51 protein-coding genes, 6 pseudogenes and 1 riboswitch (1 of these 58 cut by a window edge) are annotated in these 57,370 nt (G+C 68.3%); of the genes and pseudogenes, 26 read left to right on the top strand and 31 right to left on the bottom strand.

What is annotated here, in order from left to right; genetic code table 11:
* Positions 1-175, top strand: the 3' portion of a protein-coding gene (locus IE206_RS35745) for an integrase core domain-containing protein (RefSeq protein WP_189969739.1). It extends 158 nt beyond the left edge of the window; the window shows 175 of its 333 coding nt (coding positions 159-333); its start codon lies off the left edge, out of view; it ends in the stop codon at positions 173-175.
* Between the two features lie 195 nt (positions 176-370).
* On the opposite strand, the gene IE206_RS35740 is transcribed toward IE206_RS35745, so the two are convergent.
* Complete coding sequence (locus IE206_RS35740) at positions 371-2,167, bottom strand: RNA-guided endonuclease TnpB family protein (protein WP_189969737.1); 1,797 nt, start codon at positions 2,165-2,167, stop codon at positions 371-373.
* 630 nt (positions 2,168-2,797) lie between these two features.
* On the bottom strand, positions 2,798-2,983 hold the full coding sequence (locus tag IE206_RS35735; protein WP_189969735.1) for a hypothetical protein: 186 nt from the start codon (positions 2,981-2,983) through the stop codon (positions 2,798-2,800).
* Here IE206_RS35735 and IE206_RS43690 point away from each other — a divergent pair.
* Positions 2,967-3,056 carry a hypothetical protein gene (locus tag IE206_RS43690; RefSeq protein ID WP_189969790.1) on the top strand — a complete coding sequence of 30 codons (90 nt, stop codon included), beginning with the start codon at positions 2,967-2,969 and terminating at the stop codon, positions 3,054-3,056. The two genes, IE206_RS35735 and IE206_RS43690, sit on opposite strands and share 17 nt — an antisense overlap.
* A 180-nt stretch (positions 3,057-3,236) precedes the next feature.
* Here IE206_RS43690 and IE206_RS35725 read toward each other — a convergent pair whose 3' ends face one another.
* Complete coding sequence (locus IE206_RS35725; protein WP_189969733.1) at positions 3,237-3,929, bottom strand: hypothetical protein; 693 nt, start codon at positions 3,927-3,929, stop codon at positions 3,237-3,239.
* 335 nt (positions 3,930-4,264) lie between these two features.
* Complete coding sequence (locus IE206_RS35720) at positions 4,265-4,546, bottom strand: helix-turn-helix domain-containing protein (RefSeq protein WP_189969731.1); 282 nt, start codon at positions 4,544-4,546, stop codon at positions 4,265-4,267.
* Positions 4,547-4,937: 391 nt separating this feature from the next.
* On the opposite strand from IE206_RS35720, the gene IE206_RS35715 reads away from it, so the two are divergent.
* Entirely contained in the window at positions 4,938-5,087 is a 150-nt protein-coding gene (locus IE206_RS35715) for a hypothetical protein (protein WP_189969729.1), read from the top strand.
* A gap of 724 nt (positions 5,088-5,811) precedes the next feature.
* On the opposite strand, the gene IE206_RS35710 is transcribed toward IE206_RS35715, so the two are convergent.
* Complete coding sequence (locus IE206_RS35710) at positions 5,812-7,113, bottom strand: NRAMP family divalent metal transporter (protein ID WP_189969727.1); 1,302 nt, start codon at positions 7,111-7,113, stop codon at positions 5,812-5,814.
* Positions 7,110-8,456 carry a magnesium transporter MgtE N-terminal domain-containing protein gene (locus IE206_RS35705; RefSeq protein ID WP_229853310.1) on the bottom strand — a complete coding sequence of 449 codons (1,347 nt, stop codon included), beginning with the start codon at positions 8,454-8,456 and terminating at the stop codon, positions 7,110-7,112. The genes IE206_RS35710 and IE206_RS35705 overlap by 4 nt, the downstream gene beginning before the upstream one ends.
* Before the next feature lie 308 nt (positions 8,457-8,764).
* Positions 8,765-8,938, bottom strand: a riboswitch (M-box (ykoK) riboswitch).
* Between the two features lie 868 nt (positions 8,939-9,806).
* Here IE206_RS35705 and IE206_RS35700 point away from each other — a divergent pair.
* The gene (locus IE206_RS35700) at positions 9,807-10,175 is read left to right on the top strand and encodes a hypothetical protein (protein ID WP_189969723.1); all 369 of its coding nucleotides are present in this window, start codon (positions 9,807-9,809) and stop codon (positions 10,173-10,175) included.
* A 546-nt stretch (positions 10,176-10,721) separates the two neighbouring features.
* Here IE206_RS35700 and IE206_RS35695 read toward each other — a convergent pair.
* The 3 genes and pseudogenes from IE206_RS35695 to IE206_RS35685 all read right to left on the bottom strand — a co-directional run bounded on the left by IE206_RS35695 (position 10,722) and on the right by IE206_RS35685 (position 14,451).
* Positions 10,722-11,929 (bottom strand): annotated as a pseudogene (locus tag IE206_RS35695) (IS256 family transposase).
* Between the two features lie 87 nt (positions 11,930-12,016).
* Positions 12,017-13,399, bottom strand: a complete 1,383-nt coding sequence (locus tag IE206_RS35690) for an alpha/beta fold hydrolase (protein ID WP_189969721.1) — start codon at positions 13,397-13,399, stop codon at positions 12,017-12,019.
* 704 nt (positions 13,400-14,103) lie between these two features.
* Entirely contained in the window at positions 14,104-14,451 is a 348-nt protein-coding gene (locus tag IE206_RS35685; protein WP_189969719.1) for a hypothetical protein, read from the bottom strand.
* 540 nt (positions 14,452-14,991) lie between these two features.
* Between IE206_RS35685 and IE206_RS35680 the strand changes: the two are divergent.
* Positions 14,992-16,211: pseudogene (locus IE206_RS35680) on the top strand (IS110 family RNA-guided transposase).
* Positions 16,212-16,282: 71 nt separating this feature from the next.
* Here IE206_RS35680 and IE206_RS35675 read toward each other — a convergent pair.
* From IE206_RS35675 to IE206_RS35645, 6 genes and pseudogenes are all read right to left on the bottom strand, one after another.
* Positions 16,283-17,071: a hypothetical protein gene (locus IE206_RS35675; RefSeq protein ID WP_189969717.1), complete on the bottom strand. Its 789-nt coding sequence runs from the start codon at positions 17,069-17,071 to the stop codon at positions 16,283-16,285.
* 184 nt (positions 17,072-17,255) lie between these two features.
* Positions 17,256-17,456 (bottom strand): A24 family peptidase, encoded by a 201-nt coding sequence (locus IE206_RS35670; RefSeq protein WP_229853309.1) that lies wholly within the window; start codon positions 17,454-17,456, stop codon positions 17,256-17,258.
* Positions 17,457-17,481: 25 nt separating this feature from the next.
* Positions 17,482-18,578: pseudogene (locus tag IE206_RS43855) on the bottom strand (IS630 family transposase).
* A gap of 21 nt (positions 18,579-18,599) precedes the next feature.
* Positions 18,600-19,151, bottom strand: a complete 552-nt coding sequence (locus IE206_RS35655) for a hypothetical protein (RefSeq protein ID WP_189969713.1) — start codon at positions 19,149-19,151, stop codon at positions 18,600-18,602.
* 249 nt (positions 19,152-19,400) lie between these two features.
* The gene (locus tag IE206_RS35650; protein ID WP_189969711.1) at positions 19,401-22,517 is read right to left on the bottom strand and encodes a LysM peptidoglycan-binding domain-containing protein; all 3,117 of its coding nucleotides are present in this window, start codon (positions 22,515-22,517) and stop codon (positions 19,401-19,403) included.
* Between the two features lie 10 nt (positions 22,518-22,527).
* On the bottom strand, positions 22,528-23,040 hold the full coding sequence (locus IE206_RS35645) for a hypothetical protein (protein ID WP_229853307.1): 513 nt from the start codon (positions 23,038-23,040) through the stop codon (positions 22,528-22,530).
* Here IE206_RS35645 and IE206_RS35640 point away from each other — a divergent pair.
* Together IE206_RS35640 and IE206_RS35635 are read left to right on the top strand one after the other, a co-directional pair.
* On the top strand, positions 22,973-23,974 hold the full coding sequence (locus IE206_RS35640) for an Ldh family oxidoreductase (protein ID WP_189969709.1): 1,002 nt from the start codon (positions 22,973-22,975) through the stop codon (positions 23,972-23,974). The two genes, IE206_RS35645 and IE206_RS35640, sit on opposite strands and share 68 nt — an antisense overlap.
* Positions 23,971-24,885: a branched-chain amino acid transaminase gene (locus tag IE206_RS35635; protein ID WP_229853306.1), complete on the top strand. Its 915-nt coding sequence runs from the start codon at positions 23,971-23,973 to the stop codon at positions 24,883-24,885. The genes IE206_RS35640 and IE206_RS35635 overlap by 4 nt, the downstream gene beginning before the upstream one ends.
* Positions 24,886-24,949: 64 nt before the next feature.
* Here the strand turns inward: IE206_RS35635 and IE206_RS35630 are convergent, their stop codons facing one another.
* A complete protein-coding gene (locus IE206_RS35630) occupies positions 24,950-25,285 on the bottom strand; it encodes a peptidase inhibitor family I36 protein (protein WP_189969782.1) in 336 nt (111 codons plus the stop codon).
* 104 nt (positions 25,286-25,389) lie between these two features.
* On the opposite strand from IE206_RS35630, the gene IE206_RS43290 reads away from it, so the two are divergent.
* On the top strand, positions 25,390-25,521 hold the full coding sequence (locus IE206_RS43290) for a hypothetical protein (protein ID WP_268254461.1): 132 nt from the start codon (positions 25,390-25,392) through the stop codon (positions 25,519-25,521).
* 261 nt (positions 25,522-25,782) lie between these two features.
* Here IE206_RS43290 and IE206_RS35625 read toward each other — a convergent pair whose 3' ends face one another.
* On the bottom strand, positions 25,783-26,214 hold the full coding sequence (locus IE206_RS35625) for a MarR family winged helix-turn-helix transcriptional regulator (RefSeq protein WP_189969707.1): 432 nt from the start codon (positions 26,212-26,214) through the stop codon (positions 25,783-25,785).
* 61 nt (positions 26,215-26,275) lie between these two features.
* Between IE206_RS35625 and IE206_RS35620 the strand changes: the two genes are divergently transcribed.
* On the top strand, positions 26,276-27,379 hold the full coding sequence (locus IE206_RS35620) for an FAD-dependent oxidoreductase (protein ID WP_189969705.1): 1,104 nt from the start codon (positions 26,276-26,278) through the stop codon (positions 27,377-27,379).
* Between the two features lie 648 nt (positions 27,380-28,027).
* On the opposite strand, the gene IE206_RS35615 is transcribed toward IE206_RS35620, so the two are convergent.
* Entirely contained in the window at positions 28,028-28,405 is a 378-nt protein-coding gene (locus tag IE206_RS35615; RefSeq protein WP_189969703.1) for a cupin domain-containing protein, read from the bottom strand.
* Between the two features lie 71 nt (positions 28,406-28,476).
* Here IE206_RS35615 and IE206_RS35610 point away from each other — a divergent pair, with 71 nt between their 5' ends.
* Positions 28,477-29,427: a helix-turn-helix domain-containing protein gene (locus IE206_RS35610; RefSeq protein ID WP_189969701.1), complete on the top strand. Its 951-nt coding sequence runs from the start codon at positions 28,477-28,479 to the stop codon at positions 29,425-29,427.
* A 512-nt stretch (positions 29,428-29,939) separates the two neighbouring features.
* Here the strand turns inward: IE206_RS35610 and IE206_RS35605 are convergent.
* Positions 29,940-30,692, bottom strand: a complete 753-nt coding sequence (locus tag IE206_RS35605) for a FadR/GntR family transcriptional regulator (RefSeq protein ID WP_189969699.1) — start codon at positions 30,690-30,692, stop codon at positions 29,940-29,942.
* A 115-nt stretch (positions 30,693-30,807) separates the two neighbouring features.
* On the opposite strand from IE206_RS35605, the gene IE206_RS35600 reads away from it, so the two are divergent.
* Positions 30,808-31,290 carry a flavin reductase family protein gene (locus IE206_RS35600; protein ID WP_229853305.1) on the top strand — a complete coding sequence of 161 codons (483 nt, stop codon included), beginning with the start codon at positions 30,808-30,810 and terminating at the stop codon, positions 31,288-31,290.
* A gap of 164 nt (positions 31,291-31,454) precedes the next feature.
* The gene (locus tag IE206_RS35595; RefSeq protein WP_189969697.1) at positions 31,455-32,675 is read left to right on the top strand and encodes an acyl-CoA dehydrogenase family protein; all 1,221 of its coding nucleotides are present in this window, start codon (positions 31,455-31,457) and stop codon (positions 32,673-32,675) included.
* Between the two features lie 239 nt (positions 32,676-32,914).
* Here the strand turns inward: IE206_RS35595 and IE206_RS35590 are convergent, their stop codons facing one another.
* Entirely contained in the window at positions 32,915-33,562 is a 648-nt protein-coding gene (locus IE206_RS35590; RefSeq protein WP_229853304.1) for a pentapeptide repeat-containing protein, read from the bottom strand.
* 503 nt (positions 33,563-34,065) lie between these two features.
* On the opposite strand from IE206_RS35590, the gene IE206_RS35585 reads away from it, so the two are divergent.
* Positions 34,066-34,317, top strand: a complete 252-nt coding sequence (locus tag IE206_RS35585; RefSeq protein WP_189969778.1) for a hypothetical protein — start codon at positions 34,066-34,068, stop codon at positions 34,315-34,317.
* A 9-nt stretch (positions 34,318-34,326) separates the two neighbouring features.
* On the opposite strand, the gene IE206_RS35580 is transcribed toward IE206_RS35585, so the two are convergent.
* Entirely contained in the window at positions 34,327-35,034 is a 708-nt protein-coding gene (locus tag IE206_RS35580; protein ID WP_373301035.1) for an ATP-dependent DNA ligase, read from the bottom strand.
* Positions 35,035-35,120: 86 nt separating this feature from the next.
* Here IE206_RS35580 and IE206_RS35575 point away from each other — a divergent pair, with 86 nt between their 5' ends.
* Entirely contained in the window at positions 35,121-35,762 is a 642-nt protein-coding gene (locus tag IE206_RS35575) for a nucleotidyltransferase domain-containing protein (RefSeq protein ID WP_189969691.1), read from the top strand.
* A 123-nt stretch (positions 35,763-35,885) separates the two neighbouring features.
* Here the strand turns inward: IE206_RS35575 and IE206_RS35570 are convergent, their stop codons facing one another.
* Positions 35,886-36,326 (bottom strand): hypothetical protein, encoded by a 441-nt coding sequence (locus tag IE206_RS35570; protein ID WP_189969689.1) that lies wholly within the window; start codon positions 36,324-36,326, stop codon positions 35,886-35,888.
* 352 nt (positions 36,327-36,678) lie between these two features.
* Complete coding sequence (locus IE206_RS35565; RefSeq protein ID WP_189969687.1) at positions 36,679-37,353, bottom strand: hypothetical protein; 675 nt, start codon at positions 37,351-37,353, stop codon at positions 36,679-36,681.
* A 99-nt stretch (positions 37,354-37,452) separates the two neighbouring features.
* Between IE206_RS35565 and IE206_RS43685 the strand changes: the two genes are divergently transcribed.
* The gene (locus IE206_RS43685) at positions 37,453-37,608 is read left to right on the top strand and encodes a Tn3 family transposase (RefSeq protein ID WP_373301036.1); all 156 of its coding nucleotides are present in this window, start codon (positions 37,453-37,455) and stop codon (positions 37,606-37,608) included.
* Positions 37,609-37,652: 44 nt separating this feature from the next.
* Positions 37,653-38,036, top strand: a pseudogene (locus tag IE206_RS43680) (Tn3 family transposase); the annotation flags it as partial.
* Positions 38,037-38,272: 236 nt separating this feature from the next.
* On the opposite strand, the gene IE206_RS35555 reads toward IE206_RS43680, so the two are convergent.
* Both IE206_RS35555 and IE206_RS35550 read right to left on the bottom strand, forming a co-directional pair.
* Positions 38,273-39,610: an MFS transporter gene (locus IE206_RS35555; RefSeq protein ID WP_189969684.1), complete on the bottom strand. Its 1,338-nt coding sequence runs from the start codon at positions 39,608-39,610 to the stop codon at positions 38,273-38,275.
* Entirely contained in the window at positions 39,607-40,272 is a 666-nt protein-coding gene (locus IE206_RS35550; RefSeq protein ID WP_189969776.1) for an ArsR/SmtB family transcription factor, read from the bottom strand. The genes IE206_RS35555 and IE206_RS35550 overlap by 4 nt, the downstream gene beginning before the upstream one ends.
* Before the next feature lie 198 nt (positions 40,273-40,470).
* Here IE206_RS35550 and IE206_RS42810 point away from each other — a divergent pair, with 198 nt between their 5' ends.
* Positions 40,471-40,908, top strand: a complete 438-nt coding sequence (locus IE206_RS42810; RefSeq protein ID WP_229853303.1) for a recombinase family protein — start codon at positions 40,471-40,473, stop codon at positions 40,906-40,908.
* Positions 40,909-40,911: 3 nt separating this feature from the next.
* Positions 40,912-41,157 (top strand): helix-turn-helix domain-containing protein, encoded by a 246-nt coding sequence (locus tag IE206_RS42805; protein ID WP_268254462.1) that lies wholly within the window; start codon positions 40,912-40,914, stop codon positions 41,155-41,157.
* A 101-nt stretch (positions 41,158-41,258) separates the two neighbouring features.
* On the opposite strand, the gene IE206_RS35540 is transcribed toward IE206_RS42805, so the two are convergent.
* On the bottom strand, positions 41,259-41,852 hold the full coding sequence (locus IE206_RS35540) for a hypothetical protein (RefSeq protein ID WP_189969682.1): 594 nt from the start codon (positions 41,850-41,852) through the stop codon (positions 41,259-41,261).
* Positions 41,853-42,019: 167 nt separating this feature from the next.
* On the opposite strand from IE206_RS35540, the gene IE206_RS35535 reads away from it, so the two are divergent.
* A complete protein-coding gene (locus IE206_RS35535) occupies positions 42,020-42,223 on the top strand; it encodes a hypothetical protein (RefSeq protein WP_189969680.1) in 204 nt (67 codons plus the stop codon).
* Positions 42,224-42,227: 4 nt separating this feature from the next.
* Positions 42,228-42,416, top strand: a complete 189-nt coding sequence (locus IE206_RS35530; protein WP_189969678.1) for a hypothetical protein — start codon at positions 42,228-42,230, stop codon at positions 42,414-42,416.
* Between the two features lie 228 nt (positions 42,417-42,644).
* On the opposite strand, the gene IE206_RS35525 is transcribed toward IE206_RS35530, so the two are convergent.
* The 3 genes from IE206_RS35525 to IE206_RS35515 all read right to left on the bottom strand — a co-directional run bounded on the left by IE206_RS35525 (position 42,645) and on the right by IE206_RS35515 (position 45,716).
* Entirely contained in the window at positions 42,645-43,463 is an 819-nt protein-coding gene (locus tag IE206_RS35525) for a hypothetical protein (RefSeq protein ID WP_189969676.1), read from the bottom strand.
* Between the two features lie 147 nt (positions 43,464-43,610).
* On the bottom strand, positions 43,611-44,771 hold the full coding sequence (locus tag IE206_RS35520) for an ATP-binding protein (RefSeq protein WP_229853301.1): 1,161 nt from the start codon (positions 44,769-44,771) through the stop codon (positions 43,611-43,613).
* Positions 44,772-45,074: 303 nt separating this feature from the next.
* Positions 45,075-45,716, bottom strand: coding sequence for a tetratricopeptide repeat protein (locus tag IE206_RS35515; RefSeq protein WP_189969672.1), 642 nt, complete (start codon positions 45,714-45,716; stop codon positions 45,075-45,077).
* 89 nt (positions 45,717-45,805) lie between these two features.
* Here IE206_RS35515 and IE206_RS35510 point away from each other — a divergent pair.
* The 4 genes and pseudogenes from IE206_RS35510 to IE206_RS35500 all read left to right on the top strand — a co-directional run.
* Positions 45,806-46,198, top strand: a pseudogene (locus IE206_RS35510) (DnaB-like helicase C-terminal domain-containing protein); the annotation flags it as partial.
* Positions 46,199-46,657: 459 nt separating this feature from the next.
* A pseudogene (locus IE206_RS42800) lies at positions 46,658-47,992 on the top strand (vWA domain-containing protein); the annotation flags it as partial.
* Positions 47,993-48,352: 360 nt separating this feature from the next.
* Entirely contained in the window at positions 48,353-49,537 is a 1,185-nt protein-coding gene (locus tag IE206_RS42795; protein ID WP_229853314.1) for a CHAT domain-containing protein, read from the top strand.
* Positions 49,538-49,570: 33 nt separating this feature from the next.
* Positions 49,571-50,752 (top strand): hypothetical protein, encoded by a 1,182-nt coding sequence (locus tag IE206_RS35500; protein ID WP_189969666.1) that lies wholly within the window; start codon positions 49,571-49,573, stop codon positions 50,750-50,752.
* Positions 50,753-51,174: 422 nt separating this feature from the next.
* Here the strand turns inward: IE206_RS35500 and IE206_RS35495 are convergent, their stop codons facing one another.
* Complete coding sequence (locus IE206_RS35495) at positions 51,175-51,657, bottom strand: hypothetical protein (RefSeq protein WP_189969664.1); 483 nt, start codon at positions 51,655-51,657, stop codon at positions 51,175-51,177.
* 83 nt (positions 51,658-51,740) lie between these two features.
* Positions 51,741-55,211, bottom strand: a complete 3,471-nt coding sequence (locus IE206_RS35490) for an ALF repeat-containing protein (protein ID WP_229853300.1) — start codon at positions 55,209-55,211, stop codon at positions 51,741-51,743.
* 380 nt (positions 55,212-55,591) lie between these two features.
* On the opposite strand from IE206_RS35490, the gene IE206_RS35485 reads away from it, so the two are divergent.
* Together IE206_RS35485 and IE206_RS35480 are read left to right on the top strand one after the other, a co-directional pair.
* On the top strand, positions 55,592-56,122 hold the full coding sequence (locus IE206_RS35485; RefSeq protein WP_229853299.1) for a hypothetical protein: 531 nt from the start codon (positions 55,592-55,594) through the stop codon (positions 56,120-56,122).
* Between the two features lie 44 nt (positions 56,123-56,166).
* Positions 56,167-57,370, top strand: a 1,204-nt coding sequence (locus IE206_RS35480; protein ID WP_189969662.1) for a S1 family peptidase, incomplete at its 3' end; no start/stop codon positions are given.

Raw genomic sequence — 57,370 nt, 5'->3', positions numbered from 1 at the left:
TCGGCACCGCTTCACCGCCCGTGCCGAGGCCCGGCTGAAGATCGCCACGTGGATCGCGGACTTCTTCAACCGGTGCCGAAGGCACAGCGCCGCTGATGGACTGCCGCCGGCGGAGTCCGAACGGATCATCAACCAGAAGCGTGCCAAGGCTCATTCACGAGCCCAGGCCGCATAGACGAGGACTCCACGCTCCCAGGGGATTGCCATCACGGTGTTGGGCGGGGAATATAACCGTGATCAAGCAGAGGTCGTCCACTGAGCATACGAGTTTGCCCTTTTTCACCTGTAGGCCGCTTAACGCTTTGGCCCTCTGATGAGTCAGGGCTGGAGTGGGACGCCAGCGGATCACTCCGCTGGGGTGGCACCAGCGTCAAATGGTGCCTTCGCGTTTCAACGTCCCACGCCCAGCACCCCGGGGGGCGCTGGGGCTTACAGGGGCTCTACGCGCGTTTTGGGTCTCCCCCTTACCGGAGGCGACCGCCGCGATCTGCCTGCGGGCCGCTTTCATGATGTTGGAGGCGGAGTTCTCGTGGCGGTCTACGGCGTGACCGCATGAGATGCAGTGGAACTTCGCTTGGCCTGGCTTTGAGCTTGGGTTTCGCTCTCCGCACTTGGCGCAAGTTGAGGCGACGGGCGTGCCTTGGTCGATGACGATGAGGCGGGACCCGTACCAACGAGACTTGTAGGTGAGCTGTCGGCGCACTTCGCCTAGTGAGGCATCCAGGAGGTGCCGGTCGAACAATGCCTTGACCTTGACATTCTTGCCCGGGTCAGCGACGGTGCCCCGTGGCGTTCTAGTCAACTGGACAAGGCTGAGGTCTTCGATCGCCACCATGTCGAAGCGGGTGACAAGTGCTTTAGTGAGGCCATGGATACTAGTGGCCCGGCGAAGCTTGATGGCATGGTGCAGGCGCGCCACACGGTCGGCGGCGCGCTGGCGCCGCCGTGAGCCCTTCGTGGTCCTTGACAGTTGCTTCTGGGCCTTGACGAGCCGGTCCATGCCCGCTTTGAGATGGCGGGGGTGGGCGACGACGGTCGAGGCAGGGTCGGTGTGGTCGAGGCGTGAGGTGAGCACGGCGAGGTGGCGGGAACCTAGGTCGGCGCCCACCAGTCCGCCGGTGCGTTGGCGTCGGGTGGGCTGGCCGTGCTGCATGACCGTGCCGCCGCCACTCACCTTCGCCGCCGCGTATGCCTCGTCGGCTGACAAATAGCTGCTACGGGTGCCGTCGGTGGCGGTGTGCTCCCACAGCACGGGGACATCCTGCTGGAGCGTCACCAGGACGGATGCGTACCAGCGGTGGGCACCCCGGGAGATTGTCACTGAATTGATCCGGGCAGTGCCGCGGTCGATGAGGCGCACGAGCCACTTGGAGGACTCGCAGGTGCGGATACTACCGAGCGTTGACAGGGCAAGCCGCCGGTAGCCGTCGGGACGCAGGGTCGGCTTCTTGACGTCGTGGTACAGCGCGAAGCTGTCCGCAGCACGGCCCTTACGCTTGAAGCGCGGGTAACCAACGCGACGCCCGGACCGCTTCCCCGAGCAGCTGTCGAGCCAGTTCTTCCAGGCGCGCTCCGCCCGGTCGAAGCCGGTCGTGAAGGCGTAGACATTGACCTCGCCCCACCAGGGCGAGCCCCCCTCTTCACGGGGCCGGTCGCGTTCGGTGCGCCACAGCGCCGCCATGTCCATCGCGTTCGGCACCCGGAACCCGGCCGCGAACGCCTGCGCCTTGAGCGCGTTGACCGCGCCCCGGGCCTCGGCGAGCGCCGCCCTGAGGGCACCAGCATCAGCGGCAGTACGCGCGGCCACGAGACGCCCGTACAGTACTTCCTGCCCGGCGGGGGGCGTGAAGTCAGCTGCGGTTTGTGGGACCGGCTTGCCCGTCTTCAGGCACATCAGCATTTTGCGGTGATGATCCCACACCGTGATGCTGTCGGTGAGCCCGGACCCGGCCTGCTTGATCAACGCCTCGGCCTGCGCGTCGTCAAGCCCGGCCACCTGGTGCGCTTGGCGCATCTCGGTCCATGCCCGGTGGGCGGCCTGCTTCCGCGCGATCGCGTAGTTGTAGGCCCATCGGCAAGCACCGGCATGCCGGGCAAGATCTTCACGCTGCGCATCGGTCGGGGTCAGGGTGAACTTGTAAGCACGCACAACTTCGATAAGCGGCATACAAACTCCCCTTTCTCAGGACAAGCTGACACTAACCAACAGCGCGGACTGTCATGCGGTTTCGGGGCGGGCTGCTGGCGCCAGGTGGTTGCGGCGAACCGGGGACGTAGACCCCGATTCGCCGCAACCCTGTTTCTGACCCGTCGGATGCACAGGCAGCACCTCCACGAGCTGCAGTTGGACACCCAGAGTGCCAGAACGGGTAGTCGGGACATACCCGTGTCGCTGACCGCTTCAGGGCTCATAACGCCCCAGGCGGGGAAGGGTTACGGCGCCATCCGCCACCGGGGTGGAGGGTGTACACCTGATGGGTCTTCCAAGATTTTCGTAGTCCGCGATCGGGTCAACTGGCCCGTTGAAGCTGCCCACGGCGGGGCCCGGGCACGTCCAGGCGGTGATGACGCCGAGGAGTCCGGCGGCCCACCAGAGCAGGAGGGCGAGGCTCGCGTAGTAGGACAGCCACACCAGCCACCACACCACCCCGCCCGGCGGCGGCCGTGAGCACGGGCGGGGCGAGGAAGTACACCCACCGTGGGGCGCGGTGGACGGCTCGTACCGTCAGGCGCCCGCAGGCGAACGCGGCCAGTGCGTACCCGTTCAGCACGACGACGGCAATGAAGGAGTCCACGGTCAGCTCCACCAGGTGGCGATCCTCGGCACGACCGGGCAGGTGTCGGCGGCGAGGTAGTTCGCGTACCTGCGGGGGATCGGCGGCGGACAGTCATAGACGGGCTGGCCCGACCACCAGCCGAACGCATACACACCGCCCAGGGCCACGACCCCGGCAGCCACCCACACGATTCGGCGAGACTTCATCCAGGCATCCCATCAGGTCCAGACCATTCGGCGCTATGGCGGAGCCCACAATCCAGCACCCCCCGCTGCCTGAGCGGGGACGCGCCGTGGCCACGGTGTCGCGGTAGCGGACCATGCCGACCTTGCTCAGACAGCCGCTCACGCCGATACCACCGTGCCGGAAGCCGGGCACGGAGTCACTGTCGTGCATGGTGATGGCTGCGAAGTTCTCAACGCATGCGTTTGTCGACGTTTCCAGCAGAGCTTCTGAAATTCAGCGGTGGCGTCGGTGCTGGTGGGTCTTCAACACCTCGTAGCCCCACGTGGCGTGCTGCTCGCCCGGGGTGCGGCCTGCGGGGAGCCCGAGTTCTTCGGCGACTTCGGGGAAGCGCGGGTGCATCTGCCGGTCTCCTGCCGTGACCAGTGCCGAGAGTAGCGGCTCGCCGGTCTGGCGGTCTTCGTCGACCAGCCACAGCAGGAGGCACTCGTCATCGCGCTGGAGGACGGGCAGGCCCGGAAGGCGCTTGCGGATCGCCGGCCAGCCGATCGTTGCCCCAGCCCGGGCCGTCTGCTCCAGCAAGGGGCGCAGATCGGTCGCAAGTTCCCACAGCCGCCCCAGTTCCAACAGGGCCGGCCCGGCGGCCCTCCGCGGCCGCCGGCTGACAGCCGGCACCGGAGCGACTCCGGCGGGGCGCGGTCCGGGCTTTTCCGCGGCGTCGTTCGAGGACCGCACCACCGGGTCGGCAGCGGGCACCGAAGGGGCGACGGGGCGGGGACGCGACACGCGCGGCCGCGGAGTTGAGACCGGCTGGGGATCGTGGCGTTCGGCGGCCAGGCGGCGCTCCTCTTCACGCCAGCCGGGGGAGCCGAGGATGTCCTTGAGCGTCTTCAGCCGTGCTCGCTGCTGCCGGGTCTCGCTGGGCGGCGCTTGGGATGCCTGGCCCCAGGCCAGCTCGTACAGCCCCATGTCATGGCCACCGAGTGGGCTTCGATCGCCCGCTCCAGTTCCGTGAGGGTGCCGATGAGGGCCCGGGCGCGTGGTGGCGACTTCCATTGGAGTACGCAGGGGGCGGCCCGCCGTCCGGCGCCGGAAATCGGTCTGCCATCCCGCACCGCCGCTGAGCCGCACGCGCGCCTTCGCCAAGGACGGCCCCTCCTCCCGCACCGCAGACGACCACCGGCTTTACGCCGGGCTCAGCCCACCGTGGATCACCAAATGCCCGCCGCGCAAGGGTACTTCGGGTCACAGGACATGGGCAGAGAGCCGTTACGGCCGGCTAACAAGCCCGCCATGTCCCCCCGTCAGCGGGTACCCGTCGAGCACGCCTCGGCTGGACGATGCGGTGGAGACTCCTGGCTCGATGGGGCACCGCGCGAGGCCTCGGATGATCCCCCCTTGGCATCGCCGGTCTCGTACCAGGTCATCACGGCCCCGGCGCACACTGGTCGTAGACGGCAATCATCATCCCCGAGCGCGAAGTTGAAGCCGTAGCGGGATGCGGTCGCATACCGGCCCAGGGTCTCCACCTGGGCATCGGTCGGGTCCAAGGCGAAGGGGTAGGCCTTGATGATCGTCTCAGTCACCGGAGGATCATCGCCGCCACCACTGACAACGCGGTCCCCGCCCCGATCAGGAAACGGCTACGTGGAGACCGGCGCTGGAACCGAGAGCCATTTCCTGGCGCCGGTGAGGCCTGACTTCCGCCCGTCAGATTGCGCTTCTTCGTCACCCCGCCGCCCCTTCGGTGTTCAGCCGGCCCGGTCACCGCGACAACGGCCCATACTTCAGGGGCCGCTGCATCCGGACCTCTTCACGTGATGGCGGTGGAATCGCTCCTCGCAGAGCGCGGGGGTCGGAGTGCTGCTCCGTCGCATGGCAGGCTCTCGGCCTATGAACCCCGGCAGATTCCGCGTGACCACTCAATTCCATCTCAGAGAAGGCCGCGGCACGGAGGGTTATTGGAATGACCGAGAGGTGGCCGAGGGCAAGTTCCTCGGCCAGGTCGGTATCTACGGCTTCGGCGACACGGTGATCCGCGCGGCCGAGGAGGCCGTCGACGGCCGGTACGTGGTCATCAAGTCCTGGTCGCAGCAGACCGGGATGGTCGCGGGAGATGTGTCCTAGCCACACCTGAGTGTCGCCTGGAGGCCGGTCAGGGCCGCGTTCCGGTCGTGCCGGGTACGGCGCTGTCCATCTCGCCTCGTGGTCCGGCCCACCAAGACGGGGGAGCCTGGCGGGCCGGATCCGTAACACTGCCATACCCCATGCCGGTGCACCGGCATAGCGCAGCGGACGTGACCGAAAGAGGTACCCAGTCCGCAGGGCCGAGGCGGCGGCCCGGCGTCACGCTCGGCATATCAGGCTTCCGGGCCGAGAGGCGGGCCAGGTATGGGACGCGTGAGGTGAGGGCAGCTCTGCGCCGGCCGGACCGGTTACTGATCTCTTCGCCCTGGTGTCGGAAGCTGAGCGCTGTGGTACGCCGGAACTGGCGGTACGCGCATGGAGATCGGACCGAAAGGCCCGTACTCGGCCGTCAGATCGACGTTTCTTCCCTCCCAGCCCGACGATCCTGCGCTGGATTGAGTCACCGCTGGCCGGGACTCCCGGTGCCTGCGGCGGCTGCTTCTGCAGTTGCTGAACGCGGGCAGTCAGGCGGGTGTTGCGTGGCTTGGGCACTACACATCACCCTCGACTTTCTGCCCCACAACGTAGCGGCCCTCCTCGTTGACACAGTCGGCGCACGCCACAGCCAGAGCCGAGGTCGCCGCGAAGCTCGAGTCATCGTGGGGGCCAGAGCTTCCTTTGTCGCCACCCGCGGGCGGTGCCGGGTGGGTGTGCTCGGTGTGGGTCAGGCCCAGCCCATCCAGCTCAGGAGGGTCTGGACGAGAAGGATGGTGGACATGGCGGCGACGGCGAGGACGACGGCAGTGGCGGCGATGCGGTAGCGGGGGCCATTGGCTGCGGCGCCCAGGACGGAGCGGCGGTTGGTCAGGACCAGGAGGTAGACCAGGACGACGGGGCTGATCAGGCCCTGAAGTACCTGGGTACCGATGAGGAGCTGGATGACGTTGACAGGGGTGAGGGCGACGGAGGCGCCGAGGATGATCTGGGCGGTGAACAAGCCCAGGAACAGGGGTGCGTCGCGGAAGCGACGGGAGACGGAGCGCTCGACGCCTGCGGCTTCGCCCACCGCGTAGCTGGCGGACAGGGGGACCACGGCACCGGCCAGGGCGGAGGCGCCGATCAGGCCGAACGCGAAGAGAAGTTCGGCGCCTTGTCCCGCGACGGGTTTGAGTGCTTCGGCCGCTTGGGCGGCGGATTGCAGGGGGCCGGTGCCGCCGATGGCGGCAGCGGTGGCGATGATGATGGTCAGGCTGATCAGGCAGGCGAAGACCGCGCCGAGGATGGCATCCGCGCGGATCAGTCTGTAATCCTCAGGTTTCGCGCCGCGGTCCACGACGCCAGCGGCGGCGTAGAACTGCATGTAGGGGCTGACGGTGGTGCCGATCAGCGCGACCGCGAGCAGGATGAATGCCTGACTGCCCTCGATGTGGGGGATGGCCAGGTGGGAGCCGACCTGTCCCCAGTCGGGGTGTCCGAGGACCATCGCGACGGGGTAGGCGAAGAACGCCAGGGACATGATCAGGAAGATCCGCTCGGCCCAGCGGTAGGAGCCGAAGAGCACCAGGGCCCACAGCAGCAGCGCGGCTGGGGGGATGACAGCCCATTTGGGCACGCCGAGGAGTTCGAAGGCGGCGCCGATCCCGGCGAATTCGGAGACCACCAGGCCGGTGTTGGCCAGCAGCAGGCAGAACACCGCGAGTGCGGTCAGGCGCAGGCTGAACTGTTCACGGATCAAGGCGCCCAGGCCTTTACCTGTGTAGGCGCCGAGGCGGACCGCCATCTCCTGGACCATGACCAGGGCGATCGTGACCAGCACCATGAAGAACAGAGTGCCGTAGACGAACTGGGAGCCCGCCGAGGCGTAGGTGGCGATGCCGGCGGCGTCGTTGCCGGCGTTGGCGGCCACCAGGCCGGGGCCTGCGATCGCCGCCACTGCGGCGATGCGCCTCCAGCCCTTTCTGGGCTCGTGCTCCCTTGCGTCGTCCGGAGCGGTGTCCTGTGTGGTGGTGTCTGCGTCGCGGTTCACTGCAAGAACCTCCGGAAGTGGCGGCGCCCGCGTTCGGGCAGGAGGGCGTCGAGGATGTCGTCGGCGAGCATGCGCCCCAGCGGGCGCTCCTTCTCGTCGACGACCAGCAGCGAGGAGGCACGCGAGGCGAGCAGGTGGTCGGCCACCTCGTTGACGGGGGTATCGGGGCCGACGACGACCTGCGTTCCGAACTGGGCAAGCCAGTCCACGACGTCGCCCATGGTCGTGGTGTCTTCGGCGACGGTGAGGTGGAATAGCGGGATGTCCGCGATCAGCCGGCTGTCGGCGTCCACAACGGCGACGGCGTCGATCTCGGTACGGTGCTCGGCCTGTTCGGCGAGCTGACCGCGGACCTGGGCGACGGTGTCCTCGCGCAGTGCGGTGACGAGCCGAGTCGTCATGGCGCCGCCCGCGGTGTCCTCGGGGCGGGCCAGGAGGCCGCGCAGGCCGGCGGCCTGCGCTGGCGCCATCAGGTCGAGCAGGGTCTCGCGCTCGCCTGCGCCGAGGTCGCGCAGTGCGTCGACGGCCTCGTCGGGTTCCATTTCCCCCAGCATTCGCGCGGCGTAGGCGGGTCCGGCCTCGCGCAGCAGGTTCTCCAGTTCGCCGGGTTCCATCTCCTCCAAGGCGTCGGCGGCGTGACCGGGCTCCAGCCAGGCCAGCAGCTGCTGTCGCTCGGCGCGGCCCAGGTCCTCCAGTACGTCGGCCAGGTCCGCGGGCCTCAGCTGGTGCAGCGAGGAGCGTGTACCGCGCAGGTGGACCTGGGCCGGTCCTTCGGTGGCGTGTTCGGCGAACGGGGCAACCGCCTGCCAGTCCAGCACCCGCTCCGGCGTGGGCCGCGCCTGCCAGCGCCGCGGCCCCAGCCTGCGCAGCAGTGTGGGCAGCGAGACGTCCACCCCGACCAGCACGATGCGCTCGGCCAGGGGCGCGAGGTACAGATCCGCGGCACGGGTGACCTGGATGCCGTCCACATCCACCAGTTGGTGGTCGAGCACGTCACGGGCCAGCAGCACCTCGCCGGGGCGGCGTTCGTACTCGCGCAGGTCCATCCGTGCCGTCCGCAGTCGGACCTGTCCGGCGTTGACCTGTTCGACGGTGTCGACCTGGAGGAACGCGCTTCGGCGCCCGACCCGGACGACCAGGCCGGTCACTGGCGGATAGGGGTCCGTGCCGTACAGCCGGGCGACGACGTCGACCACGCGCCCGACGTCGTCGCCGGCCTGGTTGGTGACAGGGCCGCCGACCAGGCCGGCCACGGACACCAGGGAGCCGCGCACCGTTTTGGAGGCGGTCGCGCGGCGTGCGAGCTGGACCCGACGGTCACGCAGACGCGCTGATGTGGTCATGAGCAGATTGTTGGCAGACAAAGTGAACACCCCCTGGCCCCGACACGGCGGGGAACGAGGCAGCACCAGGACGCGCGTCGACACACGAGCCACCGGGACCGAGCACGCTCCGCCGGTCCGCACGCGAGTACGGTCGGCGGTCGACGGGCAGGTCACGGCGTGGCAGTGGCTACCTGGCGCCGCGAAGAGACGGCGAGGAACACAGTTGGTGGGGCCGACTATGGCCCGGACTACTGTCCATCTCGCCTCCCCCAGGTCATGAGCGCAGGCGCTCCGGCACCGTGGCAGGGAGTACCGGACACTTGCCCGGCTCACCCCAACTCGTCAGAGCTTTGGCACTCCACGGCGTATTCCCCGGCCCGGGGGAAGCTACTTGGGGCCACCCCTTAAGCCGGGGAGACCTGTCCTGATCCGGAGCGTCTCTCGACGGGTGGGATCAGTGGCCTGTGTCCGTGAAGACGCCTCACCGAACGAGGTGCCTTGAAAACAACGGTGCGAACCCTACGCCACACTTGCAGATAGGCGCAACAATCCGAAACGACGCGATCCGCCCCATCGCGGCGGCCCAGGCAGGGAGGTCAGCTACCCGTACGACCCCGCCAACCGCGGCCACGCGAGTCATCACCACTAAGACCGTGCATAGCGTGGGAATGGGGCTGGGCGTGTGGGCGAGGATGCCGGCGGCGCTACGACGAGACGTTGATGCACCAGCTGTTTGCCGTTGTTGCCGGGGATTTGGCAGATGCCGGCCACGTTGTCGCCGGCTCACGCCGTTCCGGTCAGTGGCGTACTGAGACCCGGATCTGAGTAGATCCCGGTGTCGACCCGCGGGTGGATTTCTCGCCCGGCGCCCAGGACTCCAGTTGCTGATCGTGGTGATGCCGTAACCGCGGCCGCACCACGGACTGTGTGCGTCCCGGGGATGTCTGCTGATGGGGCTGCAGCGGCACTCAACGCCATGGCCGCACAGGTCGCTATGACGACGAACAGGGTCTCACTCCGCCCATGATGATTCCCTCCCGTATCCTTACCGGGGTCGATCGACCCCCGGTAAGGCAGCAATCCTCTTGCGCCACATGGGCATTTGGCGGCGCTTCCTCTGCCAATGGCTCGAACTTGACCCGAGGATTATGGTGTCGTGACCCCTCAGCCTCGCAGTCGAGCTGGCCGCTTTGGTCACCGACACCTTGCTCATTACCTGGAGCGCCGAGCACCAGCCATGTCGGCTCCAGCCGTTGTCGAGCGAGCCGGTCGGTGGCCGTCGGTATCGTCGGCTAACCCAGGGGCTCTTGAGGAGAGGGGACACCCACTGTGCCTTTTGCACCTCGTGTCATAGCTCGGTTCCTGTTGGTGACTGCTGCTGTGCTGTTGGCCTGGACGGTGGTTCTGGGGTTCCTGCTCGATGGCCAGACTCAGGTGCGCAACTGGTCGGTGTCCTGGGTCGGTATGGACCTGTTGCAGGTGACGGGACTGGTGGCCACCGCGATCCTCTTGGCACGTCGGGTTCGTACGGTTTCACCGGTGGCGGCGGCCACCGCCGCGCTGCTGGTCCTGGACGCGTGGTTTGACGTTGCGACGTCCGACGACGGTGGTGCCCGGTACGTGGCATTGATCATGGCTTTCTTGGTGGAGTTGCCCGCCGCCCTATGGCTGGCCTGGCTGGCGGCTTTCGCGCTGCACTGGGAAGCTCATCGGTCCGAGGGGGGTAGGGCACCATGACTCCGCCGTGCCCTGCTCTGCCGCAGCGGCTGAGCATCAACCCTGTCATGAGACCAACTCGAAGCGGCGGCTGCCATCGGCGCGACGTGATCCAGCCTCTGACTGTCGCAGACTTGCGGGGAGGGACAACTCCAAGCGTTCGACGCCCTCTTGAACGCCGACGAAGGTGCGTGTGCTCCAGCGCCACGCAGCATCGCGTCGATCCAGCCCTTTGCCTGGTCCACAACCAGGTGGCCGGTAGCCCGGGTACGTCGCTCCGTCCTGCGACCCCGGCCTGGAACCAGAAGCCTTGGGGCCGTCGTGCCTGTGCAAGTGCGTACCGACAGACGGGGGCCGCCCACCCGTAGTGGACGACCCCAGGCGTCGCTCTGTCAAGTGCCGACGCCGAAGCGGCAGGTGTTGGTGTGGCCGGGGTCTTGGGCGAAGGTTTCGGGGATGGGCCTCTTGAGTTTCGTGTTTTCGTGGGTCATGGCGCGGTGTTGGCGCTGGCGGTGAACCAGGCGTGTGGAGGGTGTGTCAACTTAACGGCTGATCTTGGTTGTTGGGTTATCGCTGGTCGGTGGGGGGCAGGCGGCCATCGAAGGCGATCTGGAAGGCGTTCAGGGGTGCCTTCCAGTGCATCGTCCAGCGGCGGCGGCCCTTGCCGGTCGGGTCCAGGCTCATCAGTGCCATGTAGACGCACTTCAACGCGGCGGCCTCCGAGGGGAAGTGGCCGCGGGCCCGAACCGCCTTGCGGATCCGGGCATTCACACTCTCAATCGCGTTCGTGCTGCAGATGACCTTGCGGATCTCGACGTCGAAGGACAAGAAGGGCACCATCTCGGCCCAGGCGTCGGACCACAGCTTGATCACGGCCGGATACTTGGCGCCCCACTTCTCGGAGAACTGCAGGAACCGTTCGGTGGCGGCGGCCTCGCCCGGCGCGGTGTAGACGGGCTTGAGATCCTTGGCGTCCTTGTCCCAGTCCTGGCGGGCACAGTGGCGGATGCTGTTGCGAATCAGGTGAACGATGCAGGTCTGGACGACCGTGCAGGGCCAGACCGTCCCGACCGCGTCGGGCAGGCCCTTCAGCCCGCCGCAGACGAGCATGAGGACATCTTCAACTCCGCGATTCTTCAGCTCGGTGAAGACCTGGAGCCAGTGCTTGGCGCCCTCGCCGCCGTCACCGGCCCAGATCCCGAGAATGTCCCGGGTGCCCTCGACCGTGACGGCCATCGCAACGCAGATGGGCCGGTCGGCGACCTTGCCATCGCGCATCTTCACGTTGATGGCGTCCACGAAGACAACGGGTAGACGCGGTCCAGCGGGCGGGCCTGCCATTCCGCCATGCCCTCCATCACCGTGTCCGTGATCGTGGTGATGGTCTGCCTGGACACCTCCGCCCCGTACACCTCGGCCGGATGAGCCGATATCTCCCCGTGCGTGAGGCCCTTCGCGGACAACGGGAGCACCATCTCGTCCACGCCGGTCAGACGGCGCTGCCGCTTGCGGACGATCTGCGGCTCGAAGGCGCCAGCGGTGTCGCGGGGCACCTTCACCTCGACCGGGCCGACGCCGGTCAGTACCGTCTTGGCCCGGGTGCCGTTCCGGCTGTTGCCGCTGTTCCTGCCGGCCGCGTCGTGCTTGTCACAGCCGACGTGGCCGGTGATCTCGCCCTCCAGGGCGGACTCCAGCACCCGCTTCGTCAGCTGCTGCAACAGACCACCCTCCCCGGTCAGCTGCAGCCCCTCCGACCGGGCACGCCCCACCAGCATCCCACTGAGCGTCGGAGGTGGCCCGCAGGGGGTGCTTCTGTTCTCTCGTGTGAAGCTCCACCGCTGTCAACTGAGGGGCCGGGATCTCTACGGGCTGGCGCTGGCCACGCCGCTTTCGTTGACGGTGAACTTTCCGTTCGTGGCGCCGTTGAAGGTCCCGCTCTTGATCCACTCGATCAGCGCCGCCTTGACCGTGGCATGAGGGCCGGCCCACGGTTCGCCGGGGCGCCCGCCGTAGGGCGTTCCGGATTCCGGTGTGCAGCGGGGGCCGGAGCAGCCCTCCATCTGCATCTGGTGGCTGGCGCACTGGACCTGTACGAGCACCTTGTTCGTCATTGACGCCGGGAGAGCGTTGAAGATGGTGGACGCGTTGGCCGGCGGCGCGGTGACGTCATCGAGGCCGTGGATGACCAGCGTGGGCGGGGTCAACTGCCCCACGACGGCGGTGTTCCAGCCGTAGTTGGAGAACGTCGGAGAGCGGTCGAGACCGGTCGGGTGGCCGGGATCGTCCCCTCCCCAGTTCCGCCCCTCGGTGTCCTGTTCCATGATCTGCTTCCAGAGCTGATCCTGACTGCCGGGGATGACACGCCCGGTGCACACGGCCTCGCGAGCCGGCGGCAGCACCGGCGCTGCCAGGCGGCGGTCAAGCGTCAGCGGGAACGTGACGAAGCCCGTCGGGGGCGTCGTCTCCTCAGTCGGTCCACCAAAGATCGACGACATGAACACGGCACGGTTGACCTTCGCGATGACGGCGGCGCTTCCGGGGAGGATTGGGTTGGCTGCGTACAGCGTCCGCCCGACGCGCACCCCACCGAGCGAATAGCCGAGCAGGGTGACCTTGCCGTCCGTCGGCTGCGCGCGCGTGATGGCGTCGTCGATGACCTGGCGGATATCGCGTACCCAGACGTCCATGCGCGCAAAGCGGTAATTGCTTGAGTGCGCGCGCCTCTCCCCGCCCAGCGGATTAGTCAGCAGCAGGCTCCCCTGCTGATCGAGGGTGAAGATCGGGTTGTGGGTGCGGTCGCACCCCTCGGGGTACGGGCAGGTGCCGTCCGCGAGGTAGGGCCTGAGGCTCGCGTTGCCGGGGTCGTTCAGGCCGTTGTCGAAGCGTGTCGAGTGGCCGTAGCCGAGCAGGTTCGGGGCGAAGGTGTCGATTCCCGCCCGTGCGAGTCCTTCCTGCATGCTGAGCGAGCCGCCTTCCGGCGCGGGAGAGCGCAGGTCGAAGGCCGGCGAGGCGGTGACGGTGCGGCCGTGGATCAGCACCGCGGCCCTGTTGGGCACTCCTGGACATTTGCCGTTCGCGTACACCGGCTGGACGCGATGCACCTGGATCTTCGCCGGCTGTCCGTCGAACTGAGGGTCCGGCATGAGTCCGGGCGGCACCGTGAACCTCAGCCAGTGATCATGGGTGGCGACGCCGGTCGGCGCTTCGTCGCATTGCCGGGCCGACGGCTCGGTGGCAGCGGCCATCGTTGGTGTGCCGAAGCCGAAGGCACTCGTGATCAGGCAGACGCACAGCAGGAGCCATCTCGTCCGGGCCCCTGACCGTCCCCCGGTCCACGCCCGTCGCCAGCGCCCCACCGAGGCCGCCAGCACACCCATTCTCCGGAGGATCCCTCTGGGTCGCAGAGTCGTGCGCGGTGCTGCCATGCCCAAACCCCCTGCCGCTGGACGCGGGTGAAGCCGACTCTCATCAGTGTGCCCAGCAGGCACGTAGAGAGCGCCCCGCGCACGGGCGCACAGGTGGCACATCGGCTCGCGGCGGCGGCGCTTTCACTCTCGCCCCGAGCGGTGGCCAGCCGCTCATGTCCCTGCGCGGTGGTAGGACTTGGAGGCCGAAGGCTCCTGGCGCCACCAAGCTCGCTGCGACCACACACGGTGACACGGCCCCTCAATCACCAAGGAATACGCGACAGTCAATTACGCGAGCTCACCAGCACCGAGGACCGTGTCCTTGATCCCCTCGATCCAGCACGTCCGGGCGGCGAGAGAGGGCCCCGCCACCCTGCTGCGACTTTTCAAGAGAAATGACACCGCGGTGATGGACTGACCTGGGAGCTCTGGTGGGTCTGATCGCTCTACTTGGCACCAGAAGGTCGCTCTTTGTTGGCACTCTCGCCGGATTTTCGATCCATCTGACACCACAGCTTCGAAGATCGATGCCGCCGTATCAGCTACCGAGAGATGTCGACGGGAACCCCACGCCGGTGCAGCCTGGCCTTCAGAAACTCCATCTCCGACAGCGTGCCTACCAGGCCATCGCGGCTGAGCTCGCCAGCCAGCTCACGGGCCCGCGGCAACGATGCCGCCGAGACCTCCCGAAAGACCTTCAGAACCGGGACAAGGCTGGGCACCGGACCGGTCAGCCGCAGCCTGAAGGATCCATGGTCCGCGATCAGCGCCTGCCGGACAACGCCAGGAGCCGGTCCCGGACCAGCGTGTTCACACAGATAGGTGCCGCAGGTCTCGCAAGAGAACTCGGAGTCCCACCACAACTCGTCGTGAAGGATGAACTGGTTCACTTGCCTGACCGCCATGCTGCCGCACTCACAGCGCGATGCCATCTTCGCTGTCTGACCAGCCACCCGAGCTCCCTGACGTTTCCTCTGACGACATGATCCTCTCGCGGCTGGCGTAGCCGACGCGACAAGTTTCGGAGGGTGACCGCAGTCAGCAACGGGGCTGACTGCCTGACTCGTCGAGCGATCGTCGCATGTGGGCGCGTCCACGACCTCGGTGTCAACCGCCGAGATCAGGTGTCATCTATTAAGAAAAGTCGCACCTGCGGGCCACCTCCGACGCTCACCCGGGCCAACTCAACCGCTCACGGGCCACCTCACGCACTCCTTACGGTGTTGGCGGGTTGATTCCGGTCCTTCGGACGATCGGGAGACCCAGGGGCTTGGGTGTGGCTGAAAGCGCTCATGCCGTACCTGTGGGCTTTGACTGATTGGCCGCCCAGCGCCCCGCGACGACACGGCCACTCATTGGGATAAGCGAACAGAGATCGCTTCGTAAGGACACGTCGGCGTGGTCGTCTGCAGGGACCAGTCAACCGGACGATGAGGGAGGCTCGGGTGCCCGAGCTCTGGGCGGGGAGGGATGCCGGCAAGGCCGCGCATCACTGCACGGTGATCGACACGGACGGGACGAAGGTGCTCTCACGCCGGGTTCCGAACAACGAGTCCGAGCTCCTGGAACTGATAGGTGACGTCTTCGCGCTCGCGGCGGACAGCCCGGTGACCTGGGCCGTCGACCTGAACGCTGGCGGCGGCGCTCTCCTGATCGCTCTCCTGGCCAACCACGGCCAGCGGCTCCTCTATATCCCTGGCCGGACCGTTCACCACGACTCCCGCGGTTACCGAGGCGACGGCAAGACCGATGCGAAGGACGCCTACGTCATCGCCGACCAGGCACGGATGCGCCGGGACCTGCAGCCCTTGCAGGAATGGGACAAGATCGCGGTGGATCTGAAGATCCTCACCGCCCGCCGCTATGACCTCGCAGCCGATCGCACCCGCGCCATCAACCGTATGCGGGCACAACTTCTGGATACTTTCCCGCCCTGGAACGGGCCTTCGACTACGCCGCCTCCAAGGGTGCCCTCGTGCTGATGACCGGTTACCAAACGCCGGCTAGCCTGCGCCGGATCGGAGCGGCCCGGCCCGCGACCTGGCTGAAGAACCGCAAAGTCCGTGGCGCCCAGGTCATGGCCGATGCGGCCGTCGCCGCGGCTCAGGCCCAGCACACCGCCGTGGCCGGGGAGAGCACAGCGGCCACCGTGGTGAACACCCTGGCCGGGACGGTCCTCGCTCTGGACGAAGAGATCGCTGACATCGACGCACGGATCGCGGCCCGATTCCGAGAGCACCGCCACGCGGAAGTGGTTCTCAGCATGCCCGGCATGGGCCCGTTGCTAGGGGTGGAGTTCATCGCCTGCACCGGCGGGGACATGGACGCCTTCGGCACCGCGGGACGCCTCGCCGGCGTCGCCGGCCCCGCACCGGTCCCACGGGACTCCGGTCGGATCAGCGGCAACATGCGCCGGCCACACCGCTACCGTCGCCGGCTCCTGCGTGTGTTCTACCGCTCCGCCCGTATCGCCGCCCGTTTCTGCCCCACCTCGAAGACGTTCTACGACCGGAAAAGAAGCGAGGGCAAGAGCCACAAGCAGGCGATCCTCGCTTTGGCCCGCCGCCGTCTCGACGTCCTATGGGCTCTCATCCGCGACCACCGCACCTTCACCACCGAGCCGCCCCAACCCGATCTCACCTCGGCATAGCGCTCTTGTGACTGTGCGCTTCATGTGGCCTCTTGGCCGCACCTGGTCGTTCCCAGGTTGGGCGGTCGGGATCAGCGAGCCCAGGGCAGCCGGAGGGCCTCGATTTCCGTGTCGTGCAGGAGTGCCTCGACGAGCGCGGCAGGGCCCGCCACTTTGGTGGCGCAGAGGTCGAAGTCCGTGCACAGGACCCAGGACCGGTCCTGGGACCAGAGGTTGGACGGGGTCCAACCGTCCTCCTCCGGGTGGTCGTACAACGCCTTGGCATCCGCGAGCGTGCCGGCCCGGACACGCAGGTTGACGAAGTCCTCGGCCCCGTGCAACAGCGGGTTGTAGTAAGCCAGGCAGCGGGTCTCGGCACCCTGAGGGCTGTGCTCGGTGAGGACGTCGACCAGACGGTTCCAGTCGGTCCGGTCCAGGCTGCCCTCGGACGCCCCGGCGATGCCGACCGGCCAGCCGCTCGGCTCCCGGAGCGAAGGGAAGGAGCGGTAGCAGGGCAGCTGCCCCTCGGGCACCACGGGATCACCGGTCCGCCGCGAGAGCTCCGCCCAGCGCAGCCGGCGCCAACGGGGGCCAAGGGGCTCACCCGGCGTCCCCCCGAACACGTCCACGGGATCGAGGCCCGGGATGATCTCGGGCCCGCCGCCATTCAGCACGGCTCGTTGATAGGCGACATAGGACATGCCGGTGGGCCCGAGTTCGTGTTCGTACATGGAGTGAAGCACCCAGGCGGCGTCGGGCAGTGCCGGCGGCATGAAGCCGGTGAGCCCGTCATCGTCGGCCAGGTCCCGCAGCCAATCAGTCTCCCCAGCCGCGGTCAGCGGCCACCGAGCGGTCGCCAGAGCAGCGGATGTCTCGTTCATCCGTTCAGGATCTCACCCGCCGCAACGGCGAGCGCCAGGATCACTTCCCGGCCTCCACCACGTACCCGGCGCCCTTGACAAACATGATTGGGAATCAGTCACATCGACGGTGGGGTTGCGGTGGTCGACGGGACGCCTGTCCGGCTGCTTGCCGGCGAGCAACGTCCCGATCGGCTCGGCATGGTCATCGCGCGATCATTGCCAGCACGGTGCCGCAGATGAGGAACGGGCCGTAGGGGATCGCAGACTTTGTATGGGCTCTGCGGAGCGCGATCAGGCCCAGTCCGAAGGCGGCGGCGAGGAGTTGGCCGGCGATGGCACCGAGGGCGAGTGTGCGCCAGCCGTACCAGCCGAGCATGGCGCCGAGCGCGACGGCGAGTTTCACCTCGCCGAACCCGAGACTCCTGGGACTACTGATCTCGTCGGAGTGGTGTCGGGTGATGGGTGAGTGTGAGTCCGGTGCCAGCGAGGCAGCCGTCGATGAGGTCGGGGCGGTTCTGGATGTGTCGCAGGTTCCGGCGGAGGGTGCGGTCGAGGTGTTCGTCGTCGGTGAAGGCAACGTTGGCCAGCGGGCCGCGACGCAACATCGACCAGATGCCTTCCACTGGGTTCAAGTCCGGCGCATACGAGGGAAGTTGCACGATGGTGAGCCAGTCGTGATGGGCGGCATACTCGCGTATCCCGGCAGCTCGGTGGGTGTTGAGGTTGTCCCAGATCAAGACGATGGGGGCGCCGAGTTGGATGTGGGCGCGGACGGCCAGGTCGCGGTAGTCGGTCCAGGTGAAGGTGTCGCGGCGCCCGGCACCCTTGTGGCGCCGGTGCTGGCGCGGCCGGTAGATCAGGCGGGAGGTCTCCCCGGGCCGGTAGCAGCACATGGCGGCGATCGAGTAACGCCGCCAGGACCGACCGCGGACCCGCACCACGGGGGTCTGTCCGCGTCGGCCCCAGGTGCGGGCGGTGGGCGGCGTCATCGAGAATCCGGCCTCGTCCTCGAACACGACGTAGGCCCCGAGCGCCGCCGCTATGGTTCCACCTGCGGCCACACATCCTTCTTCCACAGCTCGACCGCGTGTTCGTCGCGCTCCAGGGCCCGGCGGGCCGGGCACTGCCAGGACCAGCCGTGCCGGTGCATGAGCCGCCACACCGCCGCCGCCGAGCAGTCGACACCGAGGGTGCGGGCGATCAGTTCCCTCACCCGACGAAGGGTCCACCGCTGGTCTTCCCAGCCGTGCTCTGCCGGTCTCCGCGCCAACTCCTTCTCCAGGTCGGCGAACTGGCTGTCGGACACCCTGGGCAACTTCGACGGGCCCGCCGAGGCGAGCCCGTCCATGCCGCGCTCCCGCCAGGCACGTCGCCAGCGTTCCACCTACCGCTCACTCACCCGCAGATCCTTCGCGATCACAGCAGTCCGCTCGCCACGCGCGAACCGCTCGCCGGCCTTCCGCCGGATCCCCTCACGAAACCGCTGCCGTTCGGCAGTCAGCCCACCGCCCTGCGCGTATCGCATGCTTCCGGCGTATCGCAGGGATCAGAGTTCGTCACTACCCGACACCACTCCGACGAGATCTGTAATGAGGAAGAGGCAGAAGTACCCACCGCCCAGGGCCAGGGCACCGCTCAGCGCGGTCGGCCAGGATCCGTCTGCGGTCGGGACGAGAGCTGCGGCGCCGAGCAGGAGCAGCGTAGCGGCTGTGAGGGGATGGGTCAGGATGTCGGGCAGGCGGTGGACGGTGACGTCGACCAGGGCGAGCAGTACGAGGATCGGCGTGAGGAGCAGCCAGACAGCCAGCTCGGGCTGGGGCCCCGTCCGCCAGGCCAGAACACCGCACATCAGGATGGTGAGCAGGGCAACGGCTGGGGCGGAGGGCCCGTACCAGCGTTGGGCGCGGGGAGTGGTTCGGTTCTCGGTTGTGCAGTTCTTGCAGTGCGGGAGTCCGAGCCAGGACTGTGCGGGGTGTCCGGCTGGGCACTGCGACCGCCAGCTCTCGCCTGCCGGGACGGCGAGTTTGTACACGGCGCGCGGCAGGAGCAGCCCGGTAAGCACACCGTAGGCGACGGCGAAGGTCACGAGCATGCGCACCGTCCGGGTCTGCGAAGAGCGCTGAAGGTAGGGGCGCTGACCCGATGGGCTGCGGATTTGGGCGAGGCATCAGGGCCTGGGCTCTAGGCGGTTGGCCAAGTGCGCATGTCCTGGGCAGCCGGAGGCGCGCTGCGCACAGGGGACTGCGCACGGCCCGATCGGGTTGCGCACCCGTCTGCGCCGCGGTGCGCACGGTCGCCGGCCGTCGGCAGTGTGACTGACTGCGGCTGAGGGATGTTCCCGGCTGTCCTAGAAGCCGTGCGCACGCTGCCCCGCTCCCAGCAGGCTGCCGATGAGCTGCTCCGTCTCGGGGTCCAACGGGCACCGGTTGTCGCGGCTGATCTGCTGGACGCGGGTGGAGGCGGTGAGCAGGCCGGACCGGTTCCCGGCAGCCTGCTCAACTCTCAGCCAGTCGCGGTAGATGATCTCTGCCGTCTCGTCTACTTCGAGTCCGGTGGCGACGGCCTGGCGGGCGGCGGCGAGGTCGTGGTGGGGGTCGGGGGCCATGCGCCAGGTGGCTACGGTGTGGGCGACGTCGACGATCCGGGTGATCATCTCCTGCTGGTGCGGCAAGACCCAAGGCAGAGGGTTGGCGCCGAAGGGGCGACCACGCACGAGGGCGAGCGCGCGCTCCAGGTCACCCACGCAGGCGGGCCCGTTGGTCAGGGCGCGCTCGGCGAGGTGCTCGAACCGCACCCAGTCGCATCGCACATGTGGGGAGAGGTTGTAGGAGTCGTCGCGGGCGGTGCGGCGCGGCACGTAGGGGTTGCCGTGGGGGTCGTCGCCGAAGCCGCGGCGCAAATCGCCCAGCCGGGAGTCGAGCGTTTTCTTCGACCAGGGAGTGAGCGGGTCCATGTCGACGCACAGGGTGTCGGCGCGGCGGCCCGGTTTGAAATACAGCAGGGCGGCGAGCTGGGCGGCGCGCGGGCCGTGGCCGGAGTTGGAGAGGCCGGGGACGTGTACGGGCCCGAGCACGCTGATTTCGGGGGCGTGCAAGTCGTGGGCCTTCTCCTTGTCTGCCTCGGCTTCTGCGGCTGGCGCGGCACTCCCGGTGGAGGGGGCCGGCCCGGATGCCTCGGGCTCGGTGTCGGGGGAGTCGGCGCCCTGCGGACTGGACGCCACGGGCCTTGCGGGCACGAGGCGGAGGGCTGCCGGGTCGGTGCTGGCGGTGACCAGTGCCGGGAACGCTCCGAGACTCGTGGGAGCAGAGCCCTGCGGGGCGTCGTCGGCCTGCGAGGTGGCGGAAGCGGGTTCCGGCCCGGCGGCCGTGGGAGTAGGCGTGGTGGTGGGAGGCGTTTCTGGTTCGGCCGGTACGTTCTGCCAAGCACCGTCAGCGGGGATGGGAGGCTGGCCGGAGATCTGGAGATCTGGAGATCTGGAGATCTGGAGATCTGGAGATCCGGAGATCCGGAGCTCGGCTGCGATCTGCTGGAAGGCTGCGTCGTCGAGGCGTTGCAACCGGATCGGGAGGCCGATGGCGTCCACGTCCTGGAGCTCAGATGTTGAGGCGTCGAGGATCTCGGCGTCGGGGAAGTGGTGGCTGGTCTGGGCGGCAGAGGCGACCAGGGTCACCGGGAGGGTGCCGGCCTTGTCGAGGGCCTCGGCGAGCTGCCAGGCGGTGTTGCTGTCCAGCTCTGCCGCACACAGCAGGAGGTAGGGCAGGTCGCCCTGTTCGGGTTGCTGGTAGGCGGTGAGCATCCAGTCGCCGAGGTCGCGCACGGCGTGGGACGGCTCGCGCTTGTGCGCGATACGTGAGGTGGGCAGCAACTGCGGCAGTTCGTCGCCGAATCCCAGCGTCACGATCTCCACGTGCTCGGCCCAGGGGCTCATCCCGAGCTCCAGCGCGATGGAGGTACACGCCTCACGGATGTGCTCGACCGTGCCGTCCAGGAGGACGACGCGCGGGTGGGCCAGGTTGAGGAGCACGACGCTGTCGTCCTCAGTGGCGCCGACGGTGGTCAGGACCGGGTAAGGGGCCGCGACGGATGCGGCCTCATCCCCGTTGAGCAGCGCCGCAGTGGCGGGAAGCGCCCACCAGCCGTCTGCTCCCTGAACGAAGGGCTGTTGAGGGGCGGTGTATGTGTCGCCCGGCAGAAGCTCGGTGGCCTGCCGACTGAGCCGGGCGGCCCGGATGACGGGGAGCGGACGGCCCTCGGCCTGGGCGTGATGGGCCAGGGTGCGCAGGGCGAGGTCGAGTTCGTCGACGAGGGTGGGGGCTGCGGCTTCGGACAGCTGGGCTGCGGCCAGTGAGGTTTCGTCGGCAATGGAGATCGTCTCGCCGGGCGCGCGGCGGCGGCGCTGGAGGATGCGGCGCAGCGTGAGGGCGCCGGTGATGGCGGCGGCCAGGAGTACGAAGGCCCCGGCCACGGTGGTGAGCTGGACGTGCTGGCGCCCAGGGTTGCCGGGCTGCGCAGCCGGGGGAGCCACGGGTGTGGCAGGTGCGGAGGGGGCTGTGGTGGGCGGCGCAGCGGTGTGTCCCGGGCTTTCGGGTGCGGGTGCGGCGGGTGCGGGGATGGCGAGGGTCCAGCCCACTTCGAGTTCGTCGGGGTCGGTCAGTTGGCCGCCGGTGGGCTGGGGCTTGTCTCGGTTCGCGTCGAAGATTTCCTGGTAGCGGGAGCCGTCGTGGTATTCGCGTTCGGCGATCGTCCAGAGGCTGTCGCCGGGGCGGACGGTGTCGCGGTGCGGTGTGCCGGCCGGCGTGGTGCCTGCGCTCGGGGCGGGCGCGGGGTTGAGCAGTGGCAGGTCGGCGGGAAGCTGAAGGATCCAGCCCGGCTGGATGGGGGCGTTGGTGCGGAAGGTCGTGCCGTCGGCCATGGTGCGGCCCTCGTTCACGGCGGCGATCTTGGTGTAGAGCTCGCCGTGGCCGGTGAGGTGTTCGGCGATGCTCCACAGGCTCTCGGCGGGACGCATCTCGCGCACCGTGTAGGTGTGTTGGGTAGTGGGTGCCGGGGCGGTGACGGCGTGCGCGGTGGCCGGGGCGGCCAGTGCCGTGCTGGTGGGCAGCAGGACCAGGATGCTGCCCACCAGCGTGGCCGCGGCGCGCTGGCTCAGCTGCAGCCCCGGCAGTTGGGGCGCGCTGACCCCGCGCAGCCGGGCGGGAAACTCCACGAGCAGCGAGACGACAAAGGACAGCCAGCCGATCCAGCCGACGGCCGCGACGAACAACAGGGCGACGCTGGTGGTGTCGGTGCGGGTGAAGAGATGACTCAGTCCGTCCAGGCCACCGGGCAGCAGCACGGCACTGGCCTGCCACAGCAGCCAAGGCAGGCCCGCGAGGAGGGCCGCCAGCGCCACCAGGGCGGCCAGGGCGCGCAGTACGGCGGACAGCGTACGCCGACGGCGAGCAGCGGGGCGGGGGAGGGCCATGAGCAGTCCCTTATCTGTCCGGTTGGGTGATGCCGTGGAGCAGGGTGGCCGTACTGGTGGCGTGCACCGTGAACGTCTTGGGCCAGAACACTGCGTGGTAGCGGCCGGTGACGGTGACCGTCACGGTGTGCCCGCCGTCGCTGACGTGGACGGTGCCGGTGACGCCCGTCTGGGCGAGGTAGACGCGGGCTGCGGCGGGGGCGCCGGCGGGGTCGGCGACGAAGGCCTTGCCGGGGATCGCCTGGGCGGGGTCGATGGCTTGCTGGGCGGCGCGCGCCGCCTCCACTGAGGGATCGTCGGCGTGCTGTTTGGCGCGCAGCACCCCGAACGCGTTGACCGTGAGCAGCCCGCACAGCACCAGCAGAGGCCCGATGATGACGGCGACGAAGACCGGGACGGCGCCGCTGTCGTCCCACCGGGGGGCTATCGCGGTCCGGGCCCTCGGCGTACACGGCGTGGACGACGACGCCTGCGCACTGGTGGCCGACGCGCTGGTGGAGACGAGCGCGAGGGGTGTCACCACCCATGGACTGCGGTTGTTGCCCGGCTACTTGGACGACCTCGCGCGCGGTGTCGCCAACCCCAGACCGAAGTTCGAGACGATCCGGGAGAGCGGCCCCTCGGCTCTCCTCGACGCCGACGCCGCACTGGGCGTGGTGGCCGGCCTCACGGGCGCGCGGGAGGCCGTGCGGCGCGCCGCGGAGTACGGGGTCGCGGCCGTCCTGGTGCGCAACTCCAACCACTTCGCGGCGGCTTCCATCCACAGCCGCGCCATGTCGCGGGCGGGGATGGTCGGCTGGGCCATGACGTCGGCGTCCTCGCGGGTCGCTCCGCACCAGGGAAGGGACCCGCTCCTCGGCACGAATCCGATCAGCGTCGCGGCGGGGAACGGCGACCACGAATTCGCGCTCGACATGGCCACCAGCCAGGTGTGTCTGGGAGAGGTACGGGAACGGGGGCGCCGCGGCCGGTCCCTGGACCCGGGGTGGGCCCTGGACCCGTACGGCCGGGACACCCGCGACCCCGCCCGGGCGGCGGCGCTGACGCCGCTCGGCCCCGGACACAAGGGGCAGGGTCTGGGCATGGTGGTGACGCTGCTGACCGCCGCGCTCGCCGATGCCCCACTCGACTGGCAGCTCGATCACATCGAGTGGGCACAGGCAGGTGAGGGCCGCAAGGTGGCGCACTTCCTGCTCTGCCTGGACCCCGCCCGCTTCGCAGGCCGGGACGCCTTCGCCGAGCGGCTGCGCGACCTCGTCGACACGACACGCAACGCCCCGGCGGCGAGCGCGGCCGCGGTCCGGTGTCCGGGGGACCCAGAGCGCCACCGCGAGCGCGAAGCCGCGCGCGACGGCATCCCACTGGACCCGGACACCGCGCGGGCGCTGTACGTGCTGGCCCGCGACCACGACATCGACGCCCCCGGCCTGCGGGACGCGGCGAGGAGGACCCCGTGACCGCCCTGTCCCCGGCCGAGCACATCTGGATGGACGGCCGGGTCGTCCCCTGGAACGAAGCGCAGGTCCACGTACTGACCCAGTCGCTGCACTACGGCTGGGCCGTGTACGAGGGGATGCGGGCGCACGAGACGGCTGAGGGGCTCGCGGTCTTCCGGCTGCACGACCACCTGGCGCGGCTGTCGCGCTCGGCCCGCGTGTACCTGATGGACATCCCCTACACGCAACAGGAGCTTGCCGCCGCGACGACGGAGCTGATCGCGGCGGGCGGAACGGGCCCGCGCTACGTCCGGCCCCTGGTCTACCTCGGCTACGGCAGCATGGGCGTGGCGCTGGACCTGTCCGCCGTACGCGTCACGCTCGCGGCGTGGTCCTGGGAGGACCATCCGGTCCACAACTGGCGCCTGATGACCAGCAGTTGGCGGCGCAACCACCAGGACGCGATCCCGCCCCTGGCCAAGGCCACCGGCGCGTACCTGAACTCGTCGCTGGCCAAGATCGCCGCCGTACGGGCGGGCTACGACGACGCGCTGCTGCTCACATCCTCGGGCCACATCTCGGAGAGCTCGGCCGCCAACGTCTTCCTCGTCAGGTCCGGCGTACTGCACACCCCTCCGGTCGAGGCGGGGATCCTCCCCGGGATCACCCGGGCCACGATCCTCGAACTCGCCCGCGCGGCCGGCATCCCCACGGTGGAGCGCCCTCTCGCACACGCCGAGGCCTATACCGCCGACGAACTCTTCGTCACCGGCACCGCGATCGGAGTTGTCCCTGTCCGGTCCGTGGACGACCGCCCCACCACCACGCCGGCGCCGGGCCCGCTCACGACAGCCCTGAGGGACGCGTACAAGGACGCGGTGAGCGGAAAGAACACACTGTCGCCGCAGTGGCTGACCCCGGTGCGCAGATGACCCTGCAACCTGCGGTCGGTACGAAGCCACCGGAGCAGCCCTCGGGCTGAACCACAGCGTCGTCTCAACAGCTGATCGTCCAGGTATGGGAGGCGCCCTGGTCGTTGGCGGCGGCATTGCAGCCGACCTCCTGGCCAGGGGAGAGGCAGATGGTGACGTGCCCGGACAACTCGCGGGCGGAGTAGACCTTCACGTGATCCTTCACTCCCGGGCCGGAGACTCCGTGATCGGCCCATGAGGAGTCGTGCCAGGCCATGTAGCCCTCCCACCAGTGGTCGTCACCGCTGTGCTCGATCTTCAGGCCGGTGAGGTTGGCGTCGGTCCAGACACAGAAGTTGCCGCTGCCGCACGGTACGGCCTGCGCGGCGCCCGAGGTGGCGAGGACGGCGCCGAAGGACAGGAGACAGGCGGCGAGGGGATCGTGAAGCGCTTGAGGGCAGTGGACTTCATGGCTGTGCGGTTCCTCTCGTGGGCTGCTGTTGTTCGTCTTCGTGGAGGAGGGACATGGCTGTGGTGACGGCGTGGGTGCGCAAGTTGGTCCCAGTCGGCGAGTTCGGCGTGGTGACGCTCACGGACCACGGAAAGTGGAATGCCGTCGTGCGAGGCTTCCGGCTGGAGGTTGTTGACGATCACTGAGGTCTGGAACCACCGTCGCTGATCTCCGTAGAGCCGTTGGTTGGCCGAAGCCAGACAGCCGTCGGTGTGGGCACAACGAGCAGGGCGATGACGGACTGCCGCCCAGGCAGTAACGGCGCTCGGCAGTGCTGGACCGCGCCCTCGGCCGCGGCTTGCACGCCGGCCAGCAGAGAGCGGGACAGGGCAGCCGCCGCTGTGAGCTGGGCCGTGGGGGGGGCGAGTCTTGCGACTGGAGGCCGATGAACGCTGGCGGGATGTCGTTCAGTGTTCCTGTGTGACGAAGAGGGTGAGCAGTTGGTGGAGTTGGTGTTGTTGTGCGGCGTCAAAGACTTCCAGGAGTTCTCGCATCGCGCCGCGGAAGAGTTCGCTGGCTTCGTGCAGGCGTTGTTCGCCTTCTTCGGTGATGACGATTTCGTAGGCCCGGCGATCGTGCGGTGCCCTGCGGCGTTTGAGCAGGTTGCGGTGTTCCAGGTCGTCGACGATGCGTACGAGGGTGGATTTGTCGATGCCGAGTGCCGCGCCGAGCTCGCGCTGGCTGCGGATCTGTCCGGACTGGATGGTGGTCAGGACGCCGGCGTGCTGCAGTTCGATGCCGGTTGGCTGGGCCGCTTGGTTGGCTCGCGCCCGGGCGAGCTGGTGAGCGCGGTACATGAGCAGTCCAAGGGTGGCCGGGTCGACCGGTTGAGCCTCCATGGGCACGATGCTAGCGTGCAAGACAGTCTCAAATGAGACTGTCTCATCCAGGGGGTAAGTGATGCGTGTCCTGATCATAGGTGCCGGCCTGGCCGGACCCTGCCTGGCCCATGCTCTGCGTCGGCACGGTCACGACGCGGAGCTTTTCGAGCGGGACACGGCCGTTGACGCCCGGGCGCAGGGATACCGGATTCACATCAACGGTGACGGGGGCACGGCGCTACGTAAGTGGCTGCCCCCCGAGGCCTATGAGCAGGCCCTCGCCACATCCTGCAAGCCGGGCGGCGGCGTCAGCGTGACCGGTCCCGACCTGCGGAAGTTCACCGAGATCGAGCTTCCCCCGGATGTCGCCGGCATCACCGTCGACCGGCTCACCCTGCGCCGGATCATGCTGCGGGACCTGACGGAGGTGACCCGGTTCGGTGCCGGCTTCTTCCGGTACGAGCTGCTGGACGACCAAACGGTACGGGTTTTCCTCACCGACGGCTCCACCGCCGAGGGCGACCTGCTAGTGGCCACCGACGGAGCCAACTCCGGAGTCCGCCGCCAGCTGCTGCCCGACTTCCCGGTGACGGTGCAGGACACCCAGCTGATCTACGGCCGCACTCCGCTCACCGCTCAGGCCCGTCGGCTGACGCCGGCACCGGCGCTCGAAGGTTTCCTCGGCGTCCTTGGTCCCGACGGCCGCCGCCTCGCGCTCGCCGCACAACGGTTCCGCCAGAACCCGGCCGACTTCGGGCTGCCGGCGGCCGATGACTACCTCATGTGGGGTGTGACCGCCCCGGCCGACGTCTACGGTCCCGGCTTCTTCGAACTCGGCGCCGAAGACCTGCTGAAGCTGGCGGCGACCACCCTGGCGGACTGGGACCCCTCGCTGCGCGCCCTCATCGGGCTGGGGGACCCCGACTACCTCGTGCCCGCGAGCATCCAGACCTCCGAACGCCCCAAGCTGGGGCCCCCGCGACCGGTGACCCTGGTCGGTGACGCGGCCCATCCGATGGTCCCGGCCGGGATCAGCGCAGGAGTCGCTGTCCATGACGCGGGGCTGCTCGCCTCGCACCTCGTCTCCGGCGCACCGCTGCTGGAGGCTGTTCGGTCCTACGAAAGCGAGATGCTCGACTACGGCTTCGCTGCGGTCGCCCGGAGTTCGCGCGGGTACCAGTAGGCCTCGGCCGGCCGGGGTCAGAGCCCGCCGTCTGGCGCAGGCCAGTTGAAGGAATCCAGCCGGGGGAGTGAGGCCATGCTGTGCACCGTCACGAGCCGGCAAGACCCGCACGCCACAACGGAGCACCGCCACAAAGACGACCCCGCATTGCCGACAGCCAAGGAGGCCGCGGTTCGCAAGCCGCGGTCGGGTGAGTCTGGCCGTGCAAGGCGGCACCGCTACCTGCACTGGCGCAACCAGAACGGCCCGCCGCCGCGACGTCCCGGCCGCTCAACGCTGGCAACGGTGCAGCGTCCGCAGTGAGAGAGGAGTCCGCTGGGTCGGCCGCCCCTGGGCCCGGCGGCCTGACCTCCCGTCACAGGGGCAGATGTCGGCGTGGACCAGGGCGTGCAGGGGTTCGTCGCGCCGTCCGTCTTCGTGCAACAGGGCGCTGCTCATCGTGCCCTCGACGGAGAAGCCGGCCTCCACCGCTAACTCGGCACGACGCCGAGTTGACTAGGCGTGACACAGCCGGAGCCGGTGCAGACCAAGATCGTCTGACGCCCCCTGCCTGACGCGTTTCGTAGCCTCGACGCCCATGGCGAATGGCCGGTTCCTGGGCGGCCACTACCGAAGCACGGGCGTCGCTGACGCGCCGCGGTCGCAGTACTAGCCTTCAGGGTAGAAGAGGAAGAGGGTACAGCCCGTGGTGGTCTGGGGTATGTGTGAGGAACCGGCGGGGGCATGGATGAACGTGCCTGCGGGGTAGTCCCGTTCGCCGTCGTTGAAGACGCCGGAGATCACGAAGACCTCTTCCGGACCCGGATCGTGGACGTCGATGCCCTTCCAGCACGTGTGCGGGTCCATCTCCAGCACGTGTGCCGTCGCGCCGCCTTCTCCGCTCCACAGCGGCCGCAGCCGAATGCCAGGAAAGAGTTCGCGGGTGGGCGCGTCATGCAGGGCTGACCACACATAGTCGGGCAGCTGTCCGCCCGTTCGCGCTGCGGTGTCTGCCGCCTGTGCTGCCTGAGATGTTTCTGTCGTCATGGGAGCCAGCCTCGTCGACGGCTGACACCCCGCCCAGTGTCTTGATTGACATCTTGCGGTACTTTCCTGCCATGCACCGTGTAGCGGCACTCGTCCTCGCGCCCCAGTCGACCTTCGAACTCGGCTGTGCTGCCCAGGTGTTCGGCATCGAGCGGCAAGGACGACCCATCCGGTACAGCTTCGGCGTATGCACCGAGCACCCCGGACCCATCGCCACGCGTGCCGGATACGACATGCTCGTCACCAAGGGTCTTGACACCCTCGACGCAGCGGACACGGTGGTACTCCCGGGCTGGCCACGCATCGACGAGAGCCCCTCACCCGCCGTCCTCCAGGCCCTGCGCCGAGCCCACCGGCGAGGCGCACGCATGGTCAGCATCTGCTCCGGAGCCTTCGCCCTGGCATACGCCGGCCTGCTCGACGGCCGTTCGGCAACTACCCATTGGGCACTGGCGAGCGAGTTCGCCGCGCGCTTTCCCGACGTCCGCCTCGACCCGGACGTGCTGTATGTGGACCACGGCGACGTGGCCACGAGCGCGGGTGCCGGAGCCGGGATGGACCTCTGCATGCACCTGGTGCGCGCAGACCAGGGCGCCGGATACGCTGCAGATGTCGCCCGGACCATGGTCATGCCGCCACACCGTGAAGGCGGGCAACTGCAGTACTCCGCACCGCCGCATCCCGCGCAGATCGACGGTTCGCTCGCACCGCTGCTGGAGTGGGCAAACGGCAGGCTCGACGAAGACCTCACCCTCGATGACCTGGCAGCCCGCGCCGGCTACTCCACCCGTACGCTGGCCCGCCGCTTCACCGAGCAGGTCGGCACCAGCCCGGGACAGTGGCTCCTGGCCCAGCGGATCAACGCTGCACGGGAGCTGTTGGAGTCATCGGACCTCCCCCTCCGCGCCGTCGCCCGCCGCGTCGGGCTCTCCTCCGCCACCAATCTCCGCAGACGTTTCCTCGACGCCCTGGGCACAACACCGGGCGCCTACCGCCGGGCATTTCAGGCCGAACCCCGGTGACAACCCGCCAGCCGGGCCTGCCCACCCACCATCCGCAACGCGTGTGACCACTCGCGGCCGGCCAGCACCCGAGCAGCCGGCCGCCTGTGTGGAAGTTTCAACCGGCGGTCAGGGACTGGCATCACGGCCATGCCACGGTCACTGTTCGGCCGGGCGCAGCGGGCACGTCCCCGGCTGCCGTGCGGGCTGGCTTCAGGGCGGAGGCGGGAGCCTTCCGGCGCCGTGTCAACTCCCTTGCATACAGGCCCTGTTCGGTGACCGAGTGCCTGGGCCCAAGGCGCGGCTTCCGCGTGGAACCCAAGCTGGTGTACCCGTTGGGGGGCATGCGAGGTTGTGTGCCGCGCCGCGGACCGCGTGGTGGAGCGCGAGGCCGAGCTGCAGGTACCCGTTCAGGTAGGGCAGTCCAGCGGTGGTGGCTTCGCCCTGCAGGGGCTGGGTCCGGTCGGGGCGCTGGCGGACCAGGCGGCCGATGTAGCGGTCGGTTCCGGCGTCCTTGATCAGGGCGGTGGTGGTCAGGCGGGGTTCTCCCTGGGTTCGCCAGGGGCGGAGGCCAGGCGCAGGGCCTGGGGGCGGTCGCGGGTGTCGAGGGCGTCCACGAGGGCGGCGAACCGTTCGTACGCGGCGCGTTGTTCGTCCGGTGTCATGGTGCGGCCGACCAGTTCGAGGGCGGCGAGCAGGCTCGCGTAGAGCGAGCGCAGCAGGGCGCTGGGGCTGAGGCAGGACAGGGCGGTACGCAGCTGCCGGTCGGCGCAGGCGAAGGCGGTGGCGTCGGCATCGACCGCCTCTGCGAGGGCTGCCAGATGGTGGCGCAGTCCGGCGATGTCGGCGGGAGAGGCGTGCCACAGGGCGTCCTCGACGAGCAGGGGGTCCAGGGCGTTGCGCACGCGCAGCGCGTCGTGCGGGTCCTGTTCGTTCAGGGTCTGGGCCCAGGTGTCCAGGCCTGTGGGTGGGGGCGGTTGGGCCGCGAAAAGGCCCCCGCCGGGGCCGGGGCGTACGGTCACCAGACCCCGGGTCTGCAGCAGGCGGAGCGCCTCGTTGAAGGTGCCGACGGAAACGCCGCACTCGGTGCGCAGTTCGTCCTTGGTGCCGAGGCGGGTGCCTGTCTGGGTGCGGGCGATGCGGTCGGCGATGCGGTCGGCCGCCACCTCGGCGCGGGAGGGTGGCGAGGTGCGCTCCCAGTGGTCACGGCGCAGCGCGGGAGGTTCGTCGACGTCGCGGGTGTGCCGTGCGTCGTGTCCGCCGGTCCGATGGTCCGTGGCTCCCACGGTGCCTCCTCGTCGCCCCGCTTGAATTGATTATGGCCAATAGCTTGGCACCTCTTGACTGCCCGCGTAAAGCACACGCATGATCACCCTAATCATCATAATGATTGGAGAGGGCGTGCTGATCGAGCAGGACTTCCGCGATGCGATGGCCGGGGTATGCGCCCCGGTGACGATCGTGACGACGTCCGAGCGGGGGAGTCCCTACGGAGTCACCGTCAGTGCCTTCGCCTCGGTGTCGCTGCGCCCCGCGATGGTGTCGGTGGCGCTCGACCGCTCCTCCCGCGTCCTCGCGCGCATCCTCGCGAAGGGACGCTTCGGCGTGAACGTGCTGGGCCGCGACCAGGACGAGCTGGCCAGGATCTTCGCTGGGCCCTCGCCGGACCGGTTCGCGGCGTCCGAAGCGCCCTGGCGCCACGATCACGGGCTGCCGAGGCTGGCCGGCGCGGCCGGCTGGATCGTGTGCGAGCTCGGCTCGACGGTCGAGGCCGGCGATCACCTGCTGTTGCTCGGCGACGTCACACACGTCCGCTCGTCAAGCGCGGCGCCCCTCGTCTACAGCCACCGCGTCTTCGGCACGCACTCCGCTTTCGCGCGATGACTCACCGACGAATCACCTCTGCGTCACAGCAGGTGAACGCCTGTCCATGCGCCGAAAGGCAGCCGGGCCGCGCAGCGCCGGACCACCGGGCGACACACCGATCGTCGACACATCCGAACGACGACGAATCCCCTACACCGATGAACCTCTTACAGGAGACTGGCATGACCACCATGGATTCCCAGGCAGTGCAGACCGCCGCCGCCGACTCTCCCCTTCCGACCCGTGAGGAACTCGTGGCACGGGCTGAGGAGTTGCAGCCCCTGCTGCGCGAGCACGCCGCCCGGATCGATCAGGACCGCCAGATCACCGACGAAGTGATCGACGCCCTGACGCGGGCGGGGCTGTTCAAGCTGACGGTGCCGCGGCGCTTCGGCGGCTACGAGTGCGATGTGCGCACCCTGCTCGACGTGACGGCCGCGATAGCCGAGGGCGACGGGTCGACGGGCTGGGTGGCCGGAGTGGTCAACATGTGCAACTGGCTGGCCGCGCTCTTCCCGGAGCAGGCGCAGGAGGAGGTCTTCGCCGATCCCCAGGCCCGGGTCACCGGGGTGTTCAGCCCGACCGCCACCAGCCGCAAGGTGACGGGTGGCTGGCGGATGTCGGGTCGCTGGTACTACAACTCGGGGTCCTCGCACTCCGGCTGGGCCGTCCTGGGCATGCCGGTCACCGACGAGAAGGGCGAGGTGGTCGACCAGGCGATGGTGCTGGTACCGCGGTTCGAACTGTCCCTGGAGGACACCTGGTTCGTCGCCGGGCTGCGCGGCACCGCCAGTAATTGCCTGATCGCCGAGGACGTCTTCGTGCCCGAGCACCGGGTGATGTCCGTGCCGCGCGCCATCGAGGGCGACGTCCCCGCCGACCACGGCGCGACCGGACTCTTCCGCACCGCGTTCTCCCCGTTGCTGGCCGTCGGCCTGGCCGGGCCCCAACTCGGCCTCGGGCGAGCCGCGTTGAAGCTCGTCACGGAGAAAGCCGCGACCAAGCCGATCTCGTACACGTACTACGAGACCCAGGCGGAGTCGGTCGGCGTGCAGTTGCAGGTCGCCGAGGCCGCTATGAAGATCGATACCGCCCACCTGCACGCGCACCGGGCCGCCGCCGACCTCGACACGGCCGCGGCGCGGGGCACCGACCTCGACCTGCTGTCCAGGGCGCGCGTACGGGCCGATACTGGCCACGCCATCGGGAACCTCCTGTCCGCCGTCGACACCCTGGTCCATGTGCACGGTGCCGGATCCTTCGCGGACACCAACGCGCTGCAACGCATCTGGCGCGACCTGAGCGTGGCCGGCCGTCATGCGGCGTCCACGCCCGCGGTGGGCATGGAGATCTACGGCAAGCTGCTGCTGGGAGTCGAGGAACGCATCACTCCCTTCGTCTGACCGCCCGCATCCGTCCGACACTGTCACCGCCCCTCGGCCGCGCCGTATGGGAGCCACCACCCCTGCGGCGCGGCGTTGGCTGTCGTCATGCCATGAGCCGCATCCATTTCGGGGGGGCCTGAGGGGCCGCGTCGGCGTCGCCGAGACGGGCCGGGGCGCTGGGGCGGAATCCGAGCCACATTGCGTCGTCGCCATGGTCACCAGCGTCCCGGCACACACCGCCAGCACTGCACGTCGTCTCATACGGCTAACGTCGTCCCACAGAACCGGACGTCGTCGTGAAATATCGCCCTTGCGAATTCAGCGAGGCCGGTGAAGGCTGCCTCGCTGAATTCGGCGCCTCTGCGGAATAGTGCCTCGTCGAACCAGGCGGTGCCGGTGAAAGTTGCCCACCTGAACCATGCGCTGTGGGACAAGCGCACCGCGCTGAACCGGGCGTCGCGGCTGAACGTCGCCCTCTCAAACCAGGCGGTGCGGAACGTCGCTCTTTCGAACCGTGCGTGGCCGGTGAATGCCGTCTCGCCGAAGACGCCCTCGACGCTGAATGTCGCCTCGTTGAACCGCGCGGGGCCGGTGAACGTCGCCCCTTCAAAACCGGCTTCGCCGGTGAACGTCGCCCTCTCGAACTTTGCGGCGCCGATGAAGGTTGCCGTCTCGAACAGGGCCTCGCCGCAATGGACGAAACCAGTGGTTGGATCTTGCACGGCGTGGAGGAGCTCGTTGAGGAGGAGCGGGATGAAGAGGGTGCCGCGGTGGTCGATGTCGGCACCGGGAGTTAGTCCGGCCAGGTAGGCACGGCGGTCGGTGTCGGACAGGTGGGCCAGGCATGTGGTGTGGCCGGGTACGTGGGCACCACGGCAGCCGACTGGATCGGAGGCAGGGTTCACTCCCGGCTGCCCGCAGTACGGCCAGGGAGGCGCTGGGGGTATGGGGCGCGGGAACATCGCGGGCGGCTCCACTGGTCCATGCCGATACTGGGCTTGTTCAGGCAGGACGCACGGTGAGGCCGGCCAGTTCCGCCTCACTGACACCCGGCGCCGGCGCACCATCCGCTCCGTGTACGCCCACCCCGAGCTTTCCTGGACCGACTACGAACACCGACCGGTGAAATCACCGCTCACCCGTCCCGGCCACGCACAGCACCATCGCGCGGGCTGAGGCCCCGCACTCCGTGCGAGGCGCCTCCGTAGCTCAGTCCCTTTCGGTTCTCGACGACGAGATGCCGCCCGTCTCCATCGAACGCCGAGGCGAGCTGCCACCGCCGCCGAGCGCCGCCGCGCCCAGGAGGACGCGCACGCCTGAGCGCACCAACTCCGCCCACACCGCCGGATGGCACTGGCGCCGCGGGCCGGACGCGCGTCACAGTAGGGGAGAGGGTCGGGTGAACAGCATGGGATGGATCGACCGGGAGCACATCCCCGCCATCGAGCGGGACGGCCGGTACGGACGGCTGATCAATCTGACCCTGCGGCTGCTGGAGGCCCGCGTGCCCGCCTGCGGTAACTGCACCGGAGGGTGGATCACCATCCGGGACGACGACGGCCACGAGACCAGCGTGCGGTGCGAGAACTGCCAGGGCGCTGGCACCGTCCCGAGCCCAGTCGACAACGAGGAGAACGGCCGCGCCGACGGCCGCCGGTAGCCGGCCCTGCTACCCATCCTCAGCCAGCAGGTCCGGCGTCAGATCGCCCCGCACGCGCCGGACGCGCGGCCGGTGGCGGTAGCGGCCGAACTCCAGCCGGTCCTGGTCGACTTCGATCTCCACGACCACCTCAGGCTCCACCGGCACGTACCAGACCGGGTCGGCGCCCGGCAGGCCGCCGACCGTCCCCGCAAGCTCCTGCCGCTCCCCGGCGGCCCGCAGCAGCGACGCCACCTCCCGGCGCAGCCGGTCGCCCACCGGCAGGCTGACACCCACGGCCCGCATCCGCCCGCCGGACCGCCGGCCCAGCACGAACGCCTGCGCGGCCGGCGTCGCCCCGGTCACCCCGATCACCACCGCCTCCGTGGTGTGCCGCTGACGCCACTTCACCCAGCCCGACCGCAGCCCGTCGACATACCGGCCGGCGGCCCGCTTGGCGACGATGCCCTCCACTCCGTCGAGCGCCCCCACCCACAGCAGTGCCTCCCGGGCGTCGCCGGTGGCCGGGACGGGCCGCACCGTCGCCGGGCCCCCGTCCAGGAGCTGCAGCAGCTCGGCGCGCCGTTCGGCGTACGGCTGCGGCCGCCAGTCGGCGTCGCCCACGGCCAGCACGTCGAAGACCGAAGCGCGCAGGTTCGCAGAGTCTCGGCCCGGCGGAAGGGGGAACTCGCGTGTTGGTCGGTCTTCTCGGCGGTAACGCGCACGGGTTAGGGTCATGCGCCGTCTACGGCTCCAGGTACCGCTGGCCTGCTTCATCGATCGTGGCTTGGGGCTCCCTTCGAGACCACTGATAGATTCCTGCGGTGAGCGAGCAACTGCCCAGCGGCGGCATCGAACTGTCACCCGACGAGATCGAAGCCCTTCGCACCAGGTGGTCTTCCTGCTGGACCCCTAGTGAGGTCGCGCAGCAGTTGGCCGGGATCGGCACGCCCTGGTACGTGGCCGCGGGCTGGGCGCTGGACCTGTTCCGCGGCAGACAGACGCGCGCACATGGGGACATCGAGATCGCGATTCCGGCCGCGAGCTTTCCCGAGGTCCGCCACCGCTTTTCCGGATACGTCTTCGACGCGGCAGGCGGCGGCCGGATCTGGGAGGACGCCGCACCGGAGGTGCTGGCCGCCGTACATCAGACATGGCTCCGCGATCCGGCCACTGGCAACTACTTGCTCGACGTGTTCCGCGAACCGCACGACGGCGACACCTGGATCTGCCGACGGGATGAGGGGATCCGGCTTCCCTATCGCAACATCATCCACCACACCCAAGACGGCATCCCGTATCTGGCGCCCGAACTGGTCCTGCTGTTCAAGGCCAAGCACGCCCGCCGAAAAGATCAAGCAGACTTCGACACGACCGTCCCACACATGTCCCCGGTTCAGCGTGAGACCCTGGCCGAGCTACTCGAGCGCGTACACCCGGGGCATCCCTGGATTGCGGATCTGTAGTGGGCTACTGGTGCGCTCGCTCAACGGTCACTGGCTCCCCGAGGAAGCCAGTCTTCGCCCACCCGGCCATGTGAAAGCCGGCCAGGGCGTGGGTTGTAGACGGGCTGCACAACGCCTTCCGGCTCAGCGGATCTGGGGCAGCGCCTTGTCGGGGTGGGCTGTGTGGACGTAGCGGACGGCGGTGCCGGGATGGATGCCGAACAGGTGCACCAGGTGTACCGGGTCGGCCGTTTGTCGGGCCTCTTCCAGCACACGGTCGCTCCACATCTGGCGCGGGGTGATTCCGGTGTGGTCGAACGCGCGGCGCAGCGCGCAGTAGCTGACGGGCGGAAGGGCGGGGTGGTGCGCCGAGTGCGTCGTCACCAGCAGGTGCGGATTGGGGGATGCGGGCCACTGGTCATGCCTTTCCTTGAGCCACTCGTCCAGGAGGCGATGGGTCAGCGTGTCGAGATAGAGCGTGTGCAACCGGCCGCGCAAGTCGACTGTGAGGGTTGCGTGGCCAAGGTCGGGCGCGTTCATGCGCAGTTGAGCGATATCGGTGACCTTGATGGCGTGGACAGCCACCAAGCCGACGGGCGCCTGCAGCCCCCGAACTGAGCCGCGCAATGGCGCGGATGAGGCAGTGCGAGGACTGCCTGGCGGTGGCTCCGGGACAGCCCCGGCGCAGCTGGCGATGCAGAGGGTGGGTGCCAGCAGTGGGATCACCAGTACCCCCAGCGCGGGCTGTGCCCCCGGTGCCGGTACCAGCAGCACCTGGGCCAGGCTGGGCTGTGCCGCGCCGCCGGCCGCATCGAGAAGCTGCTGACCGACCTCGGCCAGCCCCTCGACGATCCCACCGACGCCCTGGGGGAATCCCGCCTTGGCCCGCCTGCCTGAAGCCCAAGATGGCCAGACGTGCCACACCGGCCGCTGGCACTCATGCGGTCGTCGGATACCCGATCTGGGCGATGTCCTTGGCCAGATCACCAAGTGTCACGTCCGCGTTCAACGCCGAGACGATCTCCTGGGTAAGCGGCGTGAAGTCAAGAACCGCTTGAACCGCGGCCAAATCCAGCGTGACCTCGTAGACCTCCTCTGCGAACTCCCTGTAGGCCTCGGCACTGCCCGCGATGAGCACATCGAACAGCCACTCAGCACCGTCAGCGTCGCCTATGTCCTCGTCCGGCACGTGGACGTCGCCGCACCTCCACTGCGAGTCGGAGTCTTCGCGCCAGAAGCAGACGGTCGCTCGGGGCAGTCCGTTGTGGTCGGCGAAGGCGGGCTCGTCCACATAGGGACGGAAGACCTCCGGGACCGAGTCGAAGAGCCCAGGCCAGAGCTCCGGAGGCGAGATGCGATACGCAGACATCGGCGACTCGTGGTCGCACGCCTGGGCATACACCCCAGCGGCGGAGAACACGATGGCGTAGTCGTTGCCCGCGCCGTCCCTCATCGAGGCCATCTCCTCGCCCGGCGACCAGCCGGAATCGAAAGAGTAGTACCTCCACTCCCACTCAGGGCTCAGAACGGCGTCCAGCATCGCTAGGGCCCTGGACCGATCGCGGACCGTCGCGATGGTAGGCAGCTGCTTGATCACTTCATGCACCGACACGGAGCCATCCAAGCGGAGCCCACTGACACCCGCCGCACTGGCCCCATGGTCGCCGCAGCCCCACAACACGCCGAAGGATGATCAACTTGAACTGTCCACATAAAGTCGGAAATCGGGTTCGGCATCACTCGGCTGCTGAACTTCGACCTGCTGCCGCGCATCAAGCGGATCAACAAGGTCAAGCTGTACCGGCCGGTGGCCGGTGGCCGGTGGCCGGCGACCCGGACGCCTACCCGCAGCTCGGCCCGGCGCTGACCCGCCCGATCCGCTGGGAACTCATCGCCCAGCAGTACGACCAGATGATCAAGTATGCGACCGCGATCCGTACGCGGACTGCGTCGACCGAGGCAATCCTGCGCCGATTCACCCGCAACGCTTCCCACCCGACCTACGCGGCCATGCTGGAGGTTGGACGGGCACAGAAGACTATCTTCGTGGCCCGCTACCTGCGGCTGCGCGACCTTCAGCGGGAGGTCGAGGAGGGCCTGAACGTCATGGAGCCCTCCAACGGCGCCAACTCCGTCATCGCCTACGGCAAGGGCGGAGAGATCGCCTCGAACCGGCGTGACGAGCAGGAGATGTTCGTCCTGTGCCTGCGGATTCTGCAATCGGCCCTGGTCTTCGTGAACACCCTGATGTTCCAGGACATCCTCGGCGAACCGGAGTGGGCCGAGCTTCTCACGCCTGCTGATCGGCGCGGCCTGACCCCGCTGTTCTGGTCCCACGTGCGACCGTACGGGGAGGTCAACCTCGACATGGACACCCGCCTCGACCTTGCTGCGGTCAAACTTCCGGGCCCCGAGTTTCGGCGGACGCCTCCGACCAGCAGTCATCTGAGCGTGCGTGAAGCGTGGGCGAGGTCAGAAGGAGCGGTGGGAGGGAGAAGAAGACCAGATGGTCCGCCTCCCTCCCGTAGACGTCATGTCGCTACATTCGCACTGCTTTGTGAGGCGTCTTCCTTGGAATGCGGCTTCACGACGCCCCGCCCACGCGTACGGTTTATCTCGCGCCATTCCGGCCGCAGTCCAGCCAGATTCGTGGTGAGGAAGTACGCGGTGCCGCAGGCGAGCAGCACCGGGACGAGTCCGACAGCGGTCACCGCCGCCCCGGCGAGCAGCCCGCCGAGAGGGATGCCTGCCCAGGCCAGCGAGTCACCGAGGGCGTTGACCCGGCCCAGCATCCGGCGCGGCACCCGCTCGACGAGGACGGCCCCCAGCACTGGGTTGACGAAGCCGGCACCGAACCCACTGATTGCGAAGACGGCCAGTACCACCCCCAACGGGGCATCGAAGGTGAGGATCAGGAACCTCGGTGCCCCGGCCAGCAGGAACCCTGTGAGAACCACCATCCGCCGCCCCAGCCGGTGCGCGACCACTGCGGCGATCAGGCTCCCGCAGACCGCCGCGGCCCCCATCGCGCTGCCCATCAGGCCGATTGCGGTCGGTCCATTGCCGGACTCCCCGGCCCAGACGGGTACGAGCACCGAGGTGATCGCCGCGTCCAGCAGGTTGGTGATGCCGACCATGATGATGACGGTGAGCAGCAGCGGCTCGCCGCGCAGGAAGGTGAAGCCTTCGCCGAACCGACGCCAGTAGCCCGGTCCCGTTTCCCCTGCGGGCGAGGGGGCTTCCTCGATCGCGTGCCCCATGCCGCGAGACAGCGCGAGTTTGATGATCAGCGATCCGAGGGCGAAGCAGCCCGCGTTGACTGCGAGTCCGGTCAGGGGACCGAGCAGCGCCACCAGGGATCCGCCGACCGCCAGGCCGATGGTAGAGGCGAGCCGCTCGATCACACCGGCCAGACCGGTGGCCCGCTCCAGCGGTACCCGGCCGCGTTCAGCCGCCTCCGGGACCATCACCTCCTTGGCCAGGTCGCCGGGCCCCCGGGCCGCGCCGATCAGCGCGACCAGAACCAGGAGAAGGGGAAAGGACAGCAGGTCCAGGGCGTGGAGCAGGGGAACCGCGGCGGCGGCGGTCGCGCTGGCCAGATCGGTGGTCCAGGAAACGGCCCGCGGGCCGATCCGGTCCACTAGCGGCCCGGTGAACGCCTTGACCACCACGTAGGGAGTCATCTCGCAGAAGGCGACCAGTCCGGTCTGGGTGGCGCTGCCGGTTGTGACGAGGACGAACCAGGGCAGTGCCACAACGGAGATCCGCGTGCCGGTCAGCGACACAATCATGGCCGCCAGCACTCCACCCAGCGGCCGTAAGGACCTTTTGCCGGGTATGCCGCCGGCCTCCGAGGCGTCGTCGGTCATGACGTCGGGCTTCCTTCTTCTTCCTGAGGGCCGGAAGGGAGCGACGACGCGGCAGGCGCATCCAGTTCGGGCAGGATCTGCGTGATCACGGCGACCCGTTCGGCTCCCTCGGGGGCAGTCGCTGCCGTCTCCGGCGCGTCTCGCCGGTAGCGGGCGATGACGTCCGTCAACTCGCGGTACAGGGCGGCGGCTTCCTCGGGCGTGAGCCGCAGGGCCCAGTCGCTCATGTCGAAGGTGTTCCGCCATGCGCGGGGCATCGTCTGAAGCTCGTTCAGGGTCTGCTGCGTGCGCAGGGTGTAGATGGAGGCGACGGACTGCTGGTAGGCCAGCGCGGCCTCGGGTTCCCGCTCGGCTAGCTCCGGATCGTTGAACCAGGTCGTCCGGTGCACCGAACGCCACCATCGCTCTCGCGCGTTGCCGCGTTCGGTGTCTTCCTCGACGAAACCGGCCGCGCCGAGCTGCCGGAGGTGGTAGCTGGCCGTACCGGAATTCACGCCCAGCCGCTCCGCGAGGCGGGTGGCCGTCGACGGGCCATACTTCCGCAGCAGCCCGACCAACTGCACGCGCACCGGATGCGCCAGGGCACGCAGCCCCTTGGCATCCAGGACAACCGAGTCCGCTTCAACGTTCGGGCCATCCGGCCTCTCCACTGCATCAGCCATGCGATAGACGGTAGTCCGCAAAGGGTTCTTCGCGAAGAACCCTTTGCGGTTCGACTGGCTCGGGATGTGCCACTGCTCATCTTCGAAGATCGGGACGGGCGGGTTCACGGCTGGATCGGGCCCGAATGATGCCCATAGAACGGTGTCAAAAAGTCTGTGTGCTCAATAACTTGGACAGCACCCTTTTCTGTCCCGAGGGTGCACGCATCGCAGGACGACGACACCGACCTCCTAGCCCCCGTCCCGGCCATACGGACAGGGGCCTTCGTCGGGTACGCCCGCGTCTCGGCCAAGGGGCAACCGCTCGACCGCCAGATCCACGCCCTCACCGAAGCAGGATGCATCCGGATCTTCGCCGACAAGAAGTCCGGCAAGAACGCCGAACGCGAGGAGCTCTGGAAGGCCCTCGACTACGTCCGCGAAGGCGACACCCTCGTCGTTCCCTCGCTCGACCGGCTCAGGCGCTCCATCCAAGATCTCATCGCCATCGTCTCCGGCCTGCGCAAGCGCGGCATCGGCTTCACCTCGCTCCACGAAGCGCTCGACACCACCACCCCCGGCGGGAGCCTGGTCTTCCACGTCTTCGCCGCCCTCGCGGAGTTCATCCGCGAACTCATCGTCCAGGGCACCAACTAGGGCCTGGATGCCGCCCGCGCCCGCGGCGCCCGCCTCGGTCGGCCGCCAGCCATGACCGAAGAACAGGTCCGCCACGCCCGCGACCTGCTCACTCGCCCGCAGAACACCGCCACCTCGATCGCCAAATTGATCGGTGTCTCCCGCAACACCATCTACAAGTACGTCCCGGAGCTGAAGGGCGGCCGCGTCGTACTCGCCGAGGCGCCGGACACTCCCGCACCGCCCCGGCCAGCCCAGCCCGTGGAGTGACCAGCGCATCGCCCCAGGTCAGCCATATCCGTTGCTTTTGCAGCCGATGATCCGGCTACCCCATGTCCTCGGCTGCAAAGCATCGTTCTTCGGTGGCCCGTTCAGCAGGGGACGACCGTCCACACGTAGTACCAGTTCTCATCCGAGGCGGCGGAGACCGGCCCCAAGGTTTGGCCCAGGAGGTCGCCGCGCTTGCCATAGAACTTCGCAGCGTGGTCTCCGTACTGGCGCTCCACCCACGATCCCCAGCCGGTGAAGTTCATGTCGTAGGGGTGGCAGTAGTACATCCGGTCTTCGCTACCGGTCCAATGTGAGCCGCTGAAGGCGCAGAAGTAACCGTTCGAAGTGGTGGCGTTCGGGTTGCAGATGCTGCTGTAGGCGGGAGCGGTGCTGCCGTGGTCGGTGAAGGTGCGCGGATGCGCCTCGCCGGGGATGGCGACGCGGATGGTGCGCTTGTCGTCGACCCTGATCTCGTTGAGGGAGATCTGCTTGCCGCCGCTGCGCTGCAGGTACTTGGCGACTTCGGCGCGCAGCGCGCTGTCCTGCGCAGGGGTGAGATGCGCGGCGCGGGCCTGGCTGGCGAACGGCTGGGGCGTGCTGGCGCTGGCGGTTCCCGCGCTGATCGAGAGTACGAGCAGTGCAGCCGCTGCGGAAACGGTGGCGATCTTCCTTATGGTGCGGGTTCGGCTGGCCATGGATGTTTCCCCCTGGTGCGCGGTTGATGGGCCACCGGCGATGCTGACACCGGTGGCCGGTGGCGTCGAGGCTGAATACTGGTCAGATCTAATGCCTGGACCCAGCGGCCTGTCGGACGCTCAGGAGACGCCCCCCCGTTGTCATAGGGGGGTGGCAGACTTTCCCGGTGATCCGCACCCGACGCCCGCTCGGTCCCGGCCCGCAGCCGGCCGCCCGTCCGCAACTCGCGCTTCCCGCCGAGCCCCGGGCCCGGGTGATGGCCACTCAGGCCGACCTGCACACCGGCGGGTTGGACCAGATGCAGCTCCCCGACCTGAATGAGCTGCGGGCCCGCGGCGTTCTTCTCGGCGACCAGGCCCTGGGAGACTGACAGCATGAGCACCTCCCGCCGCCCGCTGGGCACCGGTCCCCGTCCCGCCGACGCTGCCGAGCAGCCCGCCCGCACTGTGGATCTCAGGATCGCCGCCGAGCGTGTGGCGGCCGCCCCAGCTGTTGAGCGAGCAGCCCGGCCGTGGCTGGCCGGGCGCCGGAGCCTCGGCTCCGGCCCGGAGACCGGCTTCTAGATTCGGCTCCTCATCTGGCGAGGTGAGTGGTCAACGGCCGACGGGATCGCTGCGGCGGTAGTTGCTCAGGCCCGGGACGGTTGCGGGCCGTTCCCGGCAGGGGCATACCGAGGATCTCGTCCGGGCCGTAGATGTGCACGGTCTCTCTCCGGCCGCCCGTACGCGAAAGTCGGTGCACAACGATCAGCGCGTACCGGGACCCGTCCCGTGTTGCTCAGTGGCGACTGCTCAGGTTGGGGGTGAGAACGCGGCCGGTGCGGGGATCAGCGCGTGGGGGTTGGGGCGCCATTGGGTGGTGAAGGGGAAGGTGTTGTCCACCCACAGCACTCCGGCGAGGTCGTCCGGCATGGTCCACCTCGGTGGTCTGTCGGGCTGCATCTCGATCGGCTCGTGGATGAAGGAGTCCCCGAAGTCGAACTGCACGCGGATCGAGTTGGCTCCGCGCAGCAGGTCATCGAGCTGTCGCACCTCAAGGCCGGTGAACTTGTGGGCTCCCGCTGCGACGACCAGCGGCAGGCCTGTCTCCTGGGTGAGCTCCCGGTACCTGCTGACCTTCTTCTCGATTCCGGCGGCCAGGGGCTGGGCGGAGACGACGCGGGCCATTTGGCTCGGCGGCACCAGGCAGGCGGCCATACCCGGAGCCTGCATCGCGCGGCGGGTGCGGTGGTCCGCCATCACAAGGAAGGTGTAGCCGTGGCTGGGGAAGCTGATCATGTGCAGCGGGGACATCAGCCAGCGCCGCAGGTCTCGGGCGATCTTCTTTGCCGTCTGGGCATCGGGAGCTTCAAGTGGCCGGTCACGGTGCCCGGCCACAGTCAGAACGAGGGGAACCGGGATGTCCTTTACACGCTCCACCAGCGCGTGCCAGGCCTTCATCCGGGAGAACGTCGCCTTGGGCGGGCTGTGGGTCAGCACCTCGACCAGCGCGATCGGTGACCCAGCCGGGTCGGTGACGGTCCAGTCCGGCGTCAGAGTGCCCCAGCGCTGTTCGTACTCGATGTTGAAGCCGCGCTCGCGCAGGGCGGCTCCGGCCGGGAGTTCGATCATGTCCGGCCAGAAATTCTGGTCGCGCCACAGCTTTGCCGCGAACGCGGGGTCCCAGTAGGGCCAAGCAGGCCCTCCAGCTCTTCGAACAGGAGGAGCGAAGCCCTGTCGGTCTCGGTCTTCTGGACCGGCAGGGCGGTGCGTTGTCGGTCAGTCCCGGCGGGCGCCCTGGACGATCCGGTCGATGACGGCTGCGGCCCGCTCAGGGTCCTCCTCCAGCCACGTGCCGAGGTGGTCCTGGACGGCCTGTGCGACGCAGTCGCGTACTTCGGTGTTCCCCAGCACGCCCCGCGTGGAGCCCGAGAACTCGGGACGGTCCAGCTTCACCGACACGACCGCCGTCAGGCCCTCGCCGATCCGATCGGCACCGAAGTCGGGTTCCGTAGCTGTCAGCAGCCCCTGTTCCCGCGCGTACGCGGTGATCGCGGCCGTCATCCCGTTGCGAAAGCCCACCGCGTGGGTGCCGTTGATGGTGGGCTGGCTGTTGGCGAAGCTCCGGACCCGCTCCTCAGGACAGCTGCACCAGCGGAAGGCCACCTCCATCACCCCCGCCATCCGAGGGTCCTCGTGCTCGAAGGCGATGGTGTCCATGGCAGCGGACGCCGCCGCGTGCACGTCGAGGAGGGCGACGAAGTCCCGTGCCCCGCCCGGGAACCGGAGCCGCACCGAACGGGACCCATCCGGCCGGCGCAGGTCGGTAAGGGAGATCTCCAGGCCCTGGTTCAGGAAGGCCAGTTCCCTGAATCGCTCTTCCAGCCCGTCGAACGAGAACTCTGCGGCTCCGAAGACGTCGGCATCGGGCCAGAAGGCAATGGTGGTCCCCCTTTCGGTCGCCGTCCCCGCCGCGGTGAGCGGGGTGGTGGCCACGCCGCGCACGTACTCCTGGACCCATCGGACTCCCTCGCGCCGCACCTCGGCCATCATCCGTTGCGACAAGGCATTGACGACGGCGGGCCCGACGCCACAGAAGCCGAGCGATATCTCGTGGCGGCCTCCGGCTCCAGTCCCGGCATGCATCTCGGTGAGCAGGGCTTCGAGCCCGTGACCGCCGACGGCCCCCTCGTCGATAGGAACGCCCGGCCCGTCGTCGGCGACACACACGCCGCCGTCGGGCGTGAGGGTGACGTCGACAGAGGTGGCGCGGCCGTCCAGAACCTCGTTCACCGCCCGGTCCGCGATCTCGAACACCATGTGTCGCAAGCCGCGTTCACCCGTCGAGCCGATGTACATTCCGGGCCGCTTTCGAACGGCTTCCCACCCCTCCAATACCTGGATGTTGCTGGCGTCGTAACTGGTGGATTCCTCGCTCACGATGTCCCCTCCGATGGTGTCCAGCAGGACTCCCCAGGCTAGGCGAATGCTAGAAAAACACCAGGTCAGAGCAATTTCACCGATGTCACGGGCGGGCGTAGGGGCGGCTGTCCGGAGGTAGTGGGCCCAGGGGCCGCAGGTCATCGCCGGAGCGCGGCCGCGGCGCCAACGAGGGCGTGAACGGCACCCTTTCCAGCGGCCCCGAGGCCCCAGTTTCAACTCCCGTCGAAGCCGTCTGGTCTCTCGTCCGCAGGGCGATGGGCAGCACCGCCTGGACACCCCCGACGGCCCGGCTCTGCCAGCCTAAGGATCAGCGTCGCCAGCACGTGGCTTCTTTCCGTATGCTTCAAGCCGCCCCTCACGGTAGACCAGCCTGCGTTGGGGCGTCTGGGTGCCGGGGTGCTCTGCGCCCAGCATCCTCACCTGGTCCGCAAGCGTGGCCGCCTCCCCGGTCTTGTACCCCGCGCACTCCTGCCAGTAGGCAAGATGGCTCCGGATGACCGGGACGAGGCGATCGTCCGGGCCCCCCACCCGCAGCACGTCCGTCAGCAGTTCCTCCAGCGCAGCCACCGCACCGTCCGCATCACCCGCCTCCCCCCGCCAGAGGGCCAGATCGCGCCGGATGACCAAAGTGTCGGGGTGGTCGGGGCCCAGGTAACGGGTCGTGGTGGTGAGGAGGCGTTGGAAGTACTCGCGTGCCTCGGCGGCTTGGTCTCTGTGGAGCAGACTGCGGCCGGCCTGGTAGAGGACGGGGTGGACTTCTGTGTGATGGACCTCGGGTTCGGCGCAGGAGGTCAGGGCGGCGGTGTTGTCCCGCAGGGCTGCGCTCAGGGGGATGTCACGCGCGAACGGGGGCCAGGCCGCGCTGAGGGCGTCGGCCGCGGTACGGGCCAGGTGCCGGTACTGGTCGGGGGTGAGGGTGTCGCGGACGGCTCGCTGCAGCAATGGCGAGGATGGACTTGCCCATGGCGGGGCGTCCCGCGAAGCGGATCCTGGCAGCCGAGTCCCGCGTCGCCCACGCCCAGCACGGCATCCGGCTCATCGTCGTCGATGCCCTGCACCTGCTCACCTACGGCACCCGCCCCTTCGTCTCCCGCTACGAAGAAATCTCCGACATCTCCCGCTGCCTCAAGCTCCTCGCCAAGGAACTGCATGTGCCTGTGATCGCCGTCTCGGAGCTCAACCGCGGCGCCGAGCAACGTGCCGACCGGAAGCCGATGATGAGTGACTTGCGGGACTCCGGCGCGTTGGAGGACAACGCCGACGTCGTCATCCTCCTCCACCGTGAAGACGCGTACGAGCGGGAGAGTCCTCGGGCAGGCGAAGCCGATCTGATCGTCGCCAAGCACCGGCACGGTCCGGTAGCCACCTGCACGGTTGCCTTCCAAGGCCACTACGCGCGTTTCGTGGACATGGCCCAGACCTGACCGCTGGCGTTGTAGGTTCGCACGTCGCGTGTCCCTTTCCCACTGACGATGGCCCTCGTCTGAACCAAGGGACAATTCGGTGAGAACCTTCGAACCTGCCCGTGCGATCCATCTCCCTGCATGTGCAGCCACATTCACCACGAAGGCCGCGTAACATCACCCGCAGAACCCCTCGTCAAGCTTTCCCCCCGCTCCGAGGACGCGACCTGCACCGTCGGGGGGCGTGAGCACGTATCGCAGCTCGCCGCTACCTAGCGGCCCTGCCCAGGGCGGGGGGCGTCCACGACAACGTAAACAGTGGTAGTGCCGTCATTCCCGACTTTTCCGGTGGTGGCAGGATCGGCCTGAAGCTCGAGGCACCCGGACTTCCCGTCACATCAGCACGGGCAGAACGTATGGTCACAACCGGCGAAGAGACATTTTCCAGCTGCTGCGGGAAGCCTGAGGGGGCCGGGATCTATGGCTATGTTCTTGAAACCTGATGCACCAGAGTTCAGCGTCGACGTCCTCCAGAACGAGTATCTGCCAGAGGGCGGCCGGGAGGTCCACGCCATCGTCACGGTCACGGCAACCGGCGGCGACACCAACGGTAGATCCGTCACTGGACCGCATCCACACAGTGCGGGGTTGGAACAGGGCGTGGCGGTAGCAATCATGGTCGACTGTTCTGGGTCAATGGACTATCCGCCTGCCAAGATGTGCGGTGTCAGGGAGGCGACGGCCGCAGCGATCGACACAGTGCGCGATGGGGCGCATTTCGCGGTCGTGGGCGGTACGGACCAGGCCACGGAGGTGTATCCGGGTGGCGGCAAGCTTGCCGTCGCTAACACCCGCACCCGGCAAGAGGCAAGATGGGCGCTGCGCAAGCTCTCCGCGGGCGGTGGCACTGCGATCGGCACCTGGCTACGGCTGGCTGACCAACTGCTGCACTCCGCCGATGTAGGGATCCGGCACGGGATCCTACTCACCGACGGACGTAATGAGCACGAGTCGCCCGAGGACTTGCAGGCCGCGCTGGACGCCTGCTCGGGCCGTTTCACCTGTGATGTGCGAGGGGTGGGTACGGACTGGGAGGTGAAGGAGGTCACGGGCATCGCCTCGGCGCTCCTGGGCAGCGCCGACATCGTCGCCGACCCGGCCAGGCTGGTGGACGACTTCACGCAGTTAATGGAAAAGGCGATGCGTAAGGAGATCGCGGAGGTCGCGCTGCGGCTGTGGACGCCCATCGGCGCGGAGATCACGTTCGTGAAGCAAGTCGCGCCCACCGTTGAGGAGCTGACCGGCCGACGCGCACCGGCGGGCCCGCGTGCCGGTGACTACCCAACGGGCGCCTGGGGTGAGGAGTCCCGCGACTACCACATCTGCGTCCGGGTCCCCGCGGCTGACGTCGGCCAGGAAATGCTGGCCGCCCGCATCTCGGTGGTCGTCCCGCAACCCGACGGCAACCCGCTCATCCTGTCCCAGGGCCTGGTCCGCGTGGTGTGGACCGACGACATGGCGGCGTTCACCTCGATCAATCCGCAGGTCGCCCACTACTCGGGACAGACGGAACTGGCTGTGGCCATCCAAGAGGGCCTCGACGCACGCAAGGCCGGCGACCACGACCGGGCAACGGTCAAGCTGGGCCGTGCGGTGCAGCTCGCCGTGGCGTCGGGGAACGTGGATACTGCGAAACTGCTTGCCAAGGTGGTGGTCGTGGTCGATGCCGCGACGGGAACGGTGCGACTGAGGACAGAGGTCGCGGACGCCGATGAGATGGCCCTGGAGGCACGGTCGACCAAGACGGTCCGCGTGGCGCCGCGCTCCGGTGCGCTGGGGAACTACGACACCACGAAAGTCCTTGGGCCTGAAGGAAACGGCCCTGACAGGCCGCGGCACGGCGGGGGTGATCGGCACGGCTGGGAGCCGCGGCTACTGGAAGCGCAGTTGGTCGAGCAGGCACCTCCCGGGCGGGAGATACCTCTGCACGTGCGGATTACTCGGGAGGCCGGTGGTTCCGTCGTGGCACTTCGGGCTTTTCACATCCCTCCAGCAGGAGCACAACTCCGCATTACCGTGCACGCTCCTGGCCTGCTGGCGTTGGGAGATCTGCAGCAGGGACTGACCGTTCCGCCCGGCCGGGACTCAGACTGGCTGCAATTCGGCCTGCGCACCATGAAGCCTGGACTGCATACCGTTACTGTGCGGGCCTTCCACAGAGGCACCTTTCTTGGCGAACTACGTGCGCAGGTCTCCGTGCAGCCCGACACGCCAGCCAGGGATGGCTCGCCACGCACTGCACCGCTTGCCACCCTCGCGTTCGATCCGGGGGAGGTGACCTTGCAGGTACTCAAAGGCGCGGACGGCACCTACAGTTTCCAGCTGCTCAGCGAAACCACCTACGCTCCCGAGTCCTTCCGCCTCGTAGCGGGCGACTCCCACGGGGCGAGGGAGCGGATCTACGACGAGCTTCGGCGTACCGCAGCCGCTGCCGGGCAGAACGGAGGCAGAGATCAAGGCCAGGCCCGTCGGCGGCTGATCAATCTCGGCGTGCAGTTGTGGGCGACGGCGGTGCCTGACGCCGTGCGCCAGCAGTTCTGGGAGGAGGCCGGGCACGTCGCATCATTGACCGTGCTTGGTGAGCATGATGTTGTGCCCTGGGAGCTGCTGTATCCCCTGGACGGCCAGCGAGAGGGCGACGGATTCCTCGCCGAGTGGCTTCCCGTGGTCCGACGGGTCTTCGGACAGGACCGCGTACGCGAACTATCCCTACCTCGTGCTGCCTTCGTGGTGCCGCCCGGCTCACCTCCCGAAGCGGAGCGTGAAGTGGTCGCGCTTCGGGCGAGACTGGGTGACACTGTGACCGACGGCGGGACCCTGACCCATCGCGCCGCCGTGAGCGACCTCATCGACGAAGGGCTCAACGGGCTGCTGCACTTCGCCTGCCATAACTCGTTCACGAGTGCCGGCTCTCACGTCACGATGGCGGATGGTCCATTCGATCCGATCGATCTTGCCTACGCCACCCAGTCTCGGGCCCTGCGTACTACCCACCCGCTGGTCTTCTTCAACGCCTGTCGCAGCGCCGGCCAGATCGACTGGTTTTCCACCAGCCTGGGCTGGGCGCCGCAATTCCTGCAGGCGGGTGCGGGGGCGTTCGTCGGCACCCTGTGGCCGGTACGGTCCGACTCCGCGCTGCTCTTCGCCGACACGTTCTACGAGCGTCTAGTCGCCGACGGCCAGAGTCTGGGGCAGGCGTCCCTCAACGCACGGCGGGCGATCCGCGATCACGGCGGGGATCCCACCTGGCTGGCGTACGCCGTCTACGGCAGCCCTGCTGCCTGCGCCGCCACCCCTTAGAAGCCACTACAAGTACACCCCGACAGGAGAGCCATGGACGAGCCGGTCTTCGTCATTCACGGCGTCGGCAACCGTGACCCGCAAGCATTCACCGCTACCGTCGAGGCCCTGCAGGCCACGGTGGGAAGGACTTTGGTACCGGTCTACTGGGGAGACCTTGGCGCGGATGACCGCTACGTCGACCTCGCGCTCCCCCCTCGCTCCGCCGGGCTGCGGGATACACCCGAAACCGTTGATGTACCGTCCAAGATGCTATTGGCTGCCCTTCTCAGTGAAACCGAGGGGCCTGTTCCAGGAGACCTGCCGGCACCCCTGCGTGACGCGGTCCGCCAGGGCTTGGACCCGTCGCACAACAGCGGACTGCGTGATGGCCGCAACAGTCCGGTCGCGGACCAGGTGCTTGCAACACTCGCCGAGGAATGGCCAACGACTCATTGGCTGTCGCTGGCCGATGACCCATCCCTTCTCAGCGAGACGGGAATGGCCATCGCCCATGCAGTCACTGAGACGCGAGAGCCGGAGGATTCCTGGGCGGGACTCCGTGGCGCAGCACCCGTTGACGGTAGTCTCCGGTCACTGATCCGGCGTCGGCTCGCGGACCTGGACCGCGTCGCAGGCGCGGCGATGGGGGTGGTCGTCGGCAGGGTGAACCACAGCTTGCGCCACCGCCTCGGACCAGGCGCCACCAGATTTCTTGGCGATGTACTCGTCTATCAGCGTCATCGCGAGCAGATCCATGCTCGGGTATGGGAGCAGATCGCTGCCGTCGATCCCGAACTGGGACGCCACCCGGATCACCCCGTACCGCTGGTGGCACACAGTCTCGGCGGGGTGATCGCTGTCGACATGGCCACTGCGCAGGAACCGCTGTGGACTTCGTCGCTACTCACCTTCGGCTCTCAACCTGCGTACTTCCACCTCTGTGACCCCCGCGGAGGCCAACTTTCTCCCTATACCGGCCACGAACCGGTCGTCCTGCCGAACTCCCTGGCCCGCTGGACCAACCTATGGCAACCACTCGACGTACTTGGCTTCGCGGCCTCCCACGTCTTTCGCCTCGCCGACGGCACATACCCGGTCGACATACCGCTGCCCCGCACCGCCACCGCAGGGCTATGGACGCACTCTGCGTACTGGAGCCTGCCAGAACTTGCCTCCGCGATCAGCGATGCGATGCACCACCAACATCGTGACCCTGACAAGCGACAACTATGAGAGCGCCGCGATCCCTTTCGACTCTGCAAGTGACCGAGAAGCGATCTGCTCGTCGCGGGTGCAGTGTGTGAACGTTTTCGGGCGACCTCCTCACACTCGTCAAGTCGGCATGCCCGAAGAGGGTTAATGACGGAGCCTGGGTATCCCTCTCTCCGGCAGATGAGCCGTCGGCCCACGGTCACGACGTAGCAAGGGCATCGGATTTCAAGGGACAAGAGCGTGAGGCGGAGCTGCACTGTCCCTTGAATGAAGCGGCCAGGAAAGCCCAGGTCGAGACACCGGAACGGGACATTCCAAGTGCGAACCACGGCACGGAGAGCCGACCGTGGCGGCGCCGCGTCGCACAGCAGTTACGGGACAACCCTTAGCACTCAGTCAGGGAACCTGGTCTGTTTCAAGGATTTGCACCCGTTGAGAGATCATTACGCCACCGCGAGTTCCGCGAGTTCACTGAAGGCCTGGTGTCCATCAAGCTGCGGATACTTTCCCAGAATATGACGCATACCAGAGGCGATGAATGTCCGGACCGCGTGGTAGTACTCGGAGGCTGGGCACTCTCCGTGTCGATCCGGATTTGCCGATGAATCAGCCTTTACCGTGTCTCCGCTCAATACGAGGTGGATGATTTCACTGTTTTCGGTGAAGCTGATTTCAGATTTCCCGTCGCGGGGAAGATCCCGGAGCGAATATCCGAGGCAGTACATCAGGTCCATGATGGGAACGGGGGCATTCGGAAGGAACTGCATGCCGCCGATGTTCAGGAGGGTCGGGTAGACGAAGTAGCTGTAGCGAAAGTCCGTGGGTGTCAGGGACTCAAGGGTGAAGAGTCCTTCGTGGAGGGATTTGCGGGCGGTTTCGTTCAAGATGTCACCGCGGTCGTCCGGTGTGAATTCGATGGTAATCATGTGTGCTCCTTGCTGTGAGGGGTTCGATGACTAGGCGCCCCCTGGGGCTGCTCCCCAGGGGGCGCCCAGTGCGTCCTTCTAGTTTAGATGGGGTGCGCTGTGCGGAGGCTTCCGTCTTCGTTGAGGATTACGCGGATGCTCGTGGCCTCGCGCCCGCCTTCGCTCTTGGCGGTCCTGCCGATCGGTTTGTGGAAGTCGAGTTCGTAGATGATCCCGTCACGGCCGCCGGTGTTCTTCGATATTTTCCCCTGGTCGATAGCCTCCTGGATGCGGAGCTTCAGCCTTTCGCCCTTCACGAATTTACCCTCGAAGGCTCCCTTGGTTCCCTTGGCAGCTTCGAAGTCCTTGCCACCGGACCGGTGAGAGTCAAGAACATGCTGCCACCCGTCGTGTTTAGGAGTGGCCCACTTGACGGTGGGACGGAAGACTTTGGAGGATTGGGCGAGGTCGTGGACCTTGTTGGCAAGCTTTTCGAGCTTCTTGGGCTTGCCCATAGGAGTGATAGAGGCGGCGAGTGCCCCGCAGCTGGCTACGGCCGGGTTCTTGATGCACTCTTCGACCTCGGTGATGGCGAAGACGAAGTCGAGAACGAGGCCGCTGGCGCTCTGGGTGGCCTCGCGGTCGATGTAGGCATCGTCCGAGCTGCGCAGGCAGGAACCGAGGGCTCCGGGAACGCCGATCACGGAAGCGCAGCCGCGCTTCTTCTTATTCTTTTGTTCCTGCCCCTTCTTGAACTCTTCCTCGGCCTTGCGCTTGGCTTCGGCTTCCTCGGCGCGCAGTTTCTCCCTGGTGATGTCCCAGGCCTTGGAGGCTTCTGCTTCGGCTGCCTTGGCGTCCTTGCCTGCGGCGAGCGCGCCACGGCGAGCCTCGTCGGAGGCGGCGCTGGCTTCACGGGCCGAGGTGCGGGCCCAGTTGGCGGAGAACTCGGCGTTGGCAGCGGAGGCTTCGGCGGCGTCCGCGTCGCGGTCGGCGGCGTTGGCGGCGTTCCGGGCGGTGGCTGCGGATTTCGCGGCCTGGGCTGCTGATGCTTCGGCTGCCTTGGCGGACCGGTCGGCATCCTTGGCGTACTTGTCAGCCTGTTGGGCGGACTTGTCGGCCTCCTGCTTGGCCTTGTCGGCGTCGGCCGCGGCCTGGGCGGCGACCGCTGCGGCGCGGGAGGCTTCCCAGGCGTGTTTCTGGGCGAGCGCGGCGGTCTGGGAGGCCTCCTGGATCAGGCGCTGGACCTGAGCGGTGTGGGTCTCGGCGAGCTGGTCCTTGCGGACAGCCATGTACTGACCGGCCTGGATGAAGGTATGCAGCATGTCCGGCGTTCCCGCCAGAGCGATTTTGGCTGCGGCCTTGAGCTCAGCCCCGCCGGTCTTGAGCAGCCGGTGGGTGGTGACGCGTTCGTCGGTGTACCGCTGCGTGTACCGGCCGCTGTAGAGGAAGGCGGCGAGCTTTTTGGGGTCGCCGTCCTTGAGTACGGCCTGGGCTGCTTCCTTCACGCCGGGGCCTGCGGTGCTGGCGACCTGGTGGACCTGCACGCGGTACTCGGTGACGGCGGCCTGGTGCTGGCCGGTGGTGTAGAAGTCGCTGACCTGCTGGTCGGTTCCCTTCAGTGCGGTTGCGGCGGCGGTGCGGACGGGCTTGATGGGGCTGTGGTCCGCGAGGTCTTCCACTCGCGTGCGGGCGTCCTGAAGAGCGGACTTCTTCCACCCGGTGCGGAGGTAGTCGACGACGGTGGCGTCATCTCCTGCGAGGGCGTCAGCGGCGGCCTGCTGGCTGACCGGGCCGCGCAGAGTGCTCTTGAGTGCCTTCATCGCCAGGGTGCGTCCCTTGGCGGCCAGTGCCTTCGGGTCCGCTCCGGGATGCTCTGCCTCACCGGTGAGGCCGGTGGCTTCCGTGTCGAGGGCCTGGTTGTCCTTGAGGAGCTGTCCCAGGCTGGTGGTGAACCTGTCGTCGGCCTGCTTGAAGTCGGTGGCACGTTCCGTTGCCGCGGCGGTGCGGCCGGCAAGGTCTTCTGCCTCGCCCTCGCGCGCCACGTCGTAGACGCGCGTGGCGGTCGCGACCGCCTTGGTGGCCTCATCGGCGGCCTTCTTCGCCTCGCCGGCCTGCTTTTTGGACTCGTCGGCGGCCTTGGCGGCTTCACCGGCATGTGCGGCGGCCTCGTCGGCGGCATCGGCGGCACTGCGGGCGTGCCCGGCTGCGGACCTGGCCGCATCGCGGGCCTCGAAGGCAGCGGCGGCGGACTTCTTCGCCAGGGCCGAGGCGGCGTTCGCGGCGCGGTGGGCTTCCTTGGCGTGACGGCGCGCCTCCTGGGCGGCATAGCGCGCCTCGCTGGAGTGGACTCCGGCCGCATTGGCAAAGGTGTTGGCCTCCTCGGCTGCCGTGGCGGCTGCGTCGGCGTTGCCGGCGGCGCTCTTGGCCGAGGCGACGGCTACGTCGGCGGCCTTGGATGCCTCGCCCGCGAATCCGGCAGCCTCGGCGGCCTTGTCCGCATCCTTGGCCGCGGCTCGGGCCTCGGTGGCCAGTTTCCTGGCTTCGGCGGCCTTGCTGCCGTCAGTGGCGACTTCGGCGGCGGCGGTGCGTGCCCGGGAGGCGGCATCCGCCGCGGAGGCAGCGGCATTCGCTGCCTGAGCAGCGGCGCTGGCTGCGACCCGGGCAGCGGCGTTCGCGGCGTTTGCAGCGCTGATGGCCTGCCGGGCAGCTTGCGCCGCACCTTGCGCCGCATCCGCCGCGCGCCCGGCCGCGCTCGCGGCGCGCACAGAGTCCTTGCGGGCCGCCTCGGTCTCCCTGGCTGCCTTCTGCGCAGCGAGCTTGGCCTGCTCGGCCGCGGCGACAGCCCGCTCCGAGGCTTCCTTGGCGGCATCAGTGGCAGCCTTGGCCTGCTGGCCCGCCCGTGTCGCCTGCTCCGCGAGCTGCGCGACGGTGGCCCGCTCCTGGTCCCGGTTGCGGGCCGTGAACTGGCCGACGTTCAGGAACTCCCGGGCATCATCCGGCGTCCCCTTCAGCGCAAGCTTGCCGGCCTGCTTGACCGCCGGACCGCCCAGACTCATGATCTGGAGAACCTGGACACGGTCGTCGGTTTCCTGAGCCTCGAACTGACCTTCGTCGAGGAACTTCTGGACGGCCTCCGGCCCCGCTTCCAAGGCGGCTTTGCCGGCGTCCCTCACGCCGTTCCCGGCTGTGCTCATGATCTGGTGGACCTGGACCCGCTGGTCCTGCTGGAGCGGCTCCTGCCAGCCCGACAGCAGGAAGCTGCGTACCGGCTGCAAGTCCCCAGAGGCCAGTGCCTTCTTGGCCGCTTGCCGTACGCCGGCGCCGCCGATACTCAGCACTCGCAGTGCCTCGACCCGGGTGTCGTGATACTCGGCGAGGTCGTTCTCCACGGTGAGGAATTTCTTGACGTCCTCGTCCGACCCGGTCAGCGCGGCCTCCGCGGCCGCCTTCACTCCTGGTCCGCCGCGCGTCCAGATCTGCACGACCTGGCCCCGCTCCGACAGCGGCGGCAGATCGCCCGCATCGCCCTCAGCGCCGTACGAGGGAGCTGCGCCAAGCAGTTCGGCAAGCAGCACCGGGGGCAGTGCAGCGGCAGCAAGACCGTAGCGGGGTGAGATTCCGCGCCGCTTTCCCGTCAGTCTCTCCGCAGCTCTGCTGATGCCACGGCAAAGCGATTTCTTCCTTGACAAGTTGATTCCTTCTGCAGGGTGTCGCAGCTGCGCAGAGATACGTCACCGGAAGGACTTTGTTCCCTGCATTGGAAGGACTTAGGTCCCGATGTGGACTCGCCGATTACCACACCGAATCAGCACTCAAAACACAGCCGCACTTGGCGCGACTGACCGTCAGCCAGGCCAAGTGTTCTTTGCTGGTACCTTAGCCTAGCTTTACTAAAGCAATCCTCTTTGAGGCACTGTTAACATCCCCCTCTGAAAGGCCCCTTGTGATAGCTCGCGTGCGGAAACTCCTGACTGTCGGCGCAGTTGGCGCCGCTCTGACGGCCGGGGTGGCCGTGGCGCTGCCCCTGGCTCACGCCGCCGGCCCCGAAGCCGGGAAGGCCGCGGATGCTTCAGCCGCCGAGATGCCCTTTGCTATAGAGACGTTCGAATACCCGAATGCGGAAACCGTCCTCAATGAGCGGAAGATCACGCTCAAGCGCGGCGACGGCAATATCATGCTGAAGCCCGGCAGCGGCCAGGAGGGGTACGAGGGCTGCGCCGCATCCAACAACATCTGGATCGAATCGCGCGTAGACAAAAAGGGATTCTGCTTCGTCGCGAAGGCCAAGTCCGGCTACCTCACCATGGAAGTGCCCGACGCCTATGCCATCTGGACCGAGGACCATGCGGTCCGCGCCAAGCTCACCGCCGAAGGCAAGACCACCACCGTGGACGCCCCCAAGAACAACGTCACCCAGGTCGGCGAGACCAACGTCCCGGGCGGGGGCAAGCGCTCCGTGCTCGTCGAACTCCGGGTCACCGGATAGCCCCCGACACGGTCCCATCCTGCTCGCCCCACCCAAGGAACACCATGCCCGCCAAGACCTCCCGCACAGCGCTGTCCGCCGCCGTGCTGTCCGCCCTCGCCCTGCCTCTGCTCCTCGCCCCCAACGCCGGAGCCGTAGCTGGAGACCCGGCCAAGGACGCCACCTACGCCTTCACCACGCGCCTCGTCATCGGCGAGGGCGACCCCCAACGCGCCTGCTCAGGCACGCTCGTGAGCGGACAATGGGTGCTCACCGCCAAAAGCTGCTTCGCCGACGCCCCGGGTGCAGACGTAGGCGCAGGCAAGCCGAAGCTCAAGACCACCGCCACCATCGACGGCCGCACCCTCGACGTGATCGAGCTGGCCCCCCGCGCCGAGAGGGACGTCGTGCTGGCCAAGCTCTCCCAGCGCGTCACCGGCGTCACCCCCGCCCGCGTCGCAGCAACAGCCCCCACCGCAGGCGAGCAGCTGCGGGTGGCCGGCTTCGGCCGCACCGGCACCAAATGGGTGCCCAACCAACTGCGCACCTCGGCGTTCTCCCTCGGCCAGGTGAGCGGCTCCAGCCTCAGCCTTGCGCCAAAGTCGGCCGGCGCGGCCGTTTGTCAGGGCGACACCGGAGGCCCAGCCCTGCGCTCGAAGCAGGACGGCAGTGCCGAGGTCGCAGCCGTCAGCTCCCGCTCCTGGCAGGGCGGCTGCCTGGGCGCCGACCCGGCCGAGAAGCGCGCGGACGCCATCAGCACCGGCATCCACGACCTCGCCCCATGGATCGCCCGGACCACGAGCACCCCGATGACCGCACCCATGGGGCTGGCCGCCGGCAAGTTCACCGCAACCGGCCAGCCGGACCTAATCGGTATCGATCCTTCCGGCAGTCTGCAGTTGTTCCCCGGGGCCGGTCACCACACCGCGGGCCAGCCGGTCACCATCGGCTCCGGCTGGGGCGGCATGTCCCAGCTCACCCCCGGCGAGTTCGCCGGCAACAAGCACAGCGATCTCATCGCCCTGGACAAGGACGGGACGTTGTGGGCTTACCCGGGCACCGGCAAGCTCAACGGCGCCCAGACCCTCGGCAACCGCGTACAGATCGGCCGCAGCTGGCAGAGCATAACGCTCCTGGCCGCCGGCGACTTCACCGGCCACGGCAACCGCGACCTGCTGGCCCTGGACAAGGACGGGACGTTGTGGGCTTACCCGGGCACCGGCAAGCTCAACGGCGCCCAGACCCTCGGCAACCGCGTACAGATCGGCC

It is taken from the genome of Streptomyces violascens (assembly GCF_014649955.1).
Classification (GTDB): Bacteria; Actinomycetota; Actinomycetes; order Streptomycetales; family Streptomycetaceae; genus Streptomyces; species Streptomyces violascens.
The sequence above is the reverse complement of the archived record's forward strand: the minus strand, read 5'-3'. Positions and strand labels throughout refer to the sequence as shown.

What these genes read in the sequence shown, in the direction of transcription:
- IE206_RS35740 (WP_189969737.1), bottom strand. Translation starts at nt 2,167, where the DNA reads ATGCCGCTTATCGAAGTTGTGCGTGCTTACAAGTTCACCCTGACCCCG.
- IE206_RS35735 (WP_189969735.1), bottom strand. Translation starts at nt 2,983, where the DNA reads ATGAAGTCTCGCCGAATCGTGTGGGTGGCTGCCGGGGTCGTGGCCCTG.
- IE206_RS35725 (WP_189969733.1), bottom strand. Translation starts at nt 3,929, where the DNA reads ATGGGGCTGTACGAGCTGGCCTGGGGCCAGGCATCCCAAGCGCCGCCC.
- IE206_RS35705 (WP_229853310.1), bottom strand. Translation starts at nt 8,456, where the DNA reads ATGACCACATCAGCGCGTCTGCGTGACCGTCGGGTCCAGCTCGCACGC.
- IE206_RS35690 (WP_189969721.1), bottom strand. Translation starts at nt 13,399, where the DNA reads ATGGCCGCTGCCACCGAGCCGTCGGCCCGGCAATGCGACGAAGCGCCG.
- IE206_RS35675 (WP_189969717.1), bottom strand. Translation starts at nt 17,071, where the DNA reads ATGAACGAGACATCCGCTGCTCTGGCGACCGCTCGGTGGCCGCTGACC.
- IE206_RS35650 (WP_189969711.1), bottom strand. Translation starts at nt 22,517, where the DNA reads ATGGCCCTCCCCCGCCCCGCTGCTCGCCGTCGGCGTACGCTGTCCGCC.
- IE206_RS43290 (WP_268254461.1), top strand. Translation starts at nt 25,390, where the DNA reads ATGGCTGTGGTGACGGCGTGGGTGCGCAAGTTGGTCCCAGTCGGCGAG.
- IE206_RS35625 (WP_189969707.1), bottom strand. Translation starts at nt 26,214, where the DNA reads ATGGAGGCTCAACCGGTCGACCCGGCCACCCTTGGACTGCTCATGTAC.
- IE206_RS35620 (WP_189969705.1), top strand. Translation starts at nt 26,276, where the DNA reads ATGCGTGTCCTGATCATAGGTGCCGGCCTGGCCGGACCCTGCCTGGCC.
- IE206_RS35615 (WP_189969703.1), bottom strand. Translation starts at nt 28,405, where the DNA reads ATGACGACAGAAACATCTCAGGCAGCACAGGCGGCAGACACCGCAGCG.
- IE206_RS35610 (WP_189969701.1), top strand. Translation starts at nt 28,477, where the DNA reads ATGCACCGTGTAGCGGCACTCGTCCTCGCGCCCCAGTCGACCTTCGAA.
- IE206_RS35595 (WP_189969697.1), top strand. Translation starts at nt 31,455, where the DNA reads ATGACCACCATGGATTCCCAGGCAGTGCAGACCGCCGCCGCCGACTCT.
- IE206_RS35585 (WP_189969778.1), top strand. Translation starts at nt 34,066, where the DNA reads ATGGGATGGATCGACCGGGAGCACATCCCCGCCATCGAGCGGGACGGC.
- IE206_RS35580 (WP_373301035.1), bottom strand. Translation starts at nt 35,034, where the DNA reads ATGACCCTAACCCGTGCGCGTTACCGCCGAGAAGACCGACCAACACGC.
- IE206_RS35555 (WP_189969684.1), bottom strand. Translation starts at nt 39,610, where the DNA reads ATGACCGACGACGCCTCGGAGGCCGGCGGCATACCCGGCAAAAGGTCC.
- IE206_RS35550 (WP_189969776.1), bottom strand. Translation starts at nt 40,272, where the DNA reads ATGGCTGATGCAGTGGAGAGGCCGGATGGCCCGAACGTTGAAGCGGAC.
- IE206_RS35540 (WP_189969682.1), bottom strand. Translation starts at nt 41,852, where the DNA reads ATGGCCAGCCGAACCCGCACCATAAGGAAGATCGCCACCGTTTCCGCA.
- IE206_RS35530 (WP_189969678.1), top strand. Translation starts at nt 42,228, where the DNA reads ATGAGCACCTCCCGCCGCCCGCTGGGCACCGGTCCCCGTCCCGCCGAC.
- IE206_RS35525 (WP_189969676.1), bottom strand. Translation starts at nt 43,463, where the DNA reads ATGATCGAACTCCCGGCCGGAGCCGCCCTGCGCGAGCGCGGCTTCAAC.
- IE206_RS42795 (WP_229853314.1), top strand. Translation starts at nt 48,353, where the DNA reads ATGAAGCCTGGACTGCATACCGTTACTGTGCGGGCCTTCCACAGAGGC.
- IE206_RS35500 (WP_189969666.1), top strand. Translation starts at nt 49,571, where the DNA reads ATGGACGAGCCGGTCTTCGTCATTCACGGCGTCGGCAACCGTGACCCG.
- IE206_RS35495 (WP_189969664.1), bottom strand. Translation starts at nt 51,657, where the DNA reads ATGATTACCATCGAATTCACACCGGACGACCGCGGTGACATCTTGAAC.